We start from the raw sequence: 56,300 nt of genomic DNA, 5'->3' as shown, positions 1-56,300 counted from the left end.
CGCCGTCGCCGGTACCAGCCCGAGGACCGCCAGCGCCGTCGTCGACTTGCCGGACCCCGACTCGCCGACGAGCCCGAGCGTCTCGCCGGCCCGCAGCGTGAAGCTGACGTCGTGCACCGCGCTGACCGCGCCGACCGCCCGGCGCAGCAGCTTCGTCCTGATCGGGAAGTCGACGCGGAGGTTCTCGACCTCGAGCAGCGGGGTGTCGGCCGGCTGGGTCATCGGGCCTCTCCTGGTCCGGTCGCGGACGAGCTCAGCGGCGGGGTCGGCGGCTGGGCCAGCCGGTCGGCGAAGTGGCAGGCCGAGAGCTGGCCGGGAACGGGCTGGGGCAGCAGCGGCGGCGTGCGCTCGGCGCAGATCGCCTGGTCGCGGCCCACATCGCAGCGCGGGCGGAAGGCACAGCCGACGGCGTCGGCGAGCATGGTCGGTGGCTGGCCACCGATGGCCGGCAGCCGCCGCGCCGGCACCTTGGTCTGCGGGCGGCTGGCCAGCAGGCCGACGGTGTACGGGTGCCGTGGCTCGGCGAAGATCCGGTCCACGGCCGCGGTCTCGACGACGCGGCCGGCGTACATGACGACGACGCGATCGGCCAGCTCGGCGACCACACCGAGATCGTGAGTCACCAGCAGCACCGACGACCCGGTCTCGTGCCGCAGGCCGTCGAGGAGCTCCAGGATCTGCGCCTGGATGGTGACGTCCAGCGCCGTCGTCGGCTCGTCGGCGATGACCAGCGCGGGCCGGTTCGCCATGGCGACCGCGATCATCGCGCGCTGCCGCATGCCGCCGGAGAACTCGTGCGGGTACTGGTCGATGCGCGACTCGGGGTCGGTGATGTTGACCATCCGCAGCAGCTCCAGCACCCGGGCGCGGAGCGCGGCGCGGCCGGCCGACCGGTCGTGCACCTTGATGGCCTCGGCGATCTGCCGGCCGATCGTCTGCACCGGGTTGAACGACGCGGTGGGGTCCTGGAAGATCACGCCGATGTCGCGGCCGCGCACGCGGCGCAGCTCCCGCTCGGGCATCGTCAGCAGGTCGCGGCCGTCGAAGGCCGCGCTGCCGCCGGTGACCCGGCCGCCGGTACGGGCCAGGAGCCCGAGGATGCTCGCCATGGTGACGCTCTTGCCGGAGCCGGACTCGCCGACGACGGCGACCACCTCGCCGCGCCCCACGTCGAAGCTCACCTCGTGGACGGCCTGGATCGCCGAGGGGCCGGAGCCGAACCGCGTCGAGAGGTCCCGGACGCTCAGCAGGGGAGTGGCGGACGCCGTGGTCATGCCGGGCTCACCTCTTCTGGCGCGGGTCGAGGGCGTCGCGCAGTCCGTCGCCGACGAAGTTGAGCGAGAGCACCGTCAGGATGATCGCCAGGCCGGGGAAGACCCACATCCATGGCGCTCCCTCGAGGATGGTCAGCGACTGCGCCTCGTTGAGCATGCCGCCCCAGCTGGCCTGCGGCGGCCGGACGCCCAGGCCCAGGAAGGACAGCGCCGCCTCCAGCTGGATCGCGCCGGCGCTGAGCAGCGTGACCACGACGGTGAGCGGCGAGAGCACCGGGCGCAGGATGTGCTTGCGCACCAGCCAGAACGATCCCGCTCCCAGCGCACGCGTGCCCAGCGCGAGGTCCTGTTCCTTCAGCGACATCGTCAGCGCGCGCGTCACCCTGCATGCAGTGCCCCACTCGAACACCGCGATGACCACGACGATCGTCGTCATGCTCGGGCCGACGATGGTGATCACCAGGATGATCGGGATGAGCGCGGGGAACGACAGCACGATCTCGACCAGCCGCATGACGACGCCGTCGACCCAGCGGCCCAGGTATCCGGCCAGCAGGCCGAGCGCGAGGCCCAGCGCCGCTGCGGACAACGCGGCCACGATGCCGATGGTCAGCGACACTCGCGCGCCGTAGAGGACGCGGCTGAGGATGTCGCGGCCGGACGAGTCCGTGCCCAGCAGATGGTCCCCGCCCGGCGGCTGCTGATAGGCCTGCAGATCCACCGCGTTGGGGTCGTGCGGCGCCAGCAGCGGCGCGAAGATCGCGGCCAGCGTCGCCAAGACCAGGAACACCAGCCCGGCGGCGGCGAGGCGGTTGCGCAGGAACCGGCGGACGGCGGCCCGCCGCGGCGAGATGGAGGCCGCCCCGGTGACGGCGTCCGCGGCGGAGGCCGTGACCGCCGGCGGCTGGTCGGTGAGTCCGTCGAGTCGCAGATCGCTCATGTCAGCCTGATCCTCGGGTCGAGCACCGCCGCGGCGAGGTCGGCGAGCAGGTTGCAGACCATGACGGCGACGGCGGTCAGCAGCACGGCCCCGAGCAGGACGGGGTAGTCGCGGCCGTTGACGGCGTCCAGGATGAGTGTGCCCATGCCCGGCCAGGCGAAGACCTTCTCGATCAGCACGGTTCCCGCCAGCAGCGCGGGCAGCTGCACGGCGATGGCGGTCGTCAGCGGGATCAGCGCGTTGCGCAGCGCGTGTCTCGTCACCACCGCCGCCCACGGCACGCCCTTGGCGACGGCGGTCGTGACGAACTTCTGGTCCAGCACCTCGAGCATGCCCTGCCGGACGTAGCGCATGTACGGGCCGACGAGCGTGGCCGCGAGGACGCCGGCCGGCAGGATCAGGTGCCGCATGCCGTCGGCGAACGACGGCTCCTCGTCCAGCGTCCGCAGCCCCGAGCTCGGCAGCACGCCCAACTTGAGCGCGAAGACGTAGATGGTCATGAGGCCGAGGAAGAATCCGGGGATCGAGATCGCCAGCATGCCGCCGGTCCCGATCGTGTAGTCGGCCCAGCTGTTCTGCCGCAGCGCGGCGACGACCCCGAGCACCAGACCGGCCAGCAGCGCCACCAGGACGCCGGTCACGATGAGGGTCAGGGACGGCCCGACCCGCTCGCCGAACAACTGCGTGACCGGCACCTTCAGCTGGTAGGAGTACCCGAGGTCGCCCTGGAACACCTGCCCGAGCCAGCGCACGTACTGCACCGGCACCGGCTGGTCGAGCCCGAAGGCGGCGCGCTGCCGCTCGATGTAGTCGCTGGCCGACGGCCCCTGCAGCTGAGTCGGGTCCAGCTGCATCTTCACGGGATCACCGGGCAGCATCCGCACGAAGGCGAAGGCCACCACGGTGATCCCCAGGAAGACCGGTACCGCGATCGCGATACGGCGAACGGCGTACGTCAGCATGCCGATACGGGCCCGGCGACCGGCGTCATGACGTCCACGTCCATTCCCCGATGTTCCAGTAGACGCTGGACGGGTTGCCGTGGATGCGCACGCCCGTCAGGTGGCTGTCGTGGCCCGCGAGCTGGTTGGGCGTGTACAGCATCAGGCCGTCGGGGTCGGCGTTGAGCGTCTGGTAGATCTGGTGGTAGGTGGCCGTGCGCTCGGCCTCGTCGGTCTGGGCCAGGCCCTGGTCCCACAGCGCGTCCAGGCCGTCGACGCAGTAGCGGGCGATGTTCCCGCCGGCTGGGTAGGCCGCCGAGCACCTGTTGTAGGTGGCGAGGTCGTTCGGGTCGGTGGTGAAGATGCCGCCGCCGATCGTGAACATCTGGTAGCCCGTGGCGGTCTCGGCCATGGTCAGCAGGTTCGCCGTGTCCGTGTTCTGGATCTCGACGGTGATGCCCACGTCGGCCAGATTGGCCTGGATGATGTTGACCGCGCTGTCGAAGTCGCGCTGACCGGGCCGGTGCAGCAGGACCAGCGTCGTCGACGGGTCCCAGCCGGCCTCGGCCAGCAGCTCGCGCGCCTTGTCCGGGTCGAAGTCGTACTGGATGAGGTCGCCGTTCTGCGACAGCGCCCACTCCGGGCCGAGCTGGCGGATGTTGTCCTTCGCGACGGAGCACTCGCCCGCCAGCACCGTCGTGCAGATGCCCTCGCGGTCGACGGCGTAGGCGATGGCCTGGCGGACCCGCGCGTCGGCCAGGGCCGGGTCGGCGAGGTTGAACTGCATGACCTGCGGCGCGACCCCGGGCACGGACGCCACGGCGTAGCCGTCGCCGAGGTCCTCGACGGCGCCCTTGTCCGGTGCGGTCAGCGGCGAGACGAACTGCGTCTCACCGGTGCGCAGCTGGGCCATCGCGGCGTCGGAGTCGAGGACCCGCATGAACAGCTCCTCGAACCCGGGCCCCTCGCCGCGCCAGTTCTCGTTGGCGACCAGGTGGGCGTACTGCCCGGGCTGCCACTCCTCGAGCACGAACGGGCCCGATCCGACCGGCAGGGTGGCGAAGAAGTCGTCGTCGGGCAGCGCCGCGGGGTCGACGTCCCCCAGCACGTGCTCGGGGAGGATCGGCATGAACTTGTCCAGGCTGGCCACCTGGTTGACCCAGGCACCGTTTGGCGCGGCCAGCGTGAACACGATGGTCGACTCGTCCGGCGTCGCGATGCCGGCGATGGTGTCCGCGGCACCGTCGACGTACTCCGCCTGGCCCTGGACCGCGCCGAGGCGCGACGCCACCGGGCTGATCCGCCCGTCGAGGTATCGCGTGAACGAGAACGCGACGTCCGCGGACGTCAGCGGCTCGCCGTCGCTCCAGGTCAGATCGGGCTTCACGACGACGGTGACGGTCAGGCCGTCAGGGGCGATCTCCCAGCTGTCCGCGAGCCGCCCGATGACCTGGCCCTGGTCGTCGGTGCCGACCAGTGGCGTCTGGGTGGCGTCGAACATCTGTCCCTTGCCGATCTGGCTGGGCAGGAACGGGTTGAAGTCGTCGGACTCGGCGCTGAGGGTCACGTTGAGGACGGTGGGCGCGGCAGCGCTCCCGCCCGCCGAATCGGCGTCGGAGCCGGATGAGCCGCCGAAGCATCCCGCGAGCATCACGGCACCAGCCGTGGCGACGGCGAGTTTCGCGGGGAAGAGCGATCGCTTCACGCAGATACCCTCTCTATCGGAGTCGAGAACCGCTGTGGTCACGGGATGGGCGCCGAGCCGAAGAACCACGGCAACCACCACGCCGGCAGGGAGCCGACCTCGGCCGCTGTGCGTGGTTACGTATTCACGATGGCGCGAAACTAGCTCGCACGGTGTTGCAGTGTCAAGGCGCTGTGGAGGATCGCGAGACGCCATCCCCGGGGGACACTGAAGTGATCATGAGGTGAGTACGTACCCCACGCGAATGCCGCAATCGACTCCACTACAGTGACTGTAATGAAAAGCTTCACAGGGAAGGTCGCGCTCGTCACGGGGGCGAGCCGCGGCATCGGGGCGGCGACGGCGCGCGCGTTCGGAGCCGCCGGGGCGTCGGTGGTGCTGGTCTCCCGGTCGGCCGACGCGCTGGCCGCCGTGGCCGCCGACATCGAGCGGGCGGGCGGTGCGGCTCTGACGGTGCCGGCCGACCTGGCGAGCGCCGAGGCGGCGGAGGGGATGGTGGCGGCCGCGCTCGATCGGTTCGGGCGGCTGGACGTGGCCGTCAACTCGGCCGCGGCGCACGGCAGCCGACCCACCCCGCTGGCGTCGATCGACGTCGACGAGTGGGACCGGACCATCGCGGTCAGCCTGCGCGGGGTGTTCCTGTCCCTGCGGGCCGAGATCGCGGCGATGGTCGCCGGTGGCGGCGGCGCGATCGTCAACGTGGCGTCGACGACGGGGTTCGAGGCGGTGGCCGGCCTGGCGCCGTACGTCGCCGCCAAGCACGCGCTGATCGGGCTGACCAAGACGGCCGCACTGGACCACGCCGCCGACGGCGTGCGGGTCAACGCGCTGGCGCCCGGCCCGACCCACACCGAGTCGCTGGAGCGGGCGGGGGAGGCGGCGCGGTCGCGCGTGGCAGCCTCGCTCCCGGTCCACCGCCTCGGCACCCCGGACGAGGTGGCTGCGGCGGCGCTCTGGCTCTGCGGCGACCAGGCGGCGTTCGTGACCGGCACGACCCTGGTGGTCGACGGCGGCCTGCTGGCCGGTCAGCCGCCGTTCGGCTCGGGCTGGTGAGTGTCTGGCGGCATCACAACGGTGTGAGATCACTGCGCTGAGTGGGTGGAGAAACTGTTGTCACAGCGACAGCAGCGCCACACGGATCACGCAGGGATCTGCCCTCGCGGCCGCTCAGCTGTTGATCATGGAGTAGGTGGTCTTCCGCGTCGCTGGGAACCTGCCCTTCTCCATGATCAACGAGGGCGCGGGGGTGTTGTCGGCGGCGCTCAGAACTGGCCGTCGACCTGGAACTCGACGGCGTCGTACTCGCCGAACGGGTCGGCCGACCAGAACTCCGCTGTCAGCGTCGCGCCGGCGGCGAAGCTCTGCGCCGAGCCGTTCAGCGTCGCGACGACGACGCCGTCGAGGAACAGAGTCGCCGTCCAGAGGGCGCCCGCGACGGCCTCGCCGGTGTTGGTGACCCTGGCCCGCAGCGCGAAGCCGCCGATGCCGTCGTCGGACACCTGCACGTCGGCGAACTCGAACTGCCCGGCGGTGTAGGTGCCGGCGGCGGGCGGGGTCTCGTCCTCCTCGGCCGGGGTGGCGGGTGGGGCGGGTGGCTGCGTCGTCGGTGGTTGGCTCGCCGGCGGCGCCGCGGGGGTCTCCTGCGCCGCCGGGGTCGCCGTCGCCGCGGCGGCCGCCTCCGCTGCCGCCTCGAGCTGCGTCACGGACTCCCGCAGCCCGTCGCGCTCGCTCGTGAGCTCGTCGACCTGTCCCTGCAGCGTGGTGACCTGCTCCTCGAGCGCGGCGGTGTCGCTGCTCGCCGCGACCGGCTGCTCCGGCTCATCGCCGTCGCCTGACCAGACGAGCGCGCCGATCGCGATGCCGGCGACGAACGTGACCGCCGCGACGACCCCGGCGATGACCCGTCCGCGCACCCGGCTCGGCTCGCCCTCCGGCTCGTCCGGCAGCAGGCTCTCCGGCTCGTCCGACGGCGACGCCGGCGGTGTCGGTGTGGTCATCGTGCTCCCTGGTCCGGCGCCGATCCTGCAGCACCTCAGGAGATATCAGCCGGCGGGGCGGAAGTCCATGGTCCAGTTCGCCTTCCACGGGCCGTCGTCGACGAGTTGGAGGGACTGCTCCCACTGTGCCGTGCCCGGCCCGTGGGTCCAGCGGAACCGGGCCCGCACCCGCCTGCCCTCCCACTCCTCGGGCCCGTAGAAGGTGCCCACGCCGTCGGCGAAGCGGCCCTCCATGGGCTCGTCGAACCGGCCCGGCCGGCTCGACGACATCCAGTAGATGCGCCACACGTCCTCGGACGGGTCGTACAGCCGGACAGTGCCGGCCTCCCACGGGTTGCGGCCCGGCAGGCCGGCGAAGCTGAAGCTGTCGATGTTGCCCAGCCCGCCGAGGATCGGCCGCGCCTCGCACGCCGTCGCGAACTCGACCCACGACCCGTCGTCGTCGAGGTCGGGGCGCCAGCGGTTGTGCACGTCCCACCGGCCGAAGAGGAAGTCGAAGTCGCCGTTCACCCCGTCATCCTCACACCCGCCACCGACAACCTCCCCGATCACTCGGCAGCACGCATGGTGACACGTTCCATGTCAATGCCCCGAAAGTGACAAGTCGTATCCAGTCAGGAGACATTGACATGGAACGCCATGCTGTCTTTCATCGGCGCATGGCTGCCACCCTGACCGCCGCGAGCCGGCGCGCCGTCGTCCTGTCCGGGACCCTGCTCACCGTCGCGGCGCTGGGGCTGTCCGCCAGTCCCGGCACGGCCGCGCCCGCAGCCGCCGCGCCCGCAGCCGCTGCGGACACCCCCGCCGCGCCCGCAGCGGACGCCCCCGCCGCAGCCGAACCCGTCTCCTCCGACGGCGCCAGCGTGCACCTGGGCTCGCCGCGGGAGGTCATCCACACACCGAACGTCGACGCCGGTGAGGTTGCCTGGGCGCCGGACGTGCACGCGTTCGACGCCGGGACGGCGGCCGCGCCGACCCGGCCGGTGCACGTGACGTTCGGCCGCCACCGCGACTTCCGGCCGTGGGTGGAGCCCGGGAGCAAGACGTCGCTCGACGGTGGGCTGAACTTCACCCCCGTCCCGCAGGTGCCCGGCATCTTCACCGCGGTCCGCCGCGCGGACGGCACTGTGCTCGACTTCTCGATGACCGTCGCCGGGGGAGCGTCGAACATCGTCGACGCCGACACGCGGCGGGCCTACACCCGCGTCTCGACCGACGGCGGTGTGACCTTCGGGGCGCCGGCCGAGACCATGGTCGACATCGCGCCCGAGGTGTTCGGCCCCGGTGCGAACCTGTACCCGAACAACCTGGTCGCCGCGCCCGACGGCACGCTCTACCTCGGTGCGTACGCCGTGTTCCCGCACAGCACCGGCCCGTCGACGTCGGCGCTGCTCATCCAGAGCACCGACGACGGCGCGAGCTGGCAGCTGCACTCGGTGATCGCCCGTGGCGCCCGCGGGATCGGCGACCACCAGTTCACCGAGACCGCTCTCGAGATCGGTACCGACGGCGACCTCGTGGCGGTCATGCGCAACTGCCTGACCATCGAGCCGGAGCCGGGCTCCGCCCCGCCGTGCACGTACGTCCCGCTGCAGACGGCGCGCCTCGACCTCGACGACCCCGACGCGACCTGGACCACGCCCGAGCCGGTCGACGCGCCCGGGTTCCCGAGCATGATCCAGCCGCGCCTGCACCTGCTGCCCAACGGCGTCATGGCGCTGCTGGCGGGCCGGCAGGACACGTGGGTCGCGATCTCGCCCGACGGTACCGGCGCGTCTTGGGAGCAGCCGACGCTCGTCTACCGCAATGCCGCACTCGACCAGGACGGCAATCCGCTGCCGTTCCCGGGGACCATCAACGAGGGCTCCAGCGGCAACAGCGGCATGGACTGGGTGGCGTCGAACCGGGTCGTCGCCGCGGCGGACACCTGTCACGCCGTCTGGGCCTTCAACGCCGACACGGACAAGTGCAACTGGCGGTCGCACGTCTACACGATGACCGACATCGACCACCAGGCGATCGTGCGCCGTCCGGTCGACATCCTGACGCCCGGCGCCGGCAAGCTCGACCTCGCCGGCAAGGTGCGCGCACGAACCGCGTCGGTCACCGTCGGCCACGAGTACCGGACGGCGGCGCGGCCGCGGCTGGGCGCCCAGGGCGCCGTCGACGGCAGCACCGAGACGTGGTCCAGCGCCGCCGCGGCCGGCGGTCCCGGCGTCTACACGATCGCACTGGACCGGGAGTACCGCCTGGAGAAGATCGGCCTGAGCCAGTGGATCGGCCGCGAACAGGTCGCCACCGTCGAGGTCGCCACCTCGCCCGACGGCCCGTGGACGACCTGGTGGGAGACGGGCTCTCAGCGCAGCTTCGCGCTCACCTACTCGTCGGAGCTGCCCGTCGTCGACGCCCGGTACGTGCGCGTGACGACGCCGGGCTCGGACGACTGCCCCGAGGGCATGCCGGCGCCGTGCAGCATGCTGAACGAGATCGAGCTGTACGCCGCCGACACGCAGACCTTCGAGAACGACCCGCTCTACACGTCGCCGCGCGACTACGAGCGCTCGGCGATCGGCGTCTTCACCACCGACATCAACACCGCCGGTGCCGGGCGCGTGCTGCGCATCTCCGACGCCGTCGCCGACGACCGCGCCGTGTGGGTGACCAAGCCCGGCGACCCGACGGACACCAAGACGCTCGCCTTCCGGTTCCGGCCCGACCAGATGGGATTCGACGAGGGCGTCGAGCACGACGCGTTCGTGTTCACCCTCTCCGGCCGCAACGGCCGCAAGGACGTCGAGCCCTACCGTCTCGCCGTCTTCGACGACGGGTCGATCGGCCGGTGGGTGGCGAAGTCGCGACGGTGGCAGGAGATCGCGCCGTCCGGCACCGTCCCCGGTGTGGCGGGCATGTACGAACGCTGGAGCTCCATCCGGGTCGACGCGACCCTGCGGTCCGCGACGGTGAGCGTCAACGGCACCGTCGTCGCGACGACCGTCCCCGACGGCAAGGTCACCGCGCTGACGTCGCACACCCTGGCCACCGACACCACACCGGCGGTGAACAGCCAGACCTTCTTCGTCGACGAGGTCGAGTTCCGCCCCTGACGCCGGGGGCGTGAACCCCTGTCCATCGTCGCGCGAGGGGCGTACGTTCGATGTCGGGGGTGGTTGGCATGCTCACCGATTTTCCGGTCTACGCCACGATCGCAACGGGGGACCTGGCCCGGGCACGGGCCTTCTACGAGGGGACACTCGGGTTCAGTCCCGAGATGGAGGACGAGGCCGCAGGGGTCTTCTACCGCTCCGGTGGAGCCCGCTTCCTGCTGTACCAGAGCGACTTCGCGGGCGGCCCGGCGCAGACGGTGGCGACCTGGGTCGTCGACGACGCCGACGCGACGGTCGACGAGCTCACCGCGAAGGGCGTGACGTTCGAGCAGTACGACCTGCCCGGGCTCAAGACCGACGCCCGCGGGATCGCCGAGCTCGGACCGTTCCGCGGCGCCTGGTTCAAGGATCCCGACGGCAACATCCTCAACGTGGGGACGGGTCCCGCCAGCTGACGACAAACCGTCCGGCCTAACACCCGGCGGGTGATGCGGGACGCGCCGGAGCCCGCCACGCTGTCGGCGTGGAGACCAGTGGGACGACGACGGCGGCACCCGCCGCGTCGGGGCTGATCCTGCTCACCCTGGCGTCGGGGCAGTTCCTCATGGCCCTGGACAGCTCGGTGATGAACGTGTCCATCGCGACCGTCGCGGACGACCTGGACACGACGGTGACGGGGATCCAGTCGGCCATCACGTTCTACACGCTGGTGATGTCGTCGCTGATGATCACGGGCGGGAAGATCGGCGAGATCCTGGGCCGCAAGCGGGCGTTCGCCATCGGCTGCGTCATCTACGGGACGGGGTCGCTGACGACGTCGTTGTCGCCGAACCTGACGGTTCTGCTGATCGGCTGGTCGGTGCTCGAGGGCGTCGGCGCGGCGCTGATCATGCCGGCCATCGTCGCGCTGATCGCGTCGAACTTCGACCGCGGCGCCCGGCCGCGCGCCTACGGCCTGGTCGCGGCGGCCGGGGCGATCGCCGTCGCGCTGGGGCCGCTCATCGGCGGGTTCCTGACGACGTACGCCTCGTGGCGGTGGGTGTTCGCGGGCGAGGTGCTGATCGTGCTCGCGATCCTGGTGCTGGCGCGGCGGCTGGCGGACGTGCCGGGGGACCGCTCCGCGCGGCTGGACCTCGTCGGCACGGCGCTGTCGGCGCTGGGGCTCGCCCTCATCGTGTTCGGCGTCATCCGGTCGGGGACCTGGGGGTTCGTCAACGCGAAGCCGGACGCGCCGGTGTGGCTCGGCCTCTCGCCGGTGATCTGGCTGATCCTCGGCGGCGGCCTGGTGCTGCTCGGGTTCGCCGCGTGGGAGCGGCGGCAGCGTGACGCCGGCCGGCCGATCCTGTTCGACCCGGCCCTGCTGCGCAACGCGGTCCTGCGCGGCGGGCTGGTCTCGTTCCTCTTCCAGTACGTGGTGCTGGCCGGGGTGTTCTTCACGGTGCCGCTGTTCCTCTCGGTCGCCCTGGGGCTGTCGGCGATCGACACCGGGATCCGCATCCTGCCGCTCTCGCTGGCGCTGCTCGCGGCGGCCACGGGCATCCCGAAGCTGCTGCCGGACGTGTCGCCGCGGCTCGTGGTGCGCGCGGGCTTCCTGTCGATGGGCGCGGGCATCGTCTGGCTGGCCGCGGCGCTCGAGGTCGGCGTCGGGCCCGAGGTCATCACCTGGCCGATGATCCTGGCCGGGCTGGGCATCGGCGCCCTGGCGTCCCAGCTGGGCAGCGTGACGGTGTCGTCGGTCCCGGACGAGCGCGCCGACGAGGTGGGCGGCGTCCAGAACAGCGTCATGTTCCTGGGCTCGTCCATCGGGACCGCGCTGGCCGGCGCCGTGCTGATCTCGGCGCTCACCACGTCGTTCTTCGCCGGGATCCAGGACGATCCGGCGGTGCCCGCGGACCTCACGACTCGGGCGGAGGCCCAGCTGTCCGCGGGCGTGCCGTTCGTGTCCGACGACCAGCTGTCCGAAGCGCTGGCCGACGCGGGGGTCGCCGAGGACACCGCGGACGCCGTCGTCGCGGACAACGCGGCGGCCCGGATCGACGGCTTGCGCTCGGCGCTGGCGCTGCTCGCCGTGGTCGCGCTGCTGGCGCTGTTCGCCGCGCGGAGCATCCCGACCCGCCAACCCGGCAAGGCTGCGGTGACAGGCGGCGAAACGCGCGCGGATATCGACTGAAATCTATTGACAATCGATCGATAGACAGCGACAGTCGATGCCATGCCATCCAAGCATCGGGCAGTCGGCCTGCTCCGGATCCTGCTCGTGCTGCTGTTCGCCGGACTCGTGGTGGCGCAGGTCGCGATCCTGCCCGGAACGCTCGCGTCCCTCGCCGAGGACGAGCCCGACCTCGCCTACCTGCGCTGGCCGGCGCTGGCCTTCTCGATCGTCGAGCTGCTCTGCGTCCAGGTCGTCATCGTCTGCACCTGGAAGCTGCTCGGCATGGTCAGGGACGACCGCATCTTCAGCGAGGCCGCGTTCGCCTGGGTGAACACGATCGTGTGGACCATGGCCGCCGCGTGGGTGCTGCTCCTCGGCGCGTTCGGCTACGTCACCGCCGTCGTCTCCGGCCCGGGACTCCCGGTGCTGCTGTTCGGCATGGTGCTGGCCGGGGGAGTGCTGGTGCTGCTGATGGTCGTCATGCGTGCGCTGCTGCGCCAGGCCACGATCCTGCGCAGCGACATGGACGCGGTGATCTGATGCCCATCGTCGTGCGCATCGACGTGGAACTGGCCAAGCGCAAGCTGAGCGTCGGCGAGTTCGCGGAACGGGTCGGGCTCACCCCGGCCAACGTCGCCGTGCTGAAGAACGGGCGGGCCAAGGCGGTCCGCTTCAGCACCCTCGAGGCGATGTGCCGGGTGCTCGAGTGCCAGCCCGGTGACCTGCTCGAATGGGTCCCCGACGGCGCGGAGGCCGACCAGTGAGCCTCCGGATGCGGACCGACGTGCTCGTCGTCGGGGCCGGGCTGGCCGGACTGCACACCGCGACGCTGCTCGCCCGCCGCGGCCACTCGGTGCTGCTGACCGAGCGGCGGCCCCGGCTCGACGGCACGATCCGCACCACCGGGATCTTCGTCCGCCGCACCCTCGACGACTTCGACCTGCCGCCGGAGCACCTCGGCCCGCCCATCCGCCGCGTCGTCCTCTACCCGCCGAACCTCCGCCGCCCGGTCGCGCTGGTCAGCGAGCGCGACGAGTACCGGGTCGGCGACATGGGGCCGCTCTACCTGTCCGCGGCGAGGACGGCGGTCGACGACGGCGTCAGCCTCCTGCTGGGCACGCACTACGTCGCCCGCCGCGAGCCCGGCACCTTCCTGCTGGCCGGCCGCGACGGCGCGATCCGGGTCCAGGCGCGGTTCGTCGTCGGCGCCGACGGGGCCCGCTCCACCGTCGCGCGCGACCTCGCCCTCGACCGCAACCGGCACCTGCTCATCGGCGCCGAGGAGGTCTTCCCGCTTCCGGCCGGCGGCGGCGCGGGCGGCGACGGCGAGCCGCCGACGTTCCATTGCGTGCTCGACCCGTCGCTCGCGCCCGGGTACCTCGCCTGGGTCGTCAACGACGGCCGGCACGCCCACGTCGGTGTGGCCGGGTACGCGAAGCGCTTCCCGGACGGCATGCGCCGAGCGCTGACGCGGTTCGCGGCGACGGCGCCCGGACTGGGGCCGCGCGGGGCCGCGGCTGACGCCGTCGCCCCCGGATCCGAGGTCGAGCGGCGGGGCGGGCCGATCCCCGTCGGAGGGGTCCTCCGGCGCATCAGCTGCGTCGACGGCCTGCTGGTGGGTGACGCGGCGGGTGCGGTGTCGCCGTTGACCGCCGGTGGGCTCGACCCGTGCCTGCGACTGTCCGAGCACGCCGCCGACGTCCTCGACGACGCCCTGCGTGCGGGCCGGCCGGACCCGCTCGAGCACTACGACGGCGCGGCGCTGCGGGCCCGGTTCCGGGGACGGCTGCTGCTGCGCCGCGGGCTCGCGCAGGTCCGCACGCCGGCCATGGCGACCGCGGCGTTCGGGGTCCTGCGGACCCGGGTGGGCCGTGCGGCGGCCGCGAGGATCCTGTTCGGGGACGGCTCGTTCCCGTCGCCGTGAGATGCCGCCGCCCAGGCGATCCCGGACGGCGGGCAGGTGGCGGGGAACCGCCAATAATCCGTCGCGTCACGGCCGGGGGCGGAGTTACCGTCGTGACTCATGCGCCCGATCACCGAGAGCGACATCCGCCGCTCGTTCGTCAACTGCTCCAAGGGTGAGGCCATGCGGCTGAACGTGCCGCGCGACCTCGAGGAGCAGCCCTGGGACGACCTCGACTTCCTCGGCTGGCGAGACCACAGCACCCTCGACCGCGGCTATCTGGTCGCTGTGGCGGGCGATCGGCTCGTCGGAGTGACGCTGCGGACGAACCCGAAGAGCTCGCGCGCCTTCACCACGCGCAGCATGTGCTCGCTCTGCCTGACGACCCACACCAGCGGCGGCGTCTCGCTGATGACGGCCCGCCGCGCCGGCGAGCCCGGCCGCCAGGGCAACACCGTCGGCCAGTACCTGTGCGGTGACCTGCTGTGCTCGCTCTACGTGCGGGGCCGCAAGCAGTCCATCGTCGGCGCCGAGATCGAGGAGACCCTGACGGTGGAGGAGAAGGTCGGCCGCATGCGCGGCAACCTCGACACCTTCGTCGCCCAGGTCCTCGGCTGACCTCGGCGCGCCGGGGAGACCGCGCACCGATCAGGTTGTCGCGCCGCGCTCGTCTGTACGTGTGAGATCCACACACAGGAGGCTGGCTCGATGCGGAAACTGACCTTTGCGATGAACGTGAGCCTGGACGGCTACATCGCCGCGCCCGGCGACGACCTCGGCTGGAGTAGCGGTGAGGGACCGGACTCGTCGTCGAGCGACGAGCTGTTCCAGTGGTGGTCCGACCGGGTGGCGGCGACGGGCCTGTCGCTGTACGGGCGCAAGCTGTGGGAGGTGATGAGCTCCGCCTGGCCGACCGCCGACCAGCGGCCCGGCGCCAGCGGGGCGGAGATCGAGTTCGCCGGGCGCTGGCGGGACCTTCCGAAGGTGGTGTTCTCCTCGACGATCAGCACGGTCGACTGGAATGCCCGCCTGGTCACCGGCGACGCGGTCACCGAGATCACCCGGCTCAAGGCCGAGGACGGTGGCCCGATGGACATCGCCGGCGCCACGCTCGCCGGTGCGGCCATGCGGGCCGGACTGATCGACGAGTACCTGCTGGTCACCTATCCGGTCCTGGTCGGTGGCGGCACGCCGTTCTTCGCCGCGCTGGACACCTGGGTGAACCTGGCGCTGGTGGAGACGCGGACGTTTCCGGGCGGTGTGGTGCTGACCCGCTACGAGACGAGGCGGTGAGCGCAGGCGGAGACCTGCCCCCGATCACAGTGCCGGGGGCAGGTCAAGCCATGGCTTGTCGGTGGCGTCGAACCCGGTGAGCTCGGCGATCTTCCCGTCGACGATGTGCAGGGCCGCGACGGCGAACAGCCGGTACTCCGAGTCGTCGGGGGTGCGGACGTACAGCGCGGCGGCGGGCATGCGATTGACCGTCGTGGGGATGCCGCGCCAGTCGTCGTGGCCGGGCTGGAAGAGCCCGCCGGAGACCCAGCCGTCGACCGCGTCCTCGGCCGTCGTGGTCACGGTGCCCGGGTCGGGCAGCATCGCGAAGCGCAGGTCGTCGCGCAGCAGCGACATCAGGGCGTCGAGGTCGTTGCGCTCGTGGGCGTCGATGTACGACTTCACCGCGCCGCGCTCGCTGCTCGACAGCTCGTGGGTGGCGGGGCTGCGCCAGTCGAGGCGGCGGCCGGGCAGCTGCTCGCGCATTGTGACACGGGCCCGCTGCAGCGCGCTGGTCACCGATGCGACGGTCGACTCGAGGGCGTCGGCCGCCTTCGACGCCGGCCAGCCGAGGACGTCGCGCAGGACGAACACCGCCCGCTGCCGCGGCGGCAGGTGCTGGACGGCGACGATGAACGCCAGCTCGATCGTCTCCCGCGCGACCACCGATTCCTGCGGGTCCTCGGGGAGCATCCGGTCGGGGTACGGCTGCAGGTACGGCAGCTCGGAGCCGGGGTCCGGCAGTTCGGACAGTACGGGTACGCGGTCGTTGCGCTTCCTCAGGAAGTCGAGGCAGGCGTTCGTCGCGATCCGGTACAGCCAGGTCCGCAAGGCCGCGTTGCCCTTGAACGACTCCCGCTTGTTCCACGCTCGCAGGAACGTCTCCTGCGTCAGGTCCTGGGCGTCCTCGTAGTTCGCGAGCATCCGGTAGCAGTGCACCTGCAGCTCACGCCGGTGGCGTTCGGTGACGAGTGCGAACCGCGTCGCGTCGTCCGAACGGACCGCCGCGATGAACGTCGCCTCGTCGGCGCCCAGCGGCCTGGCGTCGGTCATGTCATCCATCCTTCCATCGGTGAGAGGGCCAACAGAACTGACGACATGGCGGAGGATTCCTGATCGGTGAAGCCGCGCCTGACCGGACTGTTCCTGGTGCGAGCGCTGGCCAGAGGCTCGATGCCTCCCCTCCGGCGGCTACGGAGGGTCGGTGGTCCTGAAGGACGTTCATGCTGGTAGGGCGGGTGGGACTCGAACCCACGACGAGGGATTATGAGAGCCACGGCAACCCTCACGGCAGCAACTTCAGGCGCCAGCGCTCAGGTCGCCGGCATCTCCAGGACATCTGACAGCGTTGCCCAACCTCATTTCGCACCACTAACGGCACCCACGCTGTGCTCGGGAGCTTCCGAGACGCCATTCGTGTGATGAACTCGAGTTCCCGTCCAAGGCCGGTGTTGTGGGCTCAGCCCGGTGCCGCGTCCGGGCCGTGAGCGGCCGTGCTCCAGGTGAGTTCCCCCGGGTCCCAGGTTGCTGTGTTCGGGCACCTGTTGAGAGCTGGGTCGATGAGCGTCGCCACAACGTGGGCTGCCGTAGCGGCGCTGAATGTTTCAGCGATTGGAACGCCTTTCGCGGTCGCCGGGTAGGTGCGGGTCCAGTCGGTAGGGATCTCGAAGTGCCCGAACGGCTCGATGCCGCTGAGCGTCTGCTTGGCGTCGATCGCGCGGCGCAGTTCGCCGAGGTCGATTCTTTGTGTGTGGGCGAGCACAACGAGGTCGACGAGGTCCTTGACGCGGCTACTGCGCTTTCCGCCCGGGTAGGTGGTATCCATCGTGGCGAAGACCTTGTCGGCGATCTGGTCGGTCACCGGATACAGCTGGTACGGGTGGGTGACGAGTTCGCGGCGCAGGTGCAGCCTGTTGGCTGGCTCGACTACCTCGGGCAGTCCGACCGGGGCAGGGCCGACCACGACGTCGACGGTCATCGTGTCGATCTGCCGGTCGGAATCGGTGTCGAGGCAGGCGTAGACGAGGCGTCGGGTGGTGACGCCGGGCTGGTTGTCGCCAAGCCCGATGGGCTCGGATCGGATCAGTCTGAAGGTGAGGTGGTCGCCGAGGTCGGCGGCCACGAGAGCGCGGCCTTCTTGGCTGCCTCCTTGATCGCGCGTTCAAGAGATCGCCAGTCCGCGTAGCCGGAGTGGTCAGCCACGCCCCGATCCTTCCGGATCGATGCCCGCGAGTTCGAAGAGATCGCTCGCTGTCTCGCGCCCGTCGCGTCGGCTGATCGCGTCGAGGTGCGCAACGAGGCGTTCGGGGGAGACCAGCTTGTCGGCCCGCACGGCATTGCGCACAGCGTCGGCTACCAGGGACATGTCCGTGTCGATGTCGACCAGATCGGCGATCGTCCGCTCGACGGTGAGTGTCGGCAGGCCGTTGACCGGCATGACCTCATCAGGGCTGAGTGGCCGGATGCGAAGATGCACGCCAGGCAGGCGGGTTCCCTTGCGTGCGGGGACGATGAAGTCGAAGCCGTCGAGCAGAAAGTCCGCAATCTCGTGGACGACGGCCGCTGTCGTCCCGGCGGCCACAAGCGAGGAGACCCCGGCCTCCGTGCGTGGGGTCGTTGCGCCACCGAGCGCCAGCCAGGTCGCGTAGATCGCCTCGTGCTCTTGCGCAGGAGCGCCGCCTGCGCGGTACACCCCGTGTGCGACGCGCTCGATTGCTCCGGCGGTTGCCATCCGTGACAGCTGCTTGCGAGCAACCCCGGCCGCGGCTGCTTGGGCGGTGGTGAACAGCCCCCACCGTCGTTCCGCGATGGAGCCGAGCCGCGCCAGCGTTGCATCCGCCACGACAACGATTGTACCCAATTTCGGGGACAAGCGTTGTAGCTAGCTGGCGAGATCTGTGTAGGGCGGGTGGGACTCGAACCCACGACCCAGGGATTATGAGTCCCCTGCTCTAACCGGCTGAGCTACCGCCCCGGAAGCGCGCGACCCGGACCTGCGCGCCCGAGAACCTTACCCCGGCGGCGACGACCGCCGAGCGGCTCGGGCGAGGGCGTCCTCGGCCTGGATGGCGAGCACGCCGACGAGGTCGCCGGCCGAGGGGAGGTCGGTGATGAGGTCGACCCCCTCGCCGGCCCAGACGGGCAGCGGCGGGATCGCGCCGCGCGCCACATCGTCCTGATAATCCTGCCGGGCCTGCCCATCCACGGCGAGGTCGGTCTCGCGGCCGCGCCAGCGCTCGAGGTAGGGGTGGGCCAGGGTGCGGGCCAGGTACTTCGACGGCCAGTCGGAGCCGCGGGCGATGTCGAGGACGGCGCTGCGCTCGGTTGCCTCCGCCGAACCGTCGAGGATCGCCCGGGTGATCGCGGGGTCGACGAGGGCCTCGGTCGTGGCCTGGAAGCGGGTGCCGATCAGCGCGCCGGCCGCGCCCAGGGCGAGGGCGGCCGCCACCCCGCGGCCGTCCGCGATGCCGCCGGCGGCCAGCACCGGCGGACCGGCGGCGCCGGCGAGGTCCACCACCACGGGCACGAACGGCAGGGTCGACCGGCCGCGGCGGGCGCCGTGGCCGCCGGCCTCGGTGCCCTGGGCGACGATCACGTCGGTGCCCAGGTCGAGGGCCTGACGGGCCTCCTCGAGGTCGGTGACCTGCAGGATCAGCAGCGCCCCCGCCTGACGGATCCGCGCGGCGTACGGCGTGGGGTCGCCGAAGGAGAGCATGATCGCCGACGGGCCGTACGACAGCGCGTGGTCCACCGCGCTCGCGTCGATGCCCCAGGTCAGGAACCCGACGCCCCACGGCAGGCCCGGTGCCGACGCGGCGAGGATCGGCGCCTCGCGGTCCAGCCACCGGCGGTCGCCGGTGGCGGCGCCGAGGATGCCGAGGCCGCCGGCACGAGACACCGCCGAGGCCAGCGCGCCGCCGGATGAGCCGCCCATCGGCGCCAGCGCGATGGGGTGCCGCAGCCCGAACAGGTCCGTGAACTCGGTCCTCAACGCCATGGCCCCATCTTTCCGGACATCACCCGCGGCGGGTGGGCCACCCACTCCGTCCGGCACGGTGGGATGGGCCGCGTGCCGGATGACGCGAACGGCACCGATGCCGCCGTCGAACACGTCCCGCCGTGGCTGAGGCGCGTGGCCGGGTGGGTGATGAGGCGGTGGCCGGGCCGGATCCTGACCCGCAGTGTGGCCGGCTGCCTGCGTGTCGACATCTTCGACCGGGCGATGACGATCGCGGCCCAGACGTTCAGCTCGGTCCTGCCCATTCTCATCCTGATCGCCACGTGGGTGGGCGCGGGAGCATCGGACGACACCACGGACGCCTTGGATCTGCCGGAGGAGTCGGCGTCGCTGCTCGACGAGGCGGTGAAGGGGGCGGGGAACGCCGCGTTCGGGGTCGTCGGGGCGCTGATCGTGCTGGTGTCCGCGACCAGTCTGTCGCGGGCGCTGAATCGCGCGTTCACCGCGGTCTGGTCGCTGCCGCGCCCCAGGAACCGGCTGGCGTCGGCGTGGCGGTGGCTGGCCGCCGTCGTCGTGCTGGCGCTGTCGGTCATCCTGGTCCGCGGGCTGATCACGGTGGCGGGCGAGTTGGAGCCGCCACGAGCCTGGCAGTCGGTGACGGCGTTCGCCGCGGACGTCGCCGTGGCCGTGTTCCTGCCGTGGGTGCTGCTGGCGGGCGCCGTCCGGCCGCGGCGGCTGCTACCCGGAGCCGTCTGCTTCGGGATCGCAATGATCGCGGTCCGCCCGGTCTCGGCGGCGTGGCTGCCGCGAGCGCTGGACACCAGCGCGGACCGGTTCGGGTCGATCGGCGTCGCTTTCACGTATCTGGCCTGGTTGTACGTGGTCTCGTTCTGCTTCCTGGCGACGGCGGTGATCGGCCGGGTCATCGCGACCGACGAGGGCGCCCTGGGCCGATGGATCCGAACAGGGCGGATGCCCGGAGACCGCGCGATCCCCGGGCATCCGTCGAGCACGTCGAACTAGTGGTGGTTCGCGTGGTACGCCAGCGCCTCCTCGATCGACATCTCGGAAGCGGCGGCGGGAGCGGCGGCAGGAGCGGCCGGCGGCGTCGTGCCGACGTCCGACTGCGCCGCGGTGCGGGTGAGCATGCCCCGCTCCCGGCTGGTGATGACGCCGTCGGCGACCAGCGCGGTCGCCACCGCCGTCACGTGCCGCACGAACGCGCCGTGCGAGGCCCAGTCGCCCTCGTCGTCGATGAGGTCGTTGATGGTGCAGCCGTCACCGGTGTCGACGTTGGCCACGAGCGAGTCGAGGCCGCCGATGACCACCGTCGGGCGGGTGTCGGAGTCGGGGCAGGCGTCGCCGTCGCGCTCGACGACGGTGAACGTCACCGAGCCCACGTCCGACGCGTTCCCGGCGTTGTCCGTCGCCCGGAACCGCACGGTGTGCTCGCCCACCGCACCCACCACGACCGGCGCCGTGTAGGGCACGAACGCCCCGTCGTCGAGGGAGTAGACTACGGAGGCGACGCCGGACTCGGCATCGGTGGCCGTGACCGTCACGGTCGCCGAGTCGATGTAGTCGCCGGCGCCGTTCTGCTCGCCGGACACCACGCCGGACACCACGGGCGGCGTCGTGTCGTCCGGCTCGACCGCGACCACGGTGAACGACACCGACTCGACCGGCGCGACGTTGCCGGCGTTGTCGGTCGCCCGGTACTGGACGACGTGGTCGCCGACGGCCGACACCACGACGGGCGCGGTGTAGGTCACGAACCCGGCGCCGTCCAGGTTGTACTCCACCGACGCCACGCCGGAGCCGGTGTCGGACGCCGTCACCGTCACCGTCGCGGATCCGACGTAGTCGCCCTCAGGGTTCTGCGAACCGGTGACCGCGGCCGAGACGTCCGGCGGGGTCGTGTCGTCGGGCTCCGGCTCGACGACGGTGAAGGCCACCGACTCGACCGGCGACGTGTTGCCGGCGTTGTCGGTCGCCCGGTACTGGACGACGTGGTCGCCGAGCGCCGTCACGACCACGGGGGCCGTGTAGGGCTGGAACGAGCCACCGTCGAGCGCGTAGGCGATCGAGGCGACGCCGGACTCCGCGTCCGACGCCGTTACCGTGACCGTCGCCGACGAGACGTACTCGCCGTCCTCGTTCTGGTCACCGGCCACGGCCGCCGAGACGTCCGGCGGCGTGGTGTCGTCCGGCTCCGGCTCGACGACGGTGAAGGCGACGGACTCGACCGGCGCCACGTTGCCGGCGTTGTCGGTCGCCCGGAACTGCACCGTGTGCGCGCCGGTCGCCGACACCACGACGGGTGCCGTGTAGGCCACGAACCCGGCGCCGTCGAGGTTGTACTCCACCGACGCGACCCCGGACCCGGCGTCGGTCGCGGTGATGGTGACCGTGGCCGACCCGACGTACTCGCCGTCCTCGTTCTGGTCACCGGTGACCGCGCCGGAGATGTCCGGCGGGGTGGTGTCGTCCGGCTCCGGTTCGACGACGGTGAAGGTGACGGACTCGACCGGCGAGGTGTTGCCGGCGTTGTCGGTCGCCCGGTACTGCACGGTGTGGTCGCCGAGCGCCGTCACCACCACGGGAGCGGTGTACGGCTGGAACGAGCCGCCGTCCAGCGCATAGGCGACGGACGCGACGCCCGACTCGGCGTCGGTCGCGGTGACCGTCACCGTGGCCGAACCGACGTAGTCGCCGTCCTCGTTCTGGTCGCCCGTGACGGCGGCCGAGACGTCCGGCGCCGTCGTGTCGTCGGGTTCCGGCTCGACGACGGTGAACTGCACGGCCTCGACCGGTGCGACGTTGCCCTCGTTGTCGGTCGCCCGGTACTGCACGGTGTGCTCGCCGAACGTCGTCACGACGAGCGGCGCGGTGTAGGCGGTGAAGCCCGCGCCGTTCAGGTTGTACTCCACCGACGCCACACCGGAGCCGGCGTCGGTCGCCGTCACCGTGACCGTCGCGGAGCCGACGTACTCGCCGTCCTCGTTCTGGTCACCGGTCACGGCCGCCGAGATGTCCGGCGGGGTGGTGTCGTCCGGCTCCGGCTCGACGACGGTGAAGCTGACCGACTCGATCGGCGCCTGGTTGCCGGCGTTGTCGGTCGCCCGGTACTGCACGGTGTGGTCGCCCAGCGCGGTCACGACCACCGGGGCCGTGTACGGCTGGAAGGCGCCGCCGTCGAGGGCGTAGGTGATCGAGGCGACGCCGGACTCCGCGTCGGTCGCTGTGATGGTCACGGTGGCGGAGGCGATGTAGTTGCCCTCGTCGTCCTGCTCACCCGCGACGGCCGCGGAGACCTCCGGCGGTGTGGTGTCCTCGGGCTCCGGCTCGACGACGGTGAACTGCACGGCCTCGACGGGTGAGACGTTGCCCTCGTTGTCGGTCGCCCGGTACTGCACCGTGTGATCGGCCGCTGCGGTGACGACCACGGGTGCGGTGTAGGCGGTGAAAGCGGCGCCGTCGAGGCTGTACTCGATCGACTGGACGCCCGAGCCGGGGTCCGACGCGGTGATGGTCACCGTGGCCGACCCGACGTACTCGCCGTCCTCGTTCTGGTCGCCCGCGACGGCCGCGGAGACCTCCGGCGGGGTGGTGTCGTCCGGTTCCGGCTCGACGACGGTGAAGGCCACGGACTCGACCGGGGCGACGTTCCCCTGGTTGTCGGTAGCCCGGTATCGCACCGTGTGCGCCCCCAGCGCGGTCACGACCACCGGGGCCGTGTACGGCTGGAACGCGCCGCTGTCCAGGGCGTACTCGACGGAGGCGACCCCGGACTCCGCGTCGGTCGCCGTGACGGTGACCGTGGCCGACCCGACGTAGTTGCCCTCGTCGTCCTGCTCGCCGGCCACCGCGGCCGAGATGTCCGGTGGCGTCGTGTCGACGGGGTCCGGTTCGGCGACGGTGAACTGCACCGACCCGACCTCGGACGTGTTGCCGGCATTGTCGGTCGCCCGGTACTGCACCGAGTGGTCGCCGATTTCGTCGACCACCACGGGAGCGGTGTAGGGCTGGAAGCCGAGGTCGTCGATCTCGTACTCGATGGTGTCGACGCCCGAGCCGGCGTCCGTCGCGGTGACGGCCACGGTGGCCGACCCGATGTAGTCGCCGTCCTCGTTCTGGTCGCCGGTGACCTGCGCGGACACCTCCGGCGGGGTGGTGTCCTCGGTGCCGCCGGTGACGACCAGCAGGCCGGTCATCGATCCGTGCCCGGGGAACGCGCAGTAGTAGCGGTAGACGCCGGGCGTGAGGACGACGTCGACCTCGTAGCGGCCGCCGTTCGGGTCGAACGGGTTCGCCGTGATGTTGACGTCGACGTCGGAGTTGTACTGCGGGTCACTGGTCTCGAACGTCAGCGTGTGCGGCATGCCGCTGGTGTTGCCGGTGGCCACGCTGTTCTCGAAGACGATCGTCGTCGCCCCGGCCACCGCCGTCGTCGGGGCCGACGCGTACGCCGTCACGCTGTTGTTGCCGGTCCAGGTCAGGGTCTGCTCGGCTGCGGCCTCCGCCGTCGCCGATGACGGTGACGCGGCCGGAGACGGAGCTGAACGGAAGGCCGCCGCCGCCGGCACCAGGCCGACCGCCATGAGGGCGAGGGTCAGGACCGCGACGACGACGCCCTGGGGGGTCACTCGTCGGCGGCCGGACCGGCCCTCCGCGGGATGGAGTCGTTGGGGCATGAAGTGCCGCACCTCTTTCGTGAATCCGAGACGCCGAGCGTCCCGGCGGCCGAGGCCCGCCGGAGCGGGCGCGACCACTGGGGTCGCGCCCGCGCCGACCGGCCGCCGGGGACCTAGAGCTCCCGGACTCGAATGTTGCGGAACTCGATCAGGTCGTTGTTGCCGTGGTTCTGCAACCCGATGTATCCGCTGAGGAACTGGCGCAGGTCGGTCGGCGGGTCACCCGCGCGCGACGACTGGATGCCAGGCACGTTGTCGAACTCGTTGATCACCACGCCGTTGCGGATCATCGTGTAGTGCTGGCCCTCGACCACGATCTCGTAGTCGTTCCACTCGCCCTTCGGAGTGGCGCCGGAACCGGGCAGCGCGATCGGGTCGAAGTTGTAGACCGACCCGGTCTTCTGCGGCTCCCCGGTGCTGCCGTCGTAGATCTGGATCTCGTGGCCGCAGTAGATCGCGACCCAGGCCGGCGAGTTCGCCGCGGACCCGACCCGGCCGCACTCCGGCCGTTCCGCCAGCGGCTGGTTCGGGTTCGGGAACCGGACGAACAGACCGCTGTTGGCACGGGTGGTGCCGGGGGAGACGTCACGGAACTGCAGCCGCACCGAGTAGTCGGCGAACTCCTGCTCGGCGTACCAGAGCATGCCCAGCCCGCCGCGGCTGATGATCGTGCCGTCGTCCTGCAGCTCGAAGAAGCCGCCCGGTGCCTGCTCCCAACCCTCGAGAGACTGCGCGGTGCCGTCGAAGATGGCGTCCCAGCCGCTGTCGCCGGGCTTGCCGATCGGCGACGCCGCGGCGAGCCGCGTCAGCGTGGCCTTCTCGCGAGCCGTGATGAGACCGTCGGCAGCCAGCCCGTTGGCGGTGTCCGTGACGTGCCGGACGAAGTCGCCGTGGTTCGGCCAGCTGCTCTCGTCGTCGATGAGGTCGTTGATGGTGCAGCCCTCGCCGACGACGTCGTTGGTGACGCCGGTGTCGGTGTCGCGCAGGAACACGGTGCCGCGGTCGTCCGGCACCGCACACCCGACGACGACCTCGAGCTCGGTGGTCATCGTCTCGCCGTCGGCGTACGTGACGGTGAGCGTCGCGGTGTAGGTGCCCACCGCGTCGTAGGTGTGCCGCGGGTTGGCCTCGTCCGAGGTCGCGCCGTCGCCGAAGTCCCACGCGTGGGACACGCCGCCGGAGCGGTCACCGGTGAAGGCGATGGTGAGCGGCTTGTTCTGGACCGCGGTCGCCGTCGCCGTGGCCGCCGGGGTGGCCGGCCCGCCGTTGTAGACGACGCGGATCAGCTTCTGGTTGGGCGTGAGGCTGAAGAAGCCGCCGCTGTAGTCGGACATGTAGAGCGCGCCGTCCGGGCCGAACCGCGACGTCATCATCCAGCTCTGCAGCTGGTCGGTGGCGCCGCCGTGCGGGATGATCGAGGCCAGGTTCTCCGCGAACAGCGGCGGGAGCTGGTCCTCGATGCCCTCCGGATCGACGGTGACGGCGACCCTGCTGCTCGAGCCGCAGTTGTCACCGATGATCCACTTGCCCTCCCAGTACGTCGGCCACGAGACGCCACTGCTGGTGTCGACCTGCGACTCGCGGAACGTCGGGCCGGTCATGATCGCCTGGCAGCCGCCGCTGCGCATGTACGGGAACACGTAGCTGGCGTCGTCGTTGTCGTACGTCGGGATGCCACTGCCGTCGGCGCGGTCCGGGAAGGTCGGGCCGCCGCCCTGCGGGGAGTACCAGATCATGTTGTTGCGGGCGTCCGGGATGTCGACCAGGCCGGTGTTGCGCGGCGAGGTGTTCAGCAGGTTGCCCTTGCAGTCGTACCAGCCGGTCAGCACCGACGCGTCGGTGTTGCTGCGGTCGCGGTACGGCTGCCGGTTGCCCATGCAGTACGGCCAGCCCTGGTTGCCCGCCGATGTGATGATCGTCGCCGTCTCGTACTTGGCCGGGCCGAGGTCCGCGTTCGGGCCGCCGGCGTCGGGGCCGACCCAGGCGGCGTGCAGGTAGTCCGTCTCCGGGTCCACGTACAGGGTCGAGATGTTGCGCACGCCCATGACGTAGATCTCGGCGCGGGTCTTCCCGCCGCCCTCCTCCTGGCCGGTGAACAGGTTCCCGTCCGGGATGGTGTAGCTGCCGTCGGGCTCCGGGTGGATCCGCAGGATCTTGCCGTTCAGGTCGTTCGTGTTACCCGACGTGCGGCGGGCGTCCTGGAACGAGATGCCGGCGAACTCCTGGGTCCAGTTGTTGCCGGAGTAGCCGCTCGAGCCGCCCGACGAGTTGCTGTCGCCGACGCCGATGTACAGGTTGCCCTCGGAGTCGAAGTCCATGCCGCCGCCCGCGTGGCAGCAGCTGTGGATCTGCGTCTCCCAGGACAGCAGGTCCTCGCGGCTGTCGAGGTCGATCTCGGCGGTCTCGTGGTCGTAGGTGAACCGCGAGATCGTCCGGTCGCCGACGCGGCGGACCTTGTCGATCGACTCGTACGGCATCCAGTAGACGTACATCCAGCCGTTCTCGGCGAAGGACGGGTCGAGCGCGATGCCGACCAGGCCCTCCTCGGTCTTGACGAGCTCGCCGCCACTGCCGCGGTTGCCGAACACGTCGAGCGAGGTCAGCAGCTTGACGTCACCCGTCTCCGGGTCCCACTGGTGGATCGTGCCGCAGCCGCGGCCGACGTTCGCGTTCTCCCAGGGGACGACGGGGCCGGTGGCGCAGGCCGCCTTGCCGATGTAGAAGACGGTGCCGTCGGAGGCGACGTCGAGGCCGTGCGGCTCGCCGTTCTGGTCCAGCTGGCCTGGCTGGTTCACCGCGGACAGCCGCTCGACGTCGTAGTTCGCGCCGATGGTGGCCTGGCAGTCGCCGCGGACGAGGCCCGTGGTCCACTGCAGAGCGCCAGTGAGGTGGCTGCGGAACTCCGCCTCGTCCCAGCTCTCGGCCGTGCCGCCCATGCCGGTGAAGAACGAGCGGCCGCCGTCGTAGTCACGACACCACGAGATCGGGTGGAACGCGCCGTTGGCGCCCTCGCCGGGCTCGTAGGTGCGCTCCTGCACCTGCGCGACGGTGTGCACGGTGCCGACGGGGTTCGGGGCCCAGTTGGTCCACCGGTCGGTGCGGGTCAGCGTCAGCGGCAGGCCGTCGTTGGCCGGGTGCTGCCGGTCGACGATGCTGACCGTCGCCTCCTGCGGCTGCACCGGCTCCGGCTCGATGACCTCACCGGCGAACAGCTGCCACTCGGCCAGCTGGGTGATGGAGTCGCCGGAGTTGCGGGTGATGTCGAGGCGGTAGTGCAGGTACTCGGTGGTGTTGGCGAACTCGTAGGCCTTGACCTGGAACCGGTCCGGGAAGTCCTCATTGGTGCGCCGGTCCAGGTCGACCCAGGTGGTGCCGTCGTTCGAGCCCTGGATGGTCCAGTCCTGCGGGTCGCGGCCGGCGGAGTCGTTGGCCGACGCCAGCGCGTACTGGTTCACCGCGGCCGGCTCGCTCAGCCGGACCGTGATCTGCGCCGTGCGCACGAAGCCCAGCCATTTGGTGTTGACGTTGCCGTCGACGAGCTTCGGCGCGTCCTCGTTGGGCGGGTTGTTCGCGGTGGCGCTGACGGCGGCGACGTCGAGCGAGTCCGGGAGGGCGCCGACCGGCCGGGTGCCGATCAGGCCGGTGAACCACTCCGAGCGCTCCTGCGCCCGGGACGCGTCGCCGATGCCGAGGAAGCCGCCGCCGTCCTCGATGAAGGCCTCGAGCGCGTCCTCCTGCGACGACGACAGCTCGGTGCCCATCGCGGACAGGAAGACGACGCCGCGGTAGCCGGCCAGCGTCTGTGCGGAGAAGCTGGCCGGGTCGGTCGTCACGTCGACGCCGATGCCGTTCTCGGCGCCCAGCTCCTCGAGACCGGCGACGGCGGCGGCGACCGGGTCGTCCTGCTCGTCGGCCGGGCCGTGGAAGACCAGCACCTTGTCACCGTCGGCGCTGGTGGCGGCCTTCGCGGCGGCCAGCGCCTGCCGCGCGGCCGGGCTGGCGGAGTCGGCGGTGTCGGAGGACTTCGCGGCCGGGGCGCTGGAGGCGCTCGGCGACGGTTCGGGCTCCGGCTGGCCCTGGGCGGGCAGCGCGGTCACACTCAGCGCCAGAACCGCTGTACTCGCCAGGACGAACGTCCGGCGCCACCGTGCGGATCGCGCCGGTGGCCCTCCCTCCGGACGGACGAGGCTGCTGCGTCTCATCGTTGCTCCTTCGATCGATGTGCGCTCGTGCCTGTGCGTTCTCGGCCCTGATGGGTGTCAGTGGTGGAGCGGGCGTAGCGCGACCTATCCCGCGTGGCGTCAGTGGCCTGAGTGGCCCCCGTGTCCTCCGTGTCCTCCGTGGTAGCGGTCGATGGCCTCCTGTGCGTGGTCGGGGATGCTGCCGTCCTCGTTGCGGACCAGGAAGACGCCGGACATGCCGCCGTCGGAGTGGAACTGCACGTGGCAGTGGTACATCCAGGCGCCGGGGCCGACGCCGTCGCCGGCGATCACCTGGAAGCCGAACGAGCTGCCGGGGTTGAGGTCCCTGTTGTCGATGGCCTGGGTCAGGTCGTTCGGCCCGTCGAGGTACCCCGTCCGGTTGTCGGCCCAGCGGTGGGCGTGCAGGTGGAAGGTGTGCTCCATGCTCCCGTGGCCGATGCACAGCCACTCGACCCGCTCGCCCAGGACGGCGTCGAACATCGGCGTCATCGGCGCCACCAGGTTGTTGATCGTCATGTCGTTGAAGACCACGACGAACGTCTTGTCCGGCAGCAGGTCGCCCTTGCGCCGCACGATCAGGCCCCCGTAGAGGCCCTTCTGCAGGCCTTGGGTGCCGTGGTCGCCGCCCAGCGCGTGGTCGTGGTAGTGCCAGTAGCCCGCGGTGCCCGGCAGCCAGCCGCGACCGCCGCCCGACCGGCGCTCGCGCGAGCGCCACACGTACGTGCGGGTCTCGCCGGGCTCGTTGAAGGAGTCGTTGAACGGGGCGCCGTCGGAGAAGACGTCGTAGTCGACACCGTGCGGGTGGATCGAGAGCCGCTGGCTCGTGGTGTTGACCAGCTCGATCTCCAGCGTGTCGCCCTCGACGATCTCGAGCAGCGGGCCCGGGATGGTCGCCTCGCCCGGTGCCAGGCCGTAGCCGAACTGGCCGCCCGGGAGTGCCTCGGCGTAGATCGTGACGCGCTTGGTCTGGCCCGTGGCCTGGGCGGTGCGCAGCCCGGGTACGGCGGCCGCTCTCGGTGCCGCGTTCGGTACCGCGAGGGCCGCGCCGGAGCCGGCGGCGACGGCGGGAAGTGCCGCAGCGCCGGCGACCGCGCCGGCCAGCACCGACCGACGGGTCAGGTGGCCCAGCAGGCCGCGGCGAACGGGGGTGTCAGCCATGAGGTCTCCATTCCGTGAGTCCCGGGGCGCCTGCACCGGAGACCGGGGATCGGTGAGAGACCGCCGGGCAGCACGAACCCCCGACGGCCGCTGAACGACACCGACCCGTACATGGGACCGCACAGTAAAGGGGCTTTTGCATGCACGTCAACGGAAAGTTTCACGTTCGTCGACAAATGCCCGGTCCGAATATGTCTCGCACCATCCGCGTTCGAGATCCTGAACGACCGAAAAGGCCCTGGTGTCGCCTGTGACGGGGGCCGCGACACCAGGTTTCGCGCCCGCGCGCGAGTGGGCCGCCGTCCGCGGCGTGACTTCGTCCGATCGACGGGGGACTTTCGCAAGTTACCGGGACGTAACAGTTGTGTGAGGCGGGACCGGCTCGGTACCGTCCACTCGTCAGTGGTGTGAGACGTCGCGGAGCAGGGCCGAGAGCCGCGACCAGCGACACCGCGGGCGAGCGCACCCGGCGGTCCACCCCGGCCCGCCGGAAGCAGCCGTTCGCCCGGGTTCGAGGTGTCCCATGCACCAGCACACGTTCATCGCCGGCGGCGCCGCAGCGGCGCCGGCCACCCGCCCGCCGCCGGGTCCGGCCGCGCCCGCGCCGTCTGTATCGTCGCTGGTCGCGGTCGTGACAGCCGGGTAGGCGACGGTCGCGCTCACGGCGCCGGGCCGGTTCGTCGGCCTGTTCGCCGGGCCGCGTCGCCGGCCGTACCGCAGTCGGCCGGCGGAGCGGGTGAGCTCTAGCGAGCGGTCGTCATCGCGAGCAGGGCGAGCACGGCGACGAGGCCCACGGACAGCCGCAGGCTCATGCTCGGCTGCTCCGGGCCGAGCAGCCACCGGCGGAGCCGGGCCAGGGGACGGAATCCGGCGAAGACGCGAGTCACGGCACCCCTCCAGTCCACGGCCGGCGCCGTCTCGGCACGGGACGCCGAGCTGACACCGGGCGAATCTCGACCAGACCGGAACTTCTATGCGGTGCCGGGACGTGAATGCCGGCCACCCACCGGCCGGCGGTTCCGGCGTCCGGGAAAGGAGGCCGGGATCGGGGGCCGTTCGCACGAATTGTGGCTATCGCCCTCAGGATGACTCACGAGCAAACGCACCGTCAATACCCGACGTCGGGCGGTGACCAGCCCGGTTACCGGGCGTCGCCGAGCGGGGTGCTCGACGGCGTCCGCCTGCGGTCCCGCACCTGGCCCGCGGTACCGCCGCCGGACGCCGTCGTCACGCAGCGAACGGTGTGAGTTCACTGCATCGACGGTGTGAGCCCGCTGTGGCCTCGGCGACAGCGAGGCCGCATCGTTCCCGCAGTGATCTCACAGTCCTGGCGCGACCCACGTCCGGCAGCAGCGCCACACTGTCGACGCCAAGAGACCGGGACGGGCCGGGGACGGTCCGACGCCGGCCAGACGTAGGGGAGGTCCGGCGGGTCGCCGGGGAACAACCGGCCGCAGTGGTCGGGGTCCTTACGCACCAGCGCCGACCGATGGCTGCGGTGGAACCCGATATCGCCGAGCCAGGGTGGGGAGCTCGTCGCCCGCCAGTGAGTCCGCCACCGTGTCGCCGTGGCCGAGCGAGCGCCACGCGTCGCACATGTCGAGCCCGTAGCGCGTCAGCGCCTCCTCGTAGCCGGCCCACATCGATGGCGGGTGGTTCGGTGGCGCCCTGGGCCCACCAAACCACCCGCCATCGCAACCGAGCGACGGTACCGCCGCCGGACGCGGTCGCCGTCGTCAGCCGATCCAGCCCCAGTGGCGCCGCTGGGCGTCGACGGCCCAGGCCGAGATGCGCTCGCGGTCGGCCTCGTGCGGCACCGGCGAGCGGGCACTGTCGAGCGCCGCCCGCACCTCGGCCTCGACGTCGGTGATCTCGGCCGACACCTCGTCCCGGCCGACCTCGCCGCGCTTCACCGCCAGCACCCGCTCGCGCTCGGCCGGGCGCAGGGGCAGGCTGAGCCGTCCGTCCAGGGCGATCTCGCGCCCCTGGTAGGCCAGCCGCAGCGCGTGGCTGCCGTACTTGACGTCCCAGCCGTACCGCTCGACCAGCTCGGGCCGGTTCGGCACCCGGTTGCGCCTACCGCCGCCGAGCATGCGCTCGTGCTGGGCGTGCATGTAGCCGAGGAACCGCTCGACCGCCTGCCTCGACAGGAACGCGCCGGCCAGCTCCCGCAGCTCCTCGCCGAGCGGGGTGCGCACGACGAGGTCGGACTCCGGCGCGTAGAGCGGCAGCAGCACCGTCGGGTTCCCCTTGAGCGCCAGCCGCAGGTACTTGCGCAAGGAGTAGAGGACGAGGTCGGTGTCGCCGTGCCCGGAGCGCACGCCCTCCGGCTGCGTGCGCCAGATGTAGTGGGGCTGGCGGGGGAGCAGGCCGACGACCCGGTCGGGCGGCTCGATGTAGACGCCCATCTCGTCGTGGTCGTCGGTGCCGGCGATCGCGATGCCGTGCACGCCCGAGCCGACCACCGAGCGCAGGATCTCGTTGGGCAGCGCGACGTCGGGATCGCCGTACTCGACGTGGGGTCGCTGGGTCGCCTCCATGCCGCCATGGTCGCGTCCGCGCGGGCGACGTGGCGACTGATTTATCCGGCGAAGGACTCCGGGACCATGCGAACCGTGACGCAGACCCGGTTCCAGGCGTTGATCGTGGTGATCACCATGACGAGCTGCGCGAGGTCCTCGTCGCCGAAGTGCCGGCGGGCCTGCTCCCAGACCTCGTCCGGCACCCGCGGTGCACCTTCGCTGAGCCGCGTCATGGACTCCGCGAGTGCGAACGCGGCGCGCTCGGCCGGGCTGAAGTAGGGGCCCTCGTCCCAGGCGGCGACGGCGTAGACGCGGGCGGGCGACTCGCCGCCCTTGACGAGGTCGTGGCTGTGGGAGTCGACGCAGTAGGCGCAGCCGTTGATCTGGCTGACCCGCAGCTTCACGAGGTCGAGCAGGCCGGCGGGCAGTGCCCCCTGGTGGGCGCGGCTGTCCAGTGCGGTCAGGGCCCGGTAGGCCGCCGGGGCGAGGGTGGCGATGTCCATGCGTGTCATGTCGTCGACGCTACGGTCCGCTTTGGTCTTGTTGAAGCGCCGATTCAGTGCTGTTTGAATGGGCCAATGGAGCTGCACGTCAGCCTCGACGGCGACGGCGACCTGACGGCGCGCATCTACCGGTCGCTGCGCGACGGCGTCCGCGAGGGCCGCCTGCGTCCCGGCGACCGGCTGCCGCCCACCCGCGAGCTGGCCCGGGCCCTCGGGGTGTCGCGCGGCACGGTGGCGACGGCGTACGAGCGGCTGACGGCGGAGGGCTTCCTCGACGCTCGGGTCGGCGCCGGGACGTTCGTCAGCGACTCGGCGGCGACGGGAACGCGGGCGTCGTCGCCGCCGATCTCCCGCGGACTGCGGCCGCGGCCGGGGTGGGACCACGCCCCGCAGCCGGTGACGCCGTTGTCCTCGACGCGCTACGACTTCCGGGTCGGCGTCCCGGACATCCGGCTGTTCCCCTACGACACCTGGCGGCGGCTGCTCGCGGCGGAGTGGCGTCCGCGGCGTGACCCCGGGTACGCCGAGCCGGCCGGGCATCCCGGGCTGCGCGCCGCCGTCGCGCGGTACGTCGGCTACGCCCGGTCGGTGCGGGCCGAGGCCGACGACGTCGTCATGACCAACGGCGCGCAGCAGGCGTTCAACCTCGTCGCGCGGGTCCTGGTCGCGCCCGGCGACGTCGTGGCGGTCGAGGAACCGGGCTACCCGCCGGCGCGGGACGTGTTCGAGGCGCACGGCGCGCGGGTGGTGCGCGTGCCGGTCGACGGCGACGGCCTGGTGGTGTCGCGGCTGCCGCGTGCCGCCCGGCTGGTGTACGTGACGCCGTCGCACCAGTTCCCGCTCGGGGTCGCGATGTCGCTGCCGCGCCGTCGGGAGCTGCTGGCCTGGGCCGATGCGCACGACGCCGCAGTGCTCGAGGACGACTACGACAGCGAGTACCGGTTCGCCGACCGCCCGCTCGAGCCCCTGCACGCACTCGACGACGGCGCCCGGGTCGTCTACGTGGGGACGTTCTCGAAGACGCTGCTGCCCGGACTGCGGCTGGGCTACGTCGTCGTGCCGCCGTCCCTGCGCGACGCCATCCGGGCCGCCCGCCAGCTGGCCGACGGGCACGGGCCGGTCGCGACGCAGGCCGCTCTGGCCCGGTTCATGGACGAGGGGCAGCTGGCGCGGCACATCCGGCGGACGGCGAAGGTGTACGCGCGGCGGCGGTCCGCCCTGCTCGACGGGCTGGGCGGCGCGCTGGCGCCGTACCTCGAGGCGGTGCCGTCGGCGGCCGGGCTGCACGTGTGCGCGCTGCTGCGCTCCGGAGACCGGCGGGTGGCGGAGGCCGCGGCCGACCGGGCGCGGGCCGCAGGTGTCGCCGTCGGGACCCTCTCCGAGTACGGGACGGAGCCGACCGGGTTCGCGCTCGGCTACGGGGCCGTCGAGGCGGCCGACGTGCCGGGCGGGCTGGAGCTGCTCGCCGAGGCGCTGCGGGCGGTCATACGGCGGTGAAGGCGCGCGGCGACGATCGCGCCCGCGCACGGATACACCGTCGTGCCGGCGGACCTTGTCGGTGCCGGGTGCAAGGCTCTGGGACATGGCGGACGTGAAGACGGAACTGCACCTCGAGCTGCGCCAGAAGCGCGCCGAGCTGCTGTCGAGGCTCGACGGGTTGAGCGAGTACGACCTGCGCCGGCCGCTGACCCCCACCGGCACCAACCTGCTCGGGCTGGCCAAGCACCTGGCCGGCGGCGAGTACGTCTACCTCGGCACCTCCGTCGGCCGCCCGCCTCCTGAGACGCTGGCCTGGGAAGAGGACGGCTCGGTCTGGGAGGGCGCGGACATGTGGGCCACTCCGGACCAGTCCAGCGAGTACATCCTCGGCCTGTACAGGCGTGCGTGCGAACACGGCGACCGCACCCTGCAGGAGCTCGAGCTCGACGCCCCGGCGCGGGTGCCGCACTGGCCGGCCGAGCGCGCCGACACCACGCTCGGCGTGCTGCTCATCCGCATGCTCGCCGAGACCGCCCATCACGCCGGCCACGCCGACATCGTCCGCGAGCTCATCGACGGCCGGGCCGGCCCCGACCACGACGAGATCGGCGACGCCGAGTCGTGGCGTGTCTTCCTCGCCCACGTCCAGGAGGCCGCCGACGCCTTCGCGCCGGGAGCCGACGTACGCGGCTCGCCGTAGGGGAGTACGCAGGTCGACGTAGGACGGGTCGGTCCGCTCGACGGACGCGTCGACGGGCGCCGCCGCGAAGACTGGCCGCCATGTCGATGCGTACCCTCACCCAGGCCCTGACCACCGCCGTCGCCCTCACCGCCGTCGTCCTCACGACCACCGGAGCCGCGGTCGCCGCACCGGGTTCGTCGCCACCGGAACCCGGTGTCGTCCGGGTCGACGCCGGCTGGGTGCGCGGCAGTGTCGAGGACGACCACGTCTCCTACACCGGCATCCCGTACGCCGCGCCGCCCGTGGGGGAGCGACGCTGGGAGCCGCCGGCTCGGCCGCGGCCCTGGCAGGATGTCCGCGACGCCACCGCGCCGAGCCCGTACTGTCCGCAGCTCATCCGCAGGGTTGCCGTCGGGCAGGAGGACTGCCTGTACCTCGACGTCACGGCGCCGGCGGGTGTGGAGCGGGGTGACCGGCTGCCGGTCCTGGTGTGGCTGTACGGCGGCAGCTTCACCACCGGCGGCGCCCGCGAGTTCGACGGCGCCGAGCTCGCGACCGCCGGCGACGTCGTCGTCGTGACCGTCAACTACCGGCTCGGCGCGCTCGGGTTCCTGTCCGCGCCGGCCCTCGACTCCGCCGGCGGCAACTACGGGCTCATGGACCAGGCCGAGGCGCTGCGCTGGGTCCGTCGCAACGCCGCGCGGTTCGGCGGCGACCCGGGCAACGTCACGCTGGCCGGCCAGTCCGCCGGCGCGCGCGCCGTCTGCGCTCACCTCGCCTCGCCGGGCTCGCGCGGACTGTTCGACCGCGCGATCATGCAGAGCGGCGCCTGCGACAACGCGGTGCCGACCCTCGCCGCGGCACAGGCGTTCGGCGAGCGCGCCACCGAGCAGGTCGGTTGCGCCTCCGTCGCCGACGTGGCGGCCTGCCTGCACGCCGTCGCTCCGGAGCGGTTGCTCGGCGTCCTGGGCGGCGTCGGCACCGATCAGATCAACCGACGTGTCGCGGACCGGCCGTGGAACCCCGTCGCCGGCACGCCGCTACTGCCTCGTCAGCCGGCCGACGCCCTGCGGGACGGATCGGCGGCGCGCGTGCCGTCGCTGATCGGCGCGACCAGCCACGAGCTGCGGGCCTTCCTCGCCGGCCGGCCGGTGACGGCCGAGAGCTACCGGGCGATGGCCGAGGGGAACTTCGGCGCGGACGCCGCCACGGTCCTCGCCGCCTACCCGCTGGACGACTACGACACCCCGGTGCTCGCGGCCGCGACCCTGTTCGGCGACTGGGGTGGGATCGTCGGCGCCTGCCCGGTGCTGCGCACGGCCGAAGCTGCCGCCGTCCGCCAGCCGGTCTATGCCTACGAGTTCGCCGAGGACAGCGGTCAGGTCGCGGTCGACTTTCCGATGGGCGCCTACCACGGCGTGGACCTGTCCTACCTGTGGGACGACCTCGACCCGTCGCTGTACCCGTACCCGCCGCTCACCGCGGAACAGGAGCAGCTGTCCGCGACGATGATCGACTACTGGACGGCGTTCGCCCGCACCGGCGACCCGAACGGCTCGGGCCGCCCGGCCTGGCCCGAGTTCGGCGCGACCGGCACCGTGCTCGGCCTGTCCACCAGCGGAATCGCGCCGACGCCGTTCGCCGCCGACCACCGCTGCGACCTGTGGTCCGGGTTGCCGCGATGAGTTTCGCCCTCGTGCCAGGTCGGTATGAGGGACAGTGAAAGAGCGAAGGAGGGCCCCCGATGGGCAAGGTTCTCAGCCATATGACGATGTCGCTCGACGGTTTCATCGCCCAGCCCGACGACGGCATCGGCGAGCTGTTCGAGTGGTACGAGGCCGGCGACGTCGCCGTCGACAACCCCAACGAGACGGTGACGTTCGCCGTCGACGAGGCGAGCGCCGGCATGCTGCGCGACCTGACCGAGGGCGTCGGCGCGCTCATCGCCGGCCGGCGGCTGTTCGACATCGCCGACGGCTGGGGTGACAAGCACCCGGGCGGCTCGCCCGTCGTCGTGGTCACCCATCGCCCACCCGAGGACGCCGCCGAGAAGTGGCCCACCACGACCTTCGTCGACGGCGTCGAGGCGGCCGTCGCGAAGGCGAAGGAGATCGCCGGCGACAAGGATGTGACGATCGCCAGCGCGAACGTCACGCAACAGGCCCTGGAGCTCGGGCTGCTCGACGAGGTGTGCGTGAGCCTCGTGCCGGTGCTGTTCGGCGAGGGGATCCCGTACTTCTCGACGTTGAAGGGCGGGCACCACCTGCTCGAGGACCCGGCCGTCGTCCAGGGGCGCCGGGCGGTGCACCTGCGCTATCCCGTGCGACGCTAGGGCGTCATGACGACGGATACTCCTCGGGACGCCGCAGCCGGGCACGCGCTGGGGCCGCAGGCGGCGGCGATCGTCTCGGCCGAGCACTGGAGCCTGCTCAGCGCTCGCGGCGCGTTGCTGAACGAGGCACAACAGCGGACGTCGGTCTTCCTGACGGTGCTGTCCGCGGCCATGGTGGCGTCGGCGTTCCTCGCCGACGCCACCGGCTTCTCGGCGCGGGCCGCGACTCTGACCATCGTGGTGCTGACGGTCGCGCTGTTCCTCGGGGTGACGACGTTCCTGCGGCTGGTGCAGATCAACCGGGACGAGAAGCTGACCGTCCTCGCGATGAACCGGCTGCGCCACGCCTACCTGCGGCTGGAGCCGGGGCTGCGGCCCTACTTCAGCGCCAGCCCGTACGACGACCGACTGGGACTGGAGATCAGCTACTCGCTCGGCCCGCTGACGGCCGCGACCGGGAAGAACCACTTCCTCGTCACGACGCCGACGGTGGTGGCGACCATCGACGCCGCCCTGGCCGCAGCGATCGCCGTCCTGGCGACGGCCCAGGGCACGACGGCGCCGGCCGCGCTGGTCGCCGTCGGCGTCGTGGTCCTCGGCCTGGTCTGGGCCGGGCTGTTCGCGGTGCAGCGGAATGGGACCGATCCGCTCGTGGGCGCCGTGCCCAGGTTCCCGACGCCGCCGCCCCCGCCCCCTCCTCCCGCTTAGGGGGTGTCTGACGGATCAGCGCGCCGCGACCGGCCGCCGTGATCGTCCAGGATTGGTGGTGCCATCACCCCACCGATCCTTGATGATCATGAATCGCGGGACACACGGACAGCTACTCGAGGAGCGCCGGTGGCGCGAGGGGTGAGCTGCAACGTGAAGGAAGGGGAGCTCCCGCACCTGGACTCGAACCAGGAACCCTCTGATTTGCTGGGATAGGGTAATCGGGGGTCAGTCGTCGTCATCAATAGTGTCTGTGAGCTGCGACGACTATTCGCACCCATCATCCCCAGCCATCGTCGTTAATCGCGAAAATGGGGGATAAGTGGGGAACCCGGGGGATGGCCTACGCCCACGTCGCCGGCGCGCATCCGGCATACTGACGATCGCCCAGCACGGTTGGCCGGTGATCGGCCTGAGAGATGCGCTGCTCGTGGGGAGTCGCTCGGGTTGGCTGACCTCGCGCGGAACCGAGTACCGTCCTGGGCTGTGGTCGTGAAGCCCATCTTCCCCGACAGAGACGTCCGCGCGCTGTCCCGCGGTCAGAAGAACCGTCGCGCCGCAGCCGTGTGTCGGCGCGGTCATGTGAGGGAGCATGCACTAGGTCCGCTGTCGTCCTACCGAGATGTTGAGTCCTACTGCTCGAGCTGCGGGGCAGGGGTGATGATCGCCTGCGAAGCCTGCGGTCTGCGCATCCGTGGAGTCCTGGCGATAGGGCTGAGCCCCTATGGCCGACAGACGCACTCTCGCCCCTCGTTCTGTGATGGGTGCGGCGGTGCCTTTCCGTGGGCCACGCGGAAGGAGCGAATCCTGGAGCTGGAGAACCTTCTCGACGAGGAGCAGATCGACGACGCGGACCGCTTGGTCATTCACGACCACCTCCGGCGCTTGATGGCGGAGGGCCTCGACGAGAAGGGCGAGAAGGCTGAATGGAAGGGCATCGTGGCTCGCGCGGGCTCGGCGCTCAAGTCGGGCCCGGTCCAGCGGGTATTTGAGGGCCTCGTGAACGCCTACCTTCGGAAGGAACTCGGCCTTTAGGGCGTCAGTCGTCGGCGTTCAAGAGGCGGTCCTCGACTTGCGCCTTCCGTTGGTGGATATCAAGAACCGCGCCACGAAGCGGATCGTCGACCAGCACCTGACTGAGGGACTCGGCTGCGAGTAGGACACTGTCAAGGCTGGCCATGTAGAGCATGAACCGGTTGGCCGGCACCTGCGGATCGAGGCGAACGGACGGAATCCCGCCGGGCCCACCGTCCCAGTCCAGGAACAGGGAGGCGGTGTGGACGTTCCCATGACTCATCTGGGTGAGAAGTCCCCAAGTGACCAGGAGGCGGTCACCATCCTCGCCGAGTGCCCTGAACCTCGGACCCATGTTCATGAGGTCGCCGTAGCCCTCGGGCACGCTTGGCGGGAGCGAGCTGACGAAGTCTTCGAGTTCCTCGGGGGGCGTCACGCCAGCCCGGTTCATGTCTCTGATGATTCTGTTCTCGGAGCTTCGCGCCTTCGCCAGTACCGCCTCCCAAGAGGCAGGGTCACGCGCAACGAGTGCGGCGTTGACCGCGTCCTCAAGCATCAGGCGGACGAGTGGCGCGGCGGCGTGCGTGTAGTCGCTGTGCAACAGGCCGCGGACCACGTACAGGAGATGGTCTATGTGCCGCCCCCAGCCCATGATGAATCGGACCTCGTACTCCCAGCCGGGGAGGGCCGTCATCAATCCGGACGGGAGGGCATCCCCCACCATTCCATCGGCCTGGTCGAGCATCTCCTCGATCTCGACCAGTGCTGCTTCAATCAACGCCTTGTCGACCATCGTGCCCCCGAATGTAGACGGCTTGCGCTATTCAGGTGAGTCTCACATTCGGGTCGGACAGTTCGGTGTGCTCCACGCTCTAGCGTCCCGGCCCTACGCGGGTTCTGGGGTGCGACCGCGTCGCGACTTTGACGTCGGCTGGCGCTACAACGGGGACTTGCGGTCACTGTTCGTCACCCCTGATAGGTCGCAGACATCCGGCACAAGTCGGGGTGACGAAGGTCGCATCAGAGATCCCTTGACGCCAGTCGTCGCCACATGAGACGTTGATCGCGCACCACCACAACCGAATATCGTGACCACGCAGCCCGTGTCCGACTTCGGATGCGGGTGTTCTGTGTTCAGGGTCAGGTCGGTACCTCACCCGGCCGGCTGAGGCGGCATCGAGAGGAGCAAATGCCGAGGGGAGAGGCCCCTCACCAGGTCACGGGAGCGTGATCAGCTTGGACAGCAACACCGGCGCGGTTCTCACGCCGCGCGAACTCGCCAGCCGCTGGAGGGTCTCCGCCGGCCATCTCGCCAATCTGCGGGCGCGGGGCGAAGGCATTCGATACATCAAGCTCGGCGCGTGCGTGCGGTACCGCCTGATGGACGTCCTCGAGCACGAGGCCGCGAGCGTCGTCGAGCCGGTGGCCGCGTGACGACGACGATCGACCAGCGCCGCGCCCTCAGCGCCCACCACGCCCGACGTGGCCGGCTCAACGTCCTGGCCGCGATCGTCCTCGCCGCTGTCGCATATGGCGAGGTGCGCTCGTCCGGTGAGATTGTGCTCCGACTCACCCGGGCCGAGCTCGATGCTGCAGTGACCAAGGACGGGGCCCCCGTCGACGACCACCATCTCTGGGCGAGCATCAAGCGGGGCGTCGCGGCCGGGACCCTGGTCGAGGGCTCCCGACCCGAGCGGATCATCGTCGCCGGGCCGCCTGGCGGCGGCCTGTGACCGAGGCGACCGAGCAGCCGGCCAAGAAGGTGTGGCTCCGACCCTCCGCCCGCCTGAATCTGTCGCAGGACGAGCGCAGCGACTGGAAGGTCTCCAGCCTGCTGGAGCAGCTCGACGCGGGAGGCGGGAAGCTGCGCCGGACCGTCGTGCTCGAGGAGATCCGCCAGCGACGCGCCATCCTCGCCGGCAAGGTGTTGCCGCGGGCGGAAGCGGATCTCGACGACGGCGGCGAGGACCAGGACGACTCGGAGCTCGAGGGCGACGTCGAGCAGGAGCGCGCCCAGACGCTGCTGGCTGCCGCGTTCGCCGGGGAGGTCGAGGACGAGTGAGCGCGGCGACCGACGGACCGGCCTGGACGTACCTGACGGCCGACGGCGACCGGCTCGACGCGTCGGGCGTCGACTGGCAGCGGGAGGCCCGCATGGGCTTGCGCGGCGCCGGCGCCGAGCTGGACCGCATGACCTGGCTGGGTGTGCCCGAGCAGCAGGACGACGAACACGGCGCCGTGAGTGCCGGAGAGGGGCTGGAGCAGTGACGGTGAACGACGACGACCTGACGCCCGCGGACTCCGCGGCCACGTATGGCCCCCGTGCGGCCTGGAATCTGGCCATGGAGCCAGTGCCGAACCTGCGCGAGGACGACGGGAGCGGCGAGTGATCAAGCCCGGAACGCCGGCCGAACTGGCCGCTGTTGCCGCAGCGCGGCGGGTCGTCGCGGCTTCACCTGGCGACCAATGGACTGCATGTGAGGCCGCGGCCATCATCCGCGGCGGGCCGGTGCGTGACCGCCTGCTCGAGCAGCCGCCGTCCTGGCTCATGCGTGAGCTCGAGCTCGCGACGGCGCCGATATGAGCCGCCAACCTCATGCCGGGCGGCTGATGACGCCCGCTGCGGCCGAATGGCTGGGACAGCTCCAGTCGCGGGTTCGGCTGACGGAGAGCGAGCTCGCGACCGCAACAGGGCTTGCCAGGTTGGCCGACGAGAACGGCGAGCTCGCGCTCGAGGTCGACGAGCGGGGCGAGATCACCGACCGCCAGGCGGCTCGGATCATGGCGCTGGCGGGTCCGAACCGAGCCGAACGGCGTGCGATGCGCCGACGGAAGCGGGGTGTCCGGTGAGCGCGGTGGCTCTGGAGCGGCCTGCCGACTTCAAGTTCTCGTGGCAACAGGCGCTCCCGCTGGAGTCGGATCTGCCCATGACGGTCGTGAGTACGCTCTGGGCGCTCTCGTTCTTCGGTGACGCGGACGGGACCAACGTTCGACCGGCTCAGGCGACGGTGGCGGCGCTGGTGCGGAAGTCCACCCGACAGGTGCGGGACGACCTCAAGGCGGCCGAGGGCGCCGGCTGGATCCGGCACGTTGGGTGGCACTCGTGGTCCGGGAGTAAGCGAACCAAGGAGTACGAGCTCGTGCTTCCGGATGGCGTGCGTATCGACGACGGCCTGTTCGAGGGCATCGACGACTCCGGTTCGGTTCGGAAGCCCGGACTTCCGAAGCAAGCGGAAGTCGGTTCGGAAGTGGATGGCGCTGGGTTCGGAAGTGGGGGCGGTTCGGTTCGGAAGTCTGGGGCGTTCGGTTCGGAAGCCTGGGCTTCCGACAACCAGTCCCTGCACCAGCCCTCCTTGGACCAACCCGCTCTGAATCAGTCCACGACCGATGATCGCGAGCCGGATGCATGGGACCGTGCTGCGGCGGGAGTGTCAGCGACCGAGGGGTCATCCGTGTGGGTTGGCGGTGTTGAGATCGCCGAGTTCACTCCGCTGTCGCCGGAGGAGGTTGCCGTGGCTGTCCACGGCGATGACCCAAGCGCCGAAGGTCGTTCGCCTGAGCTGACGCCCCGGCCGTCGTCGACCGGCTTCGCCGAGGCGACCGCGGGCCGGGAGCAGTCGCAGTGTGGCAACAGTGTTGACGCACCACCCACCCTGGTCGCCGACCCAACGCTGTCGCCGTCGCCGGACCGCGAAGACACCGACGGTCAAGGTCGCCGTCGGCTCGCAAGACTCGACAGTGATGAGCCGTCGATCGGCCGCCGATCGGCCTTGGCACGGTCGCAGGAGGTGTCCACGTCCGAGGGTGACCAATGGTTCGACGAAGGCCGCGGGCTGTACCTGGATGGCGCCGGCAACGTGGACCCTGGGCAGTTTCGGCGTAGACGCTAGACACCTCACCTCGCTCGGTTGCCGTCTCGCATCGCAGCAGCTCAAGGGACGTGTGACGAAGGACACGGACGTCAGGGTGTCCAATAGGACGGTTCCGCCCGCCTACAGGTAGTAGCGGGACATTCGAGGACGACCACGGCACGCGCTGGTCCACAAAGTCCCCCGCTGCGGGGACGCACAGCTCCCCGCTTCATCCGCAAGGCCCCGTCATCCAGGCGGGGCCTTCTGCATGCCCGGGGAGGCACATCGTGAAGACCCTGACCCCCAGTCCGGATCGCGAGCCGCTGGTCGACGTCGCTGTCGTGGCCGAGCATCTGGACGTCTCGCCGAAGTGGATCGAGCGGAATGCCGAGCGGCTGGGCCTTCCGCGCCGGAAGATCGGCGGTCGCTGGCGGTTCCGGATGTCCGAGGTCGACTCCTGGGTGAACAACCAGGGCGCCCTCTCGGACCAGGACGGCGGCCAGTGATCTTCGACCTGCGCCTCGTCGCCTACTCCCCCAACGGGGCCAGGCTCGGAGTCCTCGACTTCCCGTACGACCTCAAGGCGGCGCTGCCGCTGAACGACGTGTCGGCCCTGGACGTGACCTACATCCGCGGCATGAAGGGCTCGGAGTGGCTGGACGACTTCTGTGAGGTCGGCCTGGAGATGAGCGCCGGCGACGAGTGGGCTGAGGTCCACAACGGCCGATTCCTGCGTCTGGCGTGGGACGCCGACCACCTCGATCGCTCCAAGGCGTTCAAGGCGTCCATGCCCGGCTACTCGTGGCTGCTGAGCAAGGCCACGGTCCGCGCCGGCGGCACGATGAACGCTGACGGTCAGCGCCAGTTCACCGCGGCCACGCCCGGCCAGATCATGCGCACGCTGATCCTCGAGGCGCAGGCCCGCGGCGCGCTGCCCGGCATGGCCATGGACATCAGCAACGCCAGCGACTCCGACGGTGAGCCGTGGGAGACGGAGATGACGATTGCTTACGCAGTCGGCACCCCGCTGGACCAGGTGCTGAACGCGATGGCCGAGCAGGGTGTCATCGACTGGAACTTCTGGGGCCGCGAGCTCCACATGTACAACCCCGGCACGATCCTCAACCGCGACCTGACGACCGGCCCGAACCCGGTGAACCTGCGCAGCGGGATCGACGTCATCACCGCACCGGACAAGGGCGACGCCAGCAACCTGCTGCACCGGGCCCTGGTGCTCGGCGACGACGGCCTCACCGTCGAGGTGACCAACCCTTCGGCCGTGGACCCCTGGGGTGACTTCGAGGTCACCCTCCAGCAGTCGGGCGTCACCGACGCCGGCATGGCAACCCTGCTGGCTCAGCAGGCACTCAAGGCCGGTGAGCGCGAGCAGATCGAGATGACCAGGGACCTCCTGTTCGAGGGTCGCTGGGTGCCATACCGCGACTACCGGGTGGGCGACACGGTCTACGCTCCCGGCGTGGACGGCGCCAAGAGTGCCGTCAGGATCCTCCAGATCACGCTGGCCAAGAACAGCGAGGGCCTGATCTCGGGCAACCTCACCCTGAACAACCGCTTCGTCGAGCGGTCGCTGCGTGCGGCCAAGCGCGCCCGCGCGCTCGCCGGCGGCGTGGTCGTGGGTGGTGGCTCCGGCGGCCGGCCCGCCCCCGAGGGGCAGGACAAGCGGACGCCCTCTGCGCCCGCTGGGCTGGTCGTGGGGAGCTCCGGGTACATCGACTCCAATGGCAACCCGCGAGGCCTCGTAGAGGCCACCTGGGCGCCCGTGAGCACCGCCACCGACGGCACAGCCATGGACATCCAGCGCTACGAGGTCTGGGGCAGGCTCAACGTCCTCGGTGCGGAGTGGTCGCTGCGTGGCGGGTCCACCGCCACCTTCATCGCCATGTCGCCGTACAACCCCGGCGAGGAGTGGGCCTTCCGCGTCCGCGCGATCGGCCTCTACGCCACGACCCCCGGCGAGTGGTCGGACCAGGTCGTCGTCACGATCGAGAACGACACCGATCCGCCGCCGCAGCCGTCGGCGCCGGTGCTGTCTGCGCGCCTCGGCGTGGTCCGGGTGGACTGGGACGGCCTCACCTTCGAGGGTGAGGAGATGCCCAGCGACCTGGACCTCGTGGAGGTCCACGCCAGCCTGGACGAGGACTTCACCGCCTCGCCGGCGACCATGGTGGACGGCTTCGTGGGTGACCGGTCGACGATGGTCCTGTCGGACCTGCCGTACAACGACGACGTCTGGGTGCAGTTCATCGCCGTGGACCGAGCGGGCAACCGCTCCGACCCGTCGGACAAGTCCAGCATCGAGGTCACGCCCCTGGTCGACACCGACCTCATCGGTGAGATCATCGACGGCGCCAACATCATCGACGGGACGCTCGTCGCGTCGGACAAGATCGTGGGTAACTCGATCACCGGTGGCCTGATCCAGGCGCTGGCGATCGAGGCCGGCCACATCGCTGCCAACGCCATCACGGCGGACAAGATCGCCGCCGGTGCCATCACGACGGACAAGCTGAGCGTCGGCTCCGTCGCCCCGACGCACCTCGCTGGCGTGGGCGTCAACCGCGTGGCCGACCCCGGCTTCGAGGACACCGCCTACTGGACGTCAGTCATCGCCGGGGACACCGCACTGGACGCCGCCGTCGGCGGAACCTGGCAGCAGAACTCCAACGCCTTCCACGGCGGCCAGTACTCGATCGAGTGCCTTCCCTTCACGGGCTCCAGCACGATGTTCCTGACGCCCTGGGTCCCCGCGCCCTCGTCTCGCCGGGTCTACATCGCCGGCTGGGTCAGGACTGCGGGCAGCGGCGGAATCACTGGAGCCAGCTCCTTCGCGGCCATCTTCATCCAGTACCGAGACGCGGCCGGCACGCTGTTCTTCGCCTCCCAGCAGATCGGCCTCACGGGCACCACGTTCGACTGGACCCGCGCCGAGCGCACGGTGACCCTGCCAGCCGACACCGTCGACTACCGCGCCTACATCGGCGTACGGAACCACTCCGGGAACAGCGGCCGGTACCTCTTCGACGACGTCACCATCCAGGACGCCATCGGCCAGGACTCCACCAACCGAGTCCAGATCGATCCCTCCGGCATGCGGGTCTACTCCGGCACCACTGAGCGGATCCGCCTCGACGTCAACGGCCTTGAGGCCTTCGACAACTCCGGCAACAAGACGGTGGACGTCGACAGCGCCACGGGACGGACCGTGATCACGGGGTCATTCCGGACGGGATTCGTCGAGCCGTACCTGGCGATCGACGAGAGCGCCTTGGAGAACCCCGGGCTGTACGTGCACTACGTGGGGTCAAGCGCCCTCGACACCAGGCCGAACCTGATCGGCTTCGAAGTCGGTTCGGGGGTGCCGGCCATCCGCCTCAACGCTGGCCTAGTGAGCAGCGGGCACACGCCGCAGTCAGCTCAGATCGCCGCGAACGGCGATTGGAGCATCGGGTCGGTTACCAGAACGGCCACCCTTGCGGCGGCCTCTGCGGACTCGACGGGAACCTGGTGGATGGGTGACGCACGCATTGGCACCGGGACCGCCGTCAGCGGCACGGCTGCCGGCTCCTGGCTGGTCGGCGGCTCGAGGACCACGGCGGTGTCCGCCGCCCATGGGGACGACGACAACTGGTGGCTCGGGTATGTGCGCAACGCGTCCTCGACCGCCGTCTCCGGCGGACGCAGCGGCGACTGGTGGATCGGGCCGAGCTTCACGAACGAGGTCACGGCCCGCGCGTACTCGGACGTGGACGGCAACTGGGGCATCGGAACCAACGGCGGTGCCCGGATTCATGGCTTCGCCGGAGCGAGTGGCGACCTCAACCTGACGTCCAACGGGACCATCTGGGCGGTCGGCGACTTCAATGTCTCCGGCGCGGCTGGCTCCGGCGTGAAGGCGTTCTACATCGAGCACCCGACGAAGGTTGGCTACGGCCTCCGGCACGTCTCCACCGAATCGCCGCTCGCCGGCGTCGAGTACTGGGGAACCGGCGAGCTCGACGGGTCCGGTCAGGCGACGGTGGAGCTGCCGGACTATTTCGACGCCCTGACCCGTCCCGACACCCGGGCTGTCCTTGTGGGCGGCCTGGGAGCTCCCGCGGCCATCGCGGCCGGAGACGTTGAGGGCAACACCTTCACCGTTGAGGGCGCACCGGGCCAGCGCTTCTCGTGGCTGGTCAAGGCCGGCCGCAGGAACGCCGAGTTCGAGGTCGAAGGCTACTGGGAAGCGCCCGGCCCCGTGCCCGGCTTCGACCTTCCGCCGGAAAGCCCCGAACTGTCCACGGAGCACCCAACCCTGAGCGACACAGCAGTTCCCGAACCGTCGAACGCTGGCGGCATTCCCACAACCACAGCGAACCTCCAGGAGGTCGAACCACAGTGAGTACCAACACGGTCCAGATCGACGCCGCGGACATCATCCGCCGTCAGGCTCAGGCGATTGCCGACCTGACCACTCAGCTCATTCAGCTCGAGTTGACGGCCGAGGCGCTGCGCACTCAGCGGGACGAAGCGCTGGCGCTCGCCGGCAACCAACAGCCGACCCCGCTCGAGGACGACCTCCCGCGGGTGCAGTTCGGCGGCGTCCCGGTCGGCTAGCCAGACCTGCCGCCGGCCAGCACGTGGCCACCAGCAACGGAACTGGCCGGCGGCTCCGGTACGACAACACAGACAGCGTCGGGGCTTCATCCAGTTGCCCGGGCGCCTACACATTCGGCCCCAGGAGGGCGCAAGTGCAAGATCGGACCCACGAAGGCCTGGGGGCTATCACAGCCCCCCAGCCCGACGAACTGACCTCAGCCGAACCCGCGGAGTCGCTCGAGATCACCGGCCAGGACATCCGCAACCTGACGACGGCGCTCAACCGTGTCGAGCAACTCGGTGTGCGAGCCCTGGCGGACGATCCTTCGCTCCCGACGAATCGCCTGTTCGGGGCAGTGGCCGCGCTTGAGGAGACAGCACGTGAGATCGGTTTCGACGTGCCTGACGAGCCGATTGAGGAGCTGCTCGAGTCTGAGTTACGCGACCTGCTCGACGACTTCATCTACACGGTCACCGAGCACAACTCGGCGCTAGCCGGGGCGCGCGCCGAGATCCGGAACCTGCCGCACGAGCACCAGCGGACCGGAATCGACCTCAGTGACGAGTCGATTTCATCCTCAGGGATCGAGTTCCACCCCATCGATGCGGTAACGGTCATCCGGCGCGTCCTGACCGCCGCCCTGAACGAGATGCAGGACCACGGATGAGCCGCCCCGGCGACTTCGGCCCGAAGAGTCGGAAGCTCATGAGCCAGGGCGGTCGAGCGGGTGCGGCGTGGAGAAGGGGCGCCTCCCGGGCACGACGGAAGCACAAGCGCATCAGGAACCGGCTGCTCCGGCTTCTGGCTCAACTACTCAAGTTGATCCTGTTCCGCCTGTTCGGCTTGATCTCTCTCATTCGGATCCTCGCCAAGGCCGCAGCCAGGGCCATCTCCAGCGCGAACGTATGACCACCATCCACTGCCGGTCGGATCATCGCATCCAGCCATGCGTCCGCCGGCGGCTCCGAACCACCCACACCACATCCAGCGCTGCGCACCGCGTCCAGCCGTGAGCCGCGCCCACACACAGGAGGTGTTCCCCAGGTGGGAACGAAGATCAGTGAAACCGCGGTTCGCGAGGCCGCAGAGACCAGGCTGGCTGAGCTCGCCGACGAGCTCGGGGCCGCCGAAGCGGCTCACGGCGATCTCACGAGCCGGCTTGGCCAGGGTGACGCCAGCATCAGCGCGGCGGAGCTCGCCGACGCCGCAGCAACCATCGAGCGAGCCAAGCTGCTCACCGCGGCAGCTCGGACGTCCCTCGAGGACGCGCGCAACGCCGAGCGGGTCGCCGTGGCTCGCGCGATGGCCGAGCGACTGGCCACCCGGCCGCCGGGGGATCCGGCGCCGGCCATGGAGGAACTCCGGGAGACCCTCGTCTCCGCGCTGCGGAGCTTCAAGGCCCGGGTGAACGGCTCATCGGGCCAGATCGAGCGAGCTCTCCGAGAAGCTCGCGAGGCGGGCCTGGTCCGTGGGCATGTGGACCCGTCTTGGGGCGTGGAGACGTACTCCAAGTCGGTACATGTGCACGGCTACGGCGGTCAACGGGTCGACGTGCTCGAGATCAACGGCCGGGCGTTCACCAAGCTCGACGTCGAGGCGCTGGCCGTCGAGGTGCTGACGGCGGCGTTCGAAGACGCCGGCCTCGCGCTCGTCGCCGCTGAGGAGGTCTGAGGTGGCGGCGAAGACGCAGGCCGATACCACCGTGCTGGACCTGCTCGCCGAGGCCCTTCGAGGGCTCACCTCGGCGCCCGTCGAGATCGAGCCAGACCCGTTCACCGCTCCGGCGGTCCCCGGCGTCAGGATCTTCGCCCGCGGCGGCGTGGAACTCGACCCACGAACGGGGGTCCTGGCTCAGGGCGTCCAGGTCGTCCAGTACGCCGCTGATGGCTCGCAGGCCCTTCCGGCCGGCAGCCTCGGCCGTGCCCGTGGGCAGTTCGCCGACGGCGAGCTCGTCGACGTTGCGGTCGATGGCAGAGTGCAGCGGGCGAGCCTGCCGGGTGCCATCGAGGCCGTCGCTTCGACTGGCGTGGCTCGGGTGCTGCCCCGGGTGCCCTCTGTGGCACGGACGACCGCGGAGGGCGTCGGCTACGCCCTGGGGGTGCATCTGCACTCGCTGTCGAGTGGTCGAGTCAACGTCGCAACGCTCGCCGCGGCCGAGAGCGGCGACGCCTTCGTGATCGGGCTCCAGATGACCTGCTTAGGTGAGCTCACCCCGGCTCAGGTGGCTGACTGGGCGGCCGAGGCGGTTTCCGGAGTCGTCGGCAGAACGGTCGCGGGCGTCGGTCGCGTCAAGACGGTCGAGGTGGTCAAGCGGGGCCGTCTGGATCAGTTCCACGGCGGCATCGAGGCCCGAGTGGTCGTCGAGACGGCATGAGGATCACTCATCCGGCCTGTGGTTGCTCCTGGAGCGGCCTCCGGGCTGAGCATTGCCCGGCTTGCTGCCAAACGTTCAGCGGCACATCGGCTGGCGATGCTCACCGTCGAGGTGAGCACGGAGTGACCGAGGGCCCGGATCGTCGCCGATGCCTTTCGCCGGGCGAAGTCCGGGTGAACGGATACCCCCTCCGTGAGGTCGGGGGTGTATGGCGCATCGATCGGCCATACGACGGCCCCAGGGATGCCGCTGAACGCCAAACCCTGGAGTCACCGGCGGCCGAACGGACGGATCCGGTCCCACTGGCCGCGTAGAGCTCGCAGCGCCCGTCCTGCCCTTTTCCGCAGGGTTGGGACGGGCGCTGCCACAAGCGCGGCGGGGTCAGTCGCCGGTATGGAGTGACGGAGCCGCGGGTAGAAGGGAACCCAGTCCCCGTCCGTCCGAATTGGCACCCAGCGGCGAACCCGCACGCTCTTGAGACGCCACTGCCACCGCCATGCCCTGTGGGTGAGGAGATCAAGGCGAAAGCCGTGCGCCCGCGGTGGTCGAAGGTTCGTCCACCGGATCTCCAGCGCCCGCGGCGAATCGTCGTCCGGATGCCAGACCTGAATCACCAACGGTGGCGAGGCTGACGTCATTTGCATGGCGAATGGATCGTCCTGTCCGGGGCCTTGCGGGTCGTAGTCCATCTGGTGGAGCTCGCACCCGATCGCCTTGAGGTGCACAGAGTGGGCCACCCCGCTGCCCTCGGCGTAGATCTCCAGAACGGAAATCTGGGTTCGCGAGGAGCCGTCGTATAGGGCAGTCGGAAACTCGCGGATCGCCCACGACAGTCTGGGCCGGTCGGCCCAACCCCACATGAACACGCCCGTGGCAGTAACAGCGGCTATCGCCGAGAGAACCAGCGTCCAGGTCTCCACGAGGGCGCACCGTATCGACAACCGGGGACAAATGGTGCAACGACCGTTGACCGGCGACGTAGTCGCCACCTGCCTGTTGGGCGGCTGCAACAACCCCATCCGCAAGCCAGCTCGTGGAAAGGCAGGCAAGTACTGCTCTCCGAGCCACAAAGCTCGTGCCGGCGACGCCAGAGCCGAGCAGGACGGCCGGGCGGAGCGGTGGAAGTCGAACAAGGCCAAGCGGCGCCGGGAGAAGCGCCTGGAGGGCGTGCTGTGGCCCGTCTGCCTCCACTGCGGCCAGCCGTACCCGCAACTGAACGAGAACTCCCGCTGTCCCAACCCGGAGTGCAGGCGCATCCGGCGGAATCTCCGTGCTCGAGTCAACACCGGCGCATACCGTGTGCGTCAGCGTGGCGGCCGGGTTGAGCCCGTAGACGCCATGGAGGTCATGCAGGACGACCGCGGCATCTGTTACCTCTGCGGTCGGCCGACGTCTGGCAACCTGGTCGGTCAGGAACCCGGTGACCCTCAGCTCGAGCACACCGAAGCCGTGTCCGACGGCGGCGCACACAGCCCACTGGCGATTCGCGTGGCCCACAGGGCATGCAATCAGATCAAAGGTCGTCGGAGTGTTGAGGAGGCAGGTGCGATCATCGCCACGTTGCCGCCCGTCGAGGTCGACGAGCCCGTGGTGGTGGTCCGCGACCTGGACGAGTACGCACGGGAGATGATGGCGGAGATCAGGCGCCAGTCGGAGGCCTCCCCTAGCTCGGCATGAGCCGAGCGACCTCAAGCGGCAGCGGCGAGGGCCTATGGTGCCTTGCGCAGGTGGTGGGTCCACTGTTGGCCGTCCCACCAGCGCTCGAATTGCGGGTTCTGCGGGTCGATGAACCAGCCCGCCGGCGGCAGCTTTGGCTCGTCGTCCTCGGCCAGCTCGTAGTCGAGGATCGCCTGGTCGAGCTTCGCCTGCTTCTTGGCCTCTTGCCATTCGGCGATGCTCTTGGCCTTGATGAATCGGGTCTGCTTCTTCACCGCTCGCTTGGTCAGTCTCGCACTCCTGGCCACCCGCTCCTTGTCGGAGCGGAAGTCCACCAGGCCCACGGTCATGACGCTCAGCGACTTTCGGATGACCCCCACGTTGCCCCCGTCCGCAGATGTTCAGCCAGCGTAGATCTGGACCCGGACACAAGTCGCGGCTGGCGGTCCCACCCGCGCACTGAAACCCTTCCTGAACAGGCCCGATGCACTCGACGCCTGTCCGTATCGGTCGCTTAGCCCTCCCGGTGACTCTGCGACGACTGGCAAACACCCGGCCCCCGCCGCTGGCTCTCAGGAGTCGGCGGCGGGGGCATTTTGGCGTTCCGGTGCTGGTCGAGATGGCCTGCTGTCCGCATACGTATGCTCTGCTCACCCCCTGCCAGCCTTGCAGGTCGACTCTGGAACCCGTATCCAACCGGAGCCGCTAAGTACAGGCGGTGAGCGAGCCAATCCCGAAGGGGTTTCCCCCACCCCCTGCATGCCGGCCTGCGCAAGGGGATGCGGAGCAGCGCATAGGCATGTGTCGCTGAGTGAACGCGATGGATGAGGCGCGCGCCAAGGGGGCAACGCCATGGGGCCGCATCGGGCCCAAGCACTCAGGCCAAGCAAGGGGCCAGGCCAGGCCAGCACAGCAGGGCAGGCCAAGCATCAGCGCGCGCAGGCCACGGCGCATGAGGGGGCGGCACTAGGCCAGGCTGCATGCGGTAGGCGCCGGGCGCACCCACGCTGGGCCTCTCGCGGGGCACGGGCGGGGGAGCTGCGGGGAATCCCGCGCCGCCGGTGAGCTGCCGGCCGTGCAGGGGGGCATGAGGCCGGCCCTGGGGATCGTCGCCGAGGGCGCTCCTAGTGCTGTGGGTGAGTAGATCGCGCTCCTGCGCAGCTCGGTCGGAAAGATCTTCAAGTCCTCATGAGTGCTGGTCACGGCGCAGAAGGGCGCCCTTGCGAGTAGGACTCATGGAAAGGTGGAGTTGCGGGTTTCCATGAACATGGACTAGCGTTCATCTCGTCAGGCCAGCAGGGCAGCACGATCCACTCGGACTCGCAGCCCAGGTGCCTCACACGAACTGCACGCCCCTACGGCGAGCCGAAAGGCGACCTGTTCGGCGCGATCGAACCTTCAGAACTCCAAAGCGATCCACACTCGCCAACGGGCGAGTTGGCAGGTGGCAGACCTGTGAAGCTGCCCGGGATGTGGGCGACACCGCGACGACGCGCATTAGCGAGCGGTGGCCGATCAGCGCGGCGTACGCGGCTGAGCATTCCGGCGCCCCGCGTGCGGGGCACCCTGTCGCCGTCTCGAACGGCGGCGGAGCCACCCGCACACGAGAGGAATCACCATGAACACGCTGACGATCCCCGGCACCAGCATCACCCTGATCAACAACGCCCGCGACGAGGACTTCCGTTTGGAGTTCGCCTACGCGCCGACGCTGCGAGACCTCCACGAAGGCCTGGCGCTGGCCGGCGGGTACGGCCTGGTTCCGCTCTCGCCGAACGAGCTCCCGATGGAGCACGGCGACGACGGCTCCGTGACCCTCTGGCTGGTCCCCGTGGCCTACGCCGAGATGGCGCGCGAGATCGACGCCGTCTTCGCCGAGTCCGCCTGACCACTGCACGTCGGGGCGTGATGGGTCCGCTGCGCTGCGCGCAGCGCCCGGTTCGAGTCCGGGACGCCCACCAGAACGGACCCAGCTGCGCCGCGCCTCAGCGGCCTCACGATGCGAGGGAGACGCCATCATGACCATCCACATCCGCGACCGCGTGCGAGACGCGGGGGGTCGAGTGGGCACCGTCGTTGACGGTGTCCCGGGCAACGCCATCGTCCAGTTCGACGGCGACAGCCACCGTACCGCCGTGAACCCGCACGAGCTGACGCGAGTCGGCACAGGCAGGTGCGCCCTCTGTGGTGAGGAGTTCGACCTCAGCAAGTCCCGCTTCGACGACATGTGCAGCGCCTGCGACACGGGCCCGAGGCCCTACCGGCTGGCGACTGACGACGAGCTGCGAGACGAGGTCGACCTCATCCACGGACCCGAGACGGCTGCGGTGGTGCGAACCATGTTCGCCCCGAGCGTCGGCGAGTACGTCGCCGTGATCGCCGTGGTGCACGTGGACGACGCCGGGCAGGTGCGAGACGCGCTGAACGCTCGCGCGGGCCGGGACGGCGGTGCGTGATGGGCGCGATCTACTGCGGCCCCTACGCCGCTGCGATCGGCTACGACCGCCACGAGGTGCTCGGCGACTTGCTGGACGAGATCGCCGACAGGGCGACGAGACATCGACGCCGGCGCAGCTAGGTTAATTGTCCGGCCCGTCAGGAATGCTGGTGTCGGTCAACCCCGGCGAGAATGAGGACAGATGGCCTGGTGGTACTCGATCGCGATGGCATTTGATCTGCTGGGTCTGCTTCTGGCTGCGATCGGTTTCAACCAGACGTGGAACGAGCACGGCGTCGGGAAGCTCTGGGATCCCTGGAGGAAGAAGGGCCGCGTTGCCCGCCGCAGACTCGTCACCTGGGTGCGCCGAGTGCTGCGTCGACCCGCGAAACATGCCACGGTTCGCCCGGCCACTGCCAGGCTCAACGTCACGCTGGGGGCCGCCGCCATCGGCACGGTGCTGCCGCGGTTGCCTGACGTGGCCGATCTGACTGCGTTCGCGGCGGCTGTGCAGGAGCGCCTGAATGAACTCAATGCGCAGGCGAATCGCCATGAGGGGGAGTTGCGGAAGGAGATTCGTGCGCGCGAACTCGCTGAATCAGACATGCGTGCCGACCTTGGCCGTGAGATCCGTCGAGTCGAGGGTCTAACGAAACGGATCGCGACCGGTGGCCTGAGAATGCAGATCGTTGGCTGGTCGCTAGTACTCGTGGGCACCGTGCTCGGCGGCGTCGCGAACCTCGTTGCCCTCTAGGCTGATCGCGCGAAGGTGCCCAGGCTGCGAGGCTACTTCGGTGATTCGCCCGGCCGAACCGTCGACCCGGTGACTCGCAGGCCATATTGATCGATCACATGCGTGACGTGCCCATGTTTCTCCGCGTGGCCGCGGGCGGCTTCCTCTGCGTTGCTGTACCTCAAGAACGACCGCCCTGACTTCTTACAGCGTGGGCAGTGCGCCCGGTAGGCTGGCGCCCAGCGTCGCTCTGCGGTCTCCTGCTCCTGTGTGGTCACCGGCCGCTGCGACGCGCACGCGCCCTGGCGAGGCCACGTCCCCAGAGCTCCGCCCATGTTGCTGACGCGCAGGGCCACGGCCGGCCACAGCTCCGGCAAGACGTGCGACGGCGCGGCAACCAACCGCTGCGCGGCCGATGAGTCGCCAGCAGCTCGACGGCGTACGCATCGACGCGCTCAGGCGACCAGTCGACTAAGCCGTGACCATGCACGCGGGCCGTGAACATGCTGTGACGCTAGGTAATCCAGGCGCGACCGCTCCAGGAGATTGCGTCAGATTGCGCGAAGGTCTGCGCCCGCCGCCGCGATCAGCTCGCGGGCAGGCACGCCGAAGACCGCTGACTGCTGTAGCCGGCGGAAGGTTTCGGCGTAGAGCGTGATCTCGCGTGGCTGCGTGATGGTCAGCTGGGCTGACACCGTCTCCACCTGAACCGTTGACTCGCCGAAGATCAGGAACCCCTCCGCCGGCCAGATGGCACGGTCGCGCAGCGACGGCACGATGCCGACGCTGATGTTGTGAAGAGACATGACGGCAAGGATTCGGTCGAGCTGGCCCAGCATGACGTCGCGGTGGCCGACCAGAGTGCGTAGAGCCGACTCCTCGACCACGAATCGGAAGCGCCTGCCGCCATCGTAGAGAAGTCTCTGACGCTCCATGCGGGCCGGCACGGCCTCGGCGCGATCGTCGGGGATCTGGAGGAGCTCGATGTACGGGCCCATGATCGCGTGCGCGTAGGCAGCGGTCTGGAGCAGGCCGGGTATCAGCGCGGGCTCGTAGGCGCAGATCACCTGCGCCTGCTCGTAGAGCGGGAACGACGCCTTCTGCTTGCGGCGCAGGCCTGTGCGGAGCTGTTGCTTCCACTCCAGGTACGCGGCCTCGATGTTGCGCAGCGTCGCGACGAGGTCTGCGGTCTGCTCCGTGACTCCGCAGAGGCGGCACCAGGTGCCCAGGTCGGTCTCCGACGGGGCCTGCTTTCCGTACTCCAGGCGCGAGACTTTGGCCGGGTGCCAGCCCGCCGACTGGGCTAGTGCGCGGCCGGTGAAGCCTGCGTCGCGGCGCAGCTCACGGAGGCGTGCCCCCATGGCCTGCCGTGCTTGCTGGACCTCACCGGACACAGTGTGCCTGTCTCACCTCGGCTGGTAGTCGACGTGGGAGATCGCCAGCGGCCAGAGTCGATCGCGAGACTCTACGGTGAGCGCTACTAGATCAGGGTCGTCCACCTGCTCCATGCGCATCGACAGGTTCGCCTCGTCGAAGTGGTTCAGGATGAGGCGGGTGTCATCGAGCAGCCAGAGATCCTCGGGCGGCAACTTGACGTCGCCGGGCACGAGGTGACGCGGGAGCCAGCGCACGTCCTCGCCGGCGGAGGTATTGAACCGGGTGCCCTCCCACAGGAACCGCGTGTAGTCGGTGATGGGCTCGGTGACGATGCGCAGACGCCGCACGGTCTTGCCCTGACTCGTGACGCGGCGCATCTTGGCTAGCCAGGGCTCCCACCACTCCGCGGCCTGGGCGTCGGTCCATTCGCCCGCGCGCCACTTGCGCTGGGGCTCGACCTCGTCCTCTACCCGGTAGACGTCCCTCATCTCGAGGTGGAAAGCGTCACGGTCGAACGTGTCGAACAGGCCGGCGCGTTCCTCGTCGGTCAGCCAGGCCACGCGAGCTCCCGCGCCAGGTCGTCCATGTGCGCCCGTGGTACCTCGACCGCAGTCTCGTGACTGGGGACGTTCATCTGTGCCAGCGTCCCGGGGTCGGTGATCTCCGGTCCGCGGATGATGTAGGTGCCTCGCCCGGTGGCCAGATGCGACGTGGCGCCGGCGCCCTCGGCGGCTG

General features: G+C 70.5%; 59 protein-coding genes, 1 tRNA gene and 1 pseudogene (2 of these 61 only partly in view). 36 read left to right on the top strand and 25 right to left on the bottom strand.

Going from position 1 to position 56,300, the window contains the following annotated elements; translation table 11 throughout:
• The 5 genes in view from HD601_RS31865 to HD601_RS31845 are tightly spaced (at most 25 nt apart) and all read right to left on the bottom strand, a layout consistent with a single transcriptional unit that may run on beyond the window.
• Positions 1-222, bottom strand: partial view of an ABC transporter ATP-binding protein gene (locus tag HD601_RS31865; RefSeq protein WP_184828903.1) — the 5' portion only. Its footprint begins 789 nt before the window's first position; only the first 222 of its 1,011 coding nucleotides appear in the window; it begins with the start codon at positions 220-222; the stop codon falls past the left edge of the window.
• Complete coding sequence (locus HD601_RS31860; protein WP_184828901.1) at positions 219-1,274, bottom strand: ABC transporter ATP-binding protein; 1,056 nt, start codon at positions 1,272-1,274, stop codon at positions 219-221. The genes HD601_RS31865 and HD601_RS31860 overlap by 4 nt, the downstream gene beginning before the upstream one ends.
• A gap of 7 nt (positions 1,275-1,281) precedes the next feature.
• A complete protein-coding gene (locus HD601_RS31855; RefSeq protein WP_184828900.1) occupies positions 1,282-2,214 on the bottom strand; it encodes an ABC transporter permease in 933 nt (310 codons plus the stop codon).
• On the bottom strand, positions 2,211-3,176 hold the full coding sequence (locus tag HD601_RS31850; protein ID WP_184828898.1) for an ABC transporter permease: 966 nt from the start codon (positions 3,174-3,176) through the stop codon (positions 2,211-2,213). The genes HD601_RS31855 and HD601_RS31850 overlap by 4 nt, the downstream gene beginning before the upstream one ends.
• A 25-nt stretch (positions 3,177-3,201) precedes the next feature.
• Complete coding sequence (locus HD601_RS31845; RefSeq protein WP_184828896.1) at positions 3,202-4,722, bottom strand: ABC transporter substrate-binding protein; 1,521 nt, start codon at positions 4,720-4,722, stop codon at positions 3,202-3,204.
• 414 nt (positions 4,723-5,136) lie between these two features.
• Here HD601_RS31845 and HD601_RS31840 point away from each other — a divergent pair, with 414 nt between their 5' ends.
• Positions 5,137-5,913: an SDR family NAD(P)-dependent oxidoreductase gene (locus HD601_RS31840; protein WP_184828894.1), complete on the top strand. Its 777-nt coding sequence runs from the start codon at positions 5,137-5,139 to the stop codon at positions 5,911-5,913.
• A gap of 209 nt (positions 5,914-6,122) precedes the next feature.
• Here HD601_RS31840 and HD601_RS31835 read toward each other — a convergent pair whose 3' ends face one another.
• Positions 6,123-6,857 (bottom strand): hypothetical protein, encoded by a 735-nt coding sequence (locus tag HD601_RS31835; protein ID WP_184828892.1) that lies wholly within the window; start codon positions 6,855-6,857, stop codon positions 6,123-6,125.
• Between the two features lie 45 nt (positions 6,858-6,902).
• Complete coding sequence (locus HD601_RS31830) at positions 6,903-7,367, bottom strand: hypothetical protein (RefSeq protein ID WP_184828890.1); 465 nt, start codon at positions 7,365-7,367, stop codon at positions 6,903-6,905.
• 149 nt (positions 7,368-7,516) lie between these two features.
• Between HD601_RS31830 and HD601_RS31825 the strand changes: the two genes are divergently transcribed.
• From HD601_RS31825 to HD601_RS31790, 8 genes are all read left to right on the top strand, one after another.
• Positions 7,517-9,961 (top strand): sialidase family protein, encoded by a 2,445-nt coding sequence (locus tag HD601_RS31825; RefSeq protein WP_184828888.1) that lies wholly within the window; start codon positions 7,517-7,519, stop codon positions 9,959-9,961.
• 68 nt (positions 9,962-10,029) lie between these two features.
• The gene (locus HD601_RS31820) at positions 10,030-10,416 is read left to right on the top strand and encodes a VOC family protein (RefSeq protein ID WP_184828886.1); all 387 of its coding nucleotides are present in this window, start codon (positions 10,030-10,032) and stop codon (positions 10,414-10,416) included.
• A 68-nt stretch (positions 10,417-10,484) separates the two neighbouring features.
• Positions 10,485-12,131 (top strand): MFS transporter, encoded by a 1,647-nt coding sequence (locus HD601_RS31815; protein ID WP_221441479.1) that lies wholly within the window; start codon positions 10,485-10,487, stop codon positions 12,129-12,131.
• Positions 12,132-12,173: 42 nt separating this feature from the next.
• Positions 12,174-12,653 (top strand): DUF2975 domain-containing protein, encoded by a 480-nt coding sequence (locus HD601_RS31810; RefSeq protein ID WP_184828884.1) that lies wholly within the window; start codon positions 12,174-12,176, stop codon positions 12,651-12,653.
• On the top strand, positions 12,653-12,877 hold the full coding sequence (locus HD601_RS31805; RefSeq protein ID WP_184828882.1) for a helix-turn-helix domain-containing protein: 225 nt from the start codon (positions 12,653-12,655) through the stop codon (positions 12,875-12,877). Before HD601_RS31810 ends, HD601_RS31805 begins: the two co-directional genes overlap by 1 nt.
• An 8-nt stretch (positions 12,878-12,885) precedes the next feature.
• The gene (locus HD601_RS31800) at positions 12,886-14,037 is read left to right on the top strand and encodes an NAD(P)/FAD-dependent oxidoreductase (protein ID WP_184828880.1); all 1,152 of its coding nucleotides are present in this window, start codon (positions 12,886-12,888) and stop codon (positions 14,035-14,037) included.
• A 99-nt stretch (positions 14,038-14,136) separates the two neighbouring features.
• A complete protein-coding gene (locus HD601_RS31795; protein ID WP_184828878.1) occupies positions 14,137-14,634 on the top strand; it encodes an FBP domain-containing protein in 498 nt (165 codons plus the stop codon).
• 90 nt (positions 14,635-14,724) lie between these two features.
• Entirely contained in the window at positions 14,725-15,309 is a 585-nt protein-coding gene (locus HD601_RS31790; RefSeq protein WP_184828876.1) for a dihydrofolate reductase family protein, read from the top strand.
• A gap of 24 nt (positions 15,310-15,333) precedes the next feature.
• Here the strand turns inward: HD601_RS31790 and HD601_RS31785 are convergent, their stop codons facing one another.
• The 5 genes from HD601_RS31785 to HD601_RS31765 form a co-directional block, all read right to left on the bottom strand.
• Entirely contained in the window at positions 15,334-16,341 is a 1,008-nt protein-coding gene (locus tag HD601_RS31785) for an RNA polymerase subunit sigma-70 (protein WP_184828874.1), read from the bottom strand.
• Positions 16,342-16,747: 406 nt separating this feature from the next.
• Positions 16,748-17,410, bottom strand: a complete 663-nt coding sequence (locus tag HD601_RS31780; protein WP_221441477.1) for a nucleotidyl transferase AbiEii/AbiGii toxin family protein — start codon at positions 17,408-17,410, stop codon at positions 16,748-16,750.
• 72 nt (positions 17,411-17,482) lie between these two features.
• Positions 17,483-18,130: a type IV toxin-antitoxin system AbiEi family antitoxin domain-containing protein gene (locus tag HD601_RS31775; RefSeq protein ID WP_184828871.1), complete on the bottom strand. Its 648-nt coding sequence runs from the start codon at positions 18,128-18,130 to the stop codon at positions 17,483-17,485.
• A gap of 58 nt (positions 18,131-18,188) precedes the next feature.
• Positions 18,189-18,262, bottom strand: a tRNA-Ile gene (locus HD601_RS31770).
• 36 nt (positions 18,263-18,298) lie between these two features.
• On the bottom strand, positions 18,299-19,285 hold the full coding sequence (locus HD601_RS31765) for an NAD(P)H-dependent flavin oxidoreductase (RefSeq protein WP_184828869.1): 987 nt from the start codon (positions 19,283-19,285) through the stop codon (positions 18,299-18,301).
• 72 nt (positions 19,286-19,357) lie between these two features.
• On the opposite strand from HD601_RS31765, the gene HD601_RS31760 reads away from it, so the two are divergent.
• Positions 19,358-20,269 (top strand): YhjD/YihY/BrkB family envelope integrity protein, encoded by a 912-nt coding sequence (locus HD601_RS31760; RefSeq protein WP_184828867.1) that lies wholly within the window; start codon positions 19,358-19,360, stop codon positions 20,267-20,269.
• Here HD601_RS31760 and HD601_RS31755 read toward each other — a convergent pair.
• From HD601_RS31755 to HD601_RS31740, 4 genes are all read right to left on the bottom strand, one after another.
• The gene (locus HD601_RS31755; RefSeq protein ID WP_425503498.1) at positions 20,266-23,847 is read right to left on the bottom strand and encodes an OmpL47-type beta-barrel domain-containing protein; all 3,582 of its coding nucleotides are present in this window, start codon (positions 23,845-23,847) and stop codon (positions 20,266-20,268) included. The genes HD601_RS31760 and HD601_RS31755 overlap by 4 nt on opposite strands.
• A gap of 206 nt (positions 23,848-24,053) precedes the next feature.
• Positions 24,054-28,142: a ThuA domain-containing protein gene (locus HD601_RS31750; RefSeq protein WP_184828863.1), complete on the bottom strand. Its 4,089-nt coding sequence runs from the start codon at positions 28,140-28,142 to the stop codon at positions 24,054-24,056.
• 99 nt (positions 28,143-28,241) lie between these two features.
• The gene (locus HD601_RS31745; RefSeq protein ID WP_184828861.1) at positions 28,242-29,300 is read right to left on the bottom strand and encodes a multicopper oxidase domain-containing protein; all 1,059 of its coding nucleotides are present in this window, start codon (positions 29,298-29,300) and stop codon (positions 28,242-28,244) included.
• Positions 29,301-30,043: 743 nt separating this feature from the next.
• Entirely contained in the window at positions 30,044-30,187 is a 144-nt protein-coding gene (locus HD601_RS31740; protein WP_184828859.1) for a hypothetical protein, read from the bottom strand.
• 198 nt (positions 30,188-30,385) lie between these two features.
• On the opposite strand from HD601_RS31740, the gene HD601_RS31735 reads away from it, so the two are divergent.
• Positions 30,386-30,547, top strand: a complete 162-nt coding sequence (locus tag HD601_RS31735; protein ID WP_184828857.1) for a hypothetical protein — start codon at positions 30,386-30,388, stop codon at positions 30,545-30,547.
• Positions 30,548-30,687: 140 nt separating this feature from the next.
• Here HD601_RS31735 and HD601_RS36160 read toward each other — a convergent pair.
• From HD601_RS36160 to HD601_RS31725, 3 genes and pseudogenes are all read right to left on the bottom strand, one after another.
• Positions 30,688-30,958, bottom strand: a pseudogene (locus HD601_RS36160) (MSMEG_6728 family protein); the annotation flags it as partial.
• A 78-nt stretch (positions 30,959-31,036) separates the two neighbouring features.
• A complete protein-coding gene (locus HD601_RS31730) occupies positions 31,037-31,840 on the bottom strand; it encodes a nucleotidyltransferase domain-containing protein (RefSeq protein ID WP_184828855.1) in 804 nt (267 codons plus the stop codon).
• A gap of 41 nt (positions 31,841-31,881) precedes the next feature.
• Positions 31,882-32,334: a carboxymuconolactone decarboxylase family protein gene (locus HD601_RS31725; RefSeq protein WP_221441475.1), complete on the bottom strand. Its 453-nt coding sequence runs from the start codon at positions 32,332-32,334 to the stop codon at positions 31,882-31,884.
• Between the two features lie 66 nt (positions 32,335-32,400).
• On the opposite strand from HD601_RS31725, the gene pdxR reads away from it, so the two are divergent.
• From pdxR to HD601_RS31695, 6 genes are all read left to right on the top strand, one after another.
• The gene (pdxR, locus tag HD601_RS31720) at positions 32,401-33,822 is read left to right on the top strand and encodes a MocR-like pyridoxine biosynthesis transcription factor PdxR (protein WP_184828853.1); all 1,422 of its coding nucleotides are present in this window, start codon (positions 32,401-32,403) and stop codon (positions 33,820-33,822) included.
• 85 nt (positions 33,823-33,907) lie between these two features.
• Positions 33,908-34,504, top strand: a complete 597-nt coding sequence (locus HD601_RS31715; RefSeq protein ID WP_184828852.1) for a DinB family protein — start codon at positions 33,908-33,910, stop codon at positions 34,502-34,504.
• A gap of 80 nt (positions 34,505-34,584) precedes the next feature.
• Positions 34,585-36,171 carry a carboxylesterase/lipase family protein gene (locus HD601_RS31710; protein ID WP_221441474.1) on the top strand — a complete coding sequence of 529 codons (1,587 nt, stop codon included), beginning with the start codon at positions 34,585-34,587 and terminating at the stop codon, positions 36,169-36,171.
• A gap of 59 nt (positions 36,172-36,230) precedes the next feature.
• Positions 36,231-36,818 (top strand): dihydrofolate reductase family protein, encoded by a 588-nt coding sequence (locus HD601_RS31705; protein ID WP_184828850.1) that lies wholly within the window; start codon positions 36,231-36,233, stop codon positions 36,816-36,818.
• 6 nt (positions 36,819-36,824) lie between these two features.
• Positions 36,825-37,526 (top strand): hypothetical protein, encoded by a 702-nt coding sequence (locus HD601_RS31700; RefSeq protein ID WP_184828848.1) that lies wholly within the window; start codon positions 36,825-36,827, stop codon positions 37,524-37,526.
• Positions 37,527-38,012: 486 nt separating this feature from the next.
• Complete coding sequence (locus tag HD601_RS31695) at positions 38,013-38,561, top strand: DUF2321 domain-containing protein (RefSeq protein WP_184828846.1); 549 nt, start codon at positions 38,013-38,015, stop codon at positions 38,559-38,561.
• 4 nt (positions 38,562-38,565) lie between these two features.
• Here HD601_RS31695 and HD601_RS31690 read toward each other — a convergent pair whose 3' ends face one another.
• On the bottom strand, positions 38,566-39,333 hold the full coding sequence (locus HD601_RS31690; protein WP_184828844.1) for a hypothetical protein: 768 nt from the start codon (positions 39,331-39,333) through the stop codon (positions 38,566-38,568).
• Between the two features lie 443 nt (positions 39,334-39,776).
• On the opposite strand from HD601_RS31690, the gene HD601_RS31685 reads away from it, so the two are divergent.
• The 14 genes from HD601_RS31685 to HD601_RS36330 all read left to right on the top strand — a co-directional run bounded on the left by HD601_RS31685 (position 39,777) and on the right by HD601_RS36330 (position 49,676).
• Complete coding sequence (locus tag HD601_RS31685; RefSeq protein WP_184828842.1) at positions 39,777-39,974, top strand: helix-turn-helix transcriptional regulator; 198 nt, start codon at positions 39,777-39,779, stop codon at positions 39,972-39,974.
• Positions 39,971-40,273, top strand: coding sequence for a hypothetical protein (locus HD601_RS31680; RefSeq protein WP_184828840.1), 303 nt, complete (start codon positions 39,971-39,973; stop codon positions 40,271-40,273). The genes HD601_RS31685 and HD601_RS31680 overlap by 4 nt, the downstream gene beginning before the upstream one ends.
• Positions 40,270-40,602, top strand: coding sequence for a hypothetical protein (locus HD601_RS31675; RefSeq protein WP_184828838.1), 333 nt, complete (start codon positions 40,270-40,272; stop codon positions 40,600-40,602). The genes HD601_RS31680 and HD601_RS31675 overlap by 4 nt, the downstream gene beginning before the upstream one ends.
• Positions 40,599-40,808, top strand: coding sequence for a hypothetical protein (locus tag HD601_RS31670; protein WP_184828836.1), 210 nt, complete (start codon positions 40,599-40,601; stop codon positions 40,806-40,808). Before HD601_RS31675 ends, HD601_RS31670 begins: the two co-directional genes overlap by 4 nt.
• Positions 40,809-40,926: 118 nt before the next feature.
• On the top strand, positions 40,927-41,124 hold the full coding sequence (locus tag HD601_RS31665) for a hypothetical protein (RefSeq protein ID WP_184828834.1): 198 nt from the start codon (positions 40,927-40,929) through the stop codon (positions 41,122-41,124).
• A 26-nt stretch (positions 41,125-41,150) separates the two neighbouring features.
• Positions 41,151-41,390, top strand: coding sequence for a hypothetical protein (locus HD601_RS31660; protein WP_184828832.1), 240 nt, complete (start codon positions 41,151-41,153; stop codon positions 41,388-41,390).
• A 5-nt stretch (positions 41,391-41,395) separates the two neighbouring features.
• Positions 41,396-42,430 (top strand): hypothetical protein, encoded by a 1,035-nt coding sequence (locus HD601_RS31655; RefSeq protein ID WP_184828830.1) that lies wholly within the window; start codon positions 41,396-41,398, stop codon positions 42,428-42,430.
• A 248-nt stretch (positions 42,431-42,678) separates the two neighbouring features.
• Positions 42,679-42,897: a helix-turn-helix domain-containing protein gene (locus HD601_RS31650; RefSeq protein ID WP_184828828.1), complete on the top strand. Its 219-nt coding sequence runs from the start codon at positions 42,679-42,681 to the stop codon at positions 42,895-42,897.
• Entirely contained in the window at positions 42,894-46,790 is a 3,897-nt protein-coding gene (locus HD601_RS31645; RefSeq protein ID WP_184828826.1) for a hypothetical protein, read from the top strand. Before HD601_RS31650 ends, HD601_RS31645 begins: the two co-directional genes overlap by 4 nt.
• A complete protein-coding gene (locus HD601_RS31640; protein ID WP_184828823.1) occupies positions 46,787-47,005 on the top strand; it encodes a hypothetical protein in 219 nt (72 codons plus the stop codon). Before HD601_RS31645 ends, HD601_RS31640 begins: the two co-directional genes overlap by 4 nt.
• 134 nt (positions 47,006-47,139) lie before the next feature.
• Entirely contained in the window at positions 47,140-47,655 is a 516-nt protein-coding gene (locus tag HD601_RS31635; RefSeq protein ID WP_184828821.1) for a hypothetical protein, read from the top strand.
• Between the two features lie 377 nt (positions 47,656-48,032).
• The gene (locus HD601_RS31630; RefSeq protein WP_184828819.1) at positions 48,033-48,659 is read left to right on the top strand and encodes a hypothetical protein; all 627 of its coding nucleotides are present in this window, start codon (positions 48,033-48,035) and stop codon (positions 48,657-48,659) included.
• Between the two features lies 1 nt (position 48,660).
• Complete coding sequence (locus HD601_RS31625) at positions 48,661-49,362, top strand: hypothetical protein (protein WP_184828817.1); 702 nt, start codon at positions 48,661-48,663, stop codon at positions 49,360-49,362.
• Complete coding sequence (locus tag HD601_RS36330; protein WP_425503467.1) at positions 49,359-49,676, top strand: FDXHR family putative zinc-binding protein; 318 nt, start codon at positions 49,359-49,361, stop codon at positions 49,674-49,676. Before HD601_RS31625 ends, HD601_RS36330 begins: the two co-directional genes overlap by 4 nt.
• Here HD601_RS36330 and HD601_RS31620 read toward each other — a convergent pair.
• Entirely contained in the window at positions 49,632-50,282 is a 651-nt protein-coding gene (locus HD601_RS31620; RefSeq protein WP_184828815.1) for a hypothetical protein, read from the bottom strand. The two genes, HD601_RS36330 and HD601_RS31620, sit on opposite strands and share 45 nt — an antisense overlap.
• A gap of 46 nt (positions 50,283-50,328) precedes the next feature.
• Here HD601_RS31620 and HD601_RS31615 point away from each other — a divergent pair, with 46 nt between their 5' ends.
• Entirely contained in the window at positions 50,329-51,039 is a 711-nt protein-coding gene (locus tag HD601_RS31615; RefSeq protein ID WP_184828813.1) for an HNH endonuclease, read from the top strand.
• Positions 51,040-51,071: 32 nt separating this feature from the next.
• Here the strand turns inward: HD601_RS31615 and HD601_RS31610 are convergent, their stop codons facing one another.
• A complete protein-coding gene (locus HD601_RS31610; RefSeq protein ID WP_184828811.1) occupies positions 51,072-51,368 on the bottom strand; it encodes a DUF2510 domain-containing protein in 297 nt (98 codons plus the stop codon).
• Between the two features lie 1,268 nt (positions 51,369-52,636).
• On the opposite strand from HD601_RS31610, the gene HD601_RS31605 reads away from it, so the two are divergent.
• From HD601_RS31605 to HD601_RS31595, 4 genes are all read left to right on the top strand, one after another.
• On the top strand, positions 52,637-52,906 hold the full coding sequence (locus HD601_RS31605; RefSeq protein WP_184828809.1) for a hypothetical protein: 270 nt from the start codon (positions 52,637-52,639) through the stop codon (positions 52,904-52,906).
• 130 nt (positions 52,907-53,036) lie between these two features.
• On the top strand, positions 53,037-53,474 hold the full coding sequence (locus HD601_RS31600) for a hypothetical protein (RefSeq protein ID WP_184828807.1): 438 nt from the start codon (positions 53,037-53,039) through the stop codon (positions 53,472-53,474).
• A complete protein-coding gene (locus tag HD601_RS35255; RefSeq protein WP_281386381.1) occupies positions 53,474-53,596 on the top strand; it encodes a hypothetical protein in 123 nt (40 codons plus the stop codon). Before HD601_RS31600 ends, HD601_RS35255 begins: the two co-directional genes overlap by 1 nt.
• A 61-nt stretch (positions 53,597-53,657) precedes the next feature.
• A complete protein-coding gene (locus HD601_RS31595) occupies positions 53,658-54,209 on the top strand; it encodes a hypothetical protein (RefSeq protein WP_184828805.1) in 552 nt (183 codons plus the stop codon).
• A gap of 530 nt (positions 54,210-54,739) precedes the next feature.
• On the opposite strand, the gene HD601_RS31590 is transcribed toward HD601_RS31595, so the two are convergent.
• The 3 genes in view from HD601_RS31590 to HD601_RS31580 are tightly spaced (at most 12 nt apart) and all read right to left on the bottom strand, a layout consistent with a single transcriptional unit that may run on beyond the window.
• Positions 54,740-55,582, bottom strand: a complete 843-nt coding sequence (locus HD601_RS31590; protein ID WP_221441473.1) for a Scr1 family TA system antitoxin-like transcriptional regulator — start codon at positions 55,580-55,582, stop codon at positions 54,740-54,742.
• Positions 55,583-55,594: 12 nt separating this feature from the next.
• A complete protein-coding gene (locus tag HD601_RS31585; protein WP_184828803.1) occupies positions 55,595-56,125 on the bottom strand; it encodes a DUF6879 family protein in 531 nt (176 codons plus the stop codon).
• Positions 56,113-56,300, bottom strand: the 3' end of a protein-coding gene (locus HD601_RS31580; RefSeq protein ID WP_184828801.1) for a hypothetical protein. It continues 190 nt past the right edge of the window; only the last 188 of its 378 coding nucleotides appear in the window; its start codon lies beyond the right edge, outside the window; the stop codon is at positions 56,113-56,115. The genes HD601_RS31585 and HD601_RS31580 overlap by 13 nt, the downstream gene beginning before the upstream one ends.

Source organism: Jiangella mangrovi (assembly GCF_014204975.1).
Taxonomy (GTDB): Bacteria; Actinomycetota; Actinomycetes; order Jiangellales; family Jiangellaceae; genus Jiangella; species Jiangella mangrovi.
Note: the sequence above shows the minus strand (reverse complement) of the source record. Positions and strands in the feature narration are given on the sequence as shown.

What these genes read in the sequence shown, in the direction of transcription:
- HD601_RS31860 (WP_184828901.1), bottom strand. Translation starts at nt 1,274, where the DNA reads ATGACCACGGCGTCCGCCACTCCCCTGCTGAGCGTCCGGGACCTCTCG.
- HD601_RS31855 (WP_184828900.1), bottom strand. Translation starts at nt 2,214, where the DNA reads ATGAGCGATCTGCGACTCGACGGACTCACCGACCAGCCGCCGGCGGTC.
- HD601_RS31850 (WP_184828898.1), bottom strand. Translation starts at nt 3,176, where the DNA reads ATGCTGACGTACGCCGTTCGCCGTATCGCGATCGCGGTACCGGTCTTC.
- HD601_RS31840 (WP_184828894.1), top strand. Translation starts at nt 5,137, where the DNA reads ATGAAAAGCTTCACAGGGAAGGTCGCGCTCGTCACGGGGGCGAGCCGC.
- HD601_RS31835 (WP_184828892.1), bottom strand. Translation starts at nt 6,857, where the DNA reads ATGACCACACCGACACCGCCGGCGTCGCCGTCGGACGAGCCGGAGAGC.
- HD601_RS31825 (WP_184828888.1), top strand. Translation starts at nt 7,517, where the DNA reads ATGGCTGCCACCCTGACCGCCGCGAGCCGGCGCGCCGTCGTCCTGTCC.
- HD601_RS31820 (WP_184828886.1), top strand. Translation starts at nt 10,030, where the DNA reads ATGCTCACCGATTTTCCGGTCTACGCCACGATCGCAACGGGGGACCTG.
- HD601_RS31810 (WP_184828884.1), top strand. Translation starts at nt 12,174, where the DNA reads ATGCCATCCAAGCATCGGGCAGTCGGCCTGCTCCGGATCCTGCTCGTG.
- HD601_RS31805 (WP_184828882.1), top strand. Translation starts at nt 12,653, where the DNA reads ATGCCCATCGTCGTGCGCATCGACGTGGAACTGGCCAAGCGCAAGCTG.
- HD601_RS31800 (WP_184828880.1), top strand. Translation starts at nt 12,886, where the DNA reads ATGCGGACCGACGTGCTCGTCGTCGGGGCCGGGCTGGCCGGACTGCAC.
- HD601_RS31795 (WP_184828878.1), top strand. Translation starts at nt 14,137, where the DNA reads ATGCGCCCGATCACCGAGAGCGACATCCGCCGCTCGTTCGTCAACTGC.
- HD601_RS31790 (WP_184828876.1), top strand. Translation starts at nt 14,725, where the DNA reads ATGCGGAAACTGACCTTTGCGATGAACGTGAGCCTGGACGGCTACATC.
- HD601_RS31785 (WP_184828874.1), bottom strand. Translation starts at nt 16,341, where the DNA reads ATGACCGACGCCAGGCCGCTGGGCGCCGACGAGGCGACGTTCATCGCG.
- HD601_RS31765 (WP_184828869.1), bottom strand. Translation starts at nt 19,285, where the DNA reads ATGGCGTTGAGGACCGAGTTCACGGACCTGTTCGGGCTGCGGCACCCC.
- HD601_RS31755 (WP_425503498.1), bottom strand. Translation starts at nt 23,847, where the DNA reads ATGGCGGTCGGCCTGGTGCCGGCGGCGGCGGCCTTCCGTTCAGCTCCG.
- HD601_RS31750 (WP_184828863.1), bottom strand. Translation starts at nt 28,142, where the DNA reads ATGAGACGCAGCAGCCTCGTCCGTCCGGAGGGAGGGCCACCGGCGCGA.
- HD601_RS31745 (WP_184828861.1), bottom strand. Translation starts at nt 29,300, where the DNA reads ATGGCTGACACCCCCGTTCGCCGCGGCCTGCTGGGCCACCTGACCCGT.
- HD601_RS31735 (WP_184828857.1), top strand. Translation starts at nt 30,386, where the DNA reads ATGACTCACGAGCAAACGCACCGTCAATACCCGACGTCGGGCGGTGAC.
- HD601_RS31730 (WP_184828855.1), bottom strand. Translation starts at nt 31,840, where the DNA reads ATGGAGGCGACCCAGCGACCCCACGTCGAGTACGGCGATCCCGACGTC.
- HD601_RS31725 (WP_221441475.1), bottom strand. Translation starts at nt 32,334, where the DNA reads ATGACACGCATGGACATCGCCACCCTCGCCCCGGCGGCCTACCGGGCC.
- pdxR (WP_184828853.1), top strand. Translation starts at nt 32,401, where the DNA reads ATGGAGCTGCACGTCAGCCTCGACGGCGACGGCGACCTGACGGCGCGC.
- HD601_RS31715 (WP_184828852.1), top strand. Translation starts at nt 33,908, where the DNA reads ATGGCGGACGTGAAGACGGAACTGCACCTCGAGCTGCGCCAGAAGCGC.
- HD601_RS31710 (WP_221441474.1), top strand. Translation starts at nt 34,585, where the DNA reads ATGTCGATGCGTACCCTCACCCAGGCCCTGACCACCGCCGTCGCCCTC.
- HD601_RS31705 (WP_184828850.1), top strand. Translation starts at nt 36,231, where the DNA reads ATGGGCAAGGTTCTCAGCCATATGACGATGTCGCTCGACGGTTTCATC.
- HD601_RS31700 (WP_184828848.1), top strand. Translation starts at nt 36,825, where the DNA reads ATGACGACGGATACTCCTCGGGACGCCGCAGCCGGGCACGCGCTGGGG.
- HD601_RS31690 (WP_184828844.1), bottom strand. Translation starts at nt 39,333, where the DNA reads ATGGTCGACAAGGCGTTGATTGAAGCAGCACTGGTCGAGATCGAGGAG.
- HD601_RS31660 (WP_184828832.1), top strand. Translation starts at nt 41,151, where the DNA reads ATGACGCCCGCTGCGGCCGAATGGCTGGGACAGCTCCAGTCGCGGGTT.
- HD601_RS36330 (WP_425503467.1), top strand. Translation starts at nt 49,359, where the DNA reads ATGAGGATCACTCATCCGGCCTGTGGTTGCTCCTGGAGCGGCCTCCGG.
- HD601_RS31610 (WP_184828811.1), bottom strand. Translation starts at nt 51,368, where the DNA reads ATGACCGTGGGCCTGGTGGACTTCCGCTCCGACAAGGAGCGGGTGGCC.
- HD601_RS31605 (WP_184828809.1), top strand. Translation starts at nt 52,637, where the DNA reads ATGAACACGCTGACGATCCCCGGCACCAGCATCACCCTGATCAACAAC.
- HD601_RS31600 (WP_184828807.1), top strand. Translation starts at nt 53,037, where the DNA reads ATGACCATCCACATCCGCGACCGCGTGCGAGACGCGGGGGGTCGAGTG.
- HD601_RS35255 (WP_281386381.1), top strand. Translation starts at nt 53,474, where the DNA reads ATGGGCGCGATCTACTGCGGCCCCTACGCCGCTGCGATCGGCTACGAC.
- HD601_RS31595 (WP_184828805.1), top strand. Translation starts at nt 53,658, where the DNA reads ATGGCCTGGTGGTACTCGATCGCGATGGCATTTGATCTGCTGGGTCTG.